The sequence below is a fragment of the Paenibacillus sp. JGP012 genome, assembly GCF_014203995.1.
Classification (GTDB): domain Bacteria; phylum Bacillota; class Bacilli; order Paenibacillales; family Paenibacillaceae; genus Paenibacillus; species Paenibacillus silvae.
Map to the genome: position 1 here is coordinate 1 of NZ_JACHKG010000025.1, position 57,671 is coordinate 57,671.

Sequence of the window (57,671 nt, forward strand, 5' to 3'; positions counted from 1 at the left end):
TTGCACGCAAGCGGTTGAACCGCCGTATACCGAACGGTACGTACGGTGGTGTGAGAGGTCGGCTACTCAACTAATGGGTAGCCTCCTACTCGATTAAGATACTGAGGATGAACGGGCTTTCTGAGCGATTTATGCCTATTATGGAAGCTATTGGGGGGAGGAAGGATTTCATAGAGTGTGGAATGGAAGCAGTCTTCGAGGGACAAGAACATGGTCCGATTGCCGATTAGGGGTGTATCTAATCGGCACCTTGCCTTTCAATTCTTTAAACTAACGGGCAGGTTAGTTACATGAAGGCGAAACGTTAAGCTAAGAGCAAGGGAAATGTTCCGTTCTAGTTTTATTAAAGACTGTGGTTGTATAATTGAAGTATTTCGTTGAAAAAACCTTCGTTAATTCTGCAGGTGGATCGGAATCTTGTTTGCTTGAGTTAATCATCCTAGTATATTTGCGTATACGCGTACATTGGCTTATGAACAGATGTTGGCCGAAAGAATCTGTACAGGTGATCTATAAAAATTATTCTGAATATATTGAGTCCATGATATTAATAATAACCACTGACTGCGAATGTAGGGAATCATTTATTTGCAGAAAACAACACATAGGAGGACATACGAAATGCAGCAGCAAAACCATCAAAACATTGAGACAGGCATTGTTCCACCCCAACTGAACCATGGCGGGCATGAGATGTTTGATGTCCATGAAGTATTGGCAGGAAGTATCAACACAATGAACACGTACACCATGCTGATTGAGCACGTACAAGATCCAGAACTTCGGGATATCTTACAGCGTCAGAAGCAATTTATGGCTGATGAATATAACATTACATTGGAAAGTTTCAAAACCGGACAAGATCCTTCAAAACGGACCCAGAGCTATAAAATGAAACAAGGTAATGATTTTACTTATGGGATGAAACCAAGTCAACCGACAAAGCCAATTCAATCTGCAGCTGAGATATGTGATCAATCCATATCCCTTAGTATGCTAAATTCAGTAAAATCAGGGGCTATAATGAAAACAACAGCAGCATTGGAAACAACAAATCCGGTTGTACGCCGCGTACTTGCAGATTCCTTACCAAACTGTATTGAGATGGCTTATGAGATCTCGATTTATCAAAATAAAAATGGCTTTTACCAAGTGCCGCAGCTTACCCGGCAAGACATGCAGCAAATGCAAAATGGTTACGCTCCTGCACCGGTTCAGCCACAAAATTCGGGTAATCTTCCCCACTAAAAATCAAACGCCGTATCTCATGTCGAGATACGGCGTTTGATTTTGTTACCACATATAAGGGTTCGATTAGAAGGAGCGTGGCAAAGAAGCAATCAACCGGAGGGGATAGTAGAAACAAATCTTTTTTTTGTTACAGCTCTTAATCAACTCCATTGAATCTTAAAAACTAAAGACCTATTTCTCAAATGCCATCTCGGTTGATTTTATTAGCAGGGGCATGGAGAGTCTGGCCAGCGTTCCTCTAGTCATGGAGGTAATGGAGCTTTGAAAAGTTCCATACCCGTCTGGAGGCGGCGAGCATGTGGAAGATTTTATTGATAGAAGATAAGGTGTTCGTTCGGCGCAAGCTCATTCAATGGGATTTATTTGGTTACACTGTCTCTGGAGAAGCCTCAAACGGTAGAGAAGCGTTAGAGTCGATGGCAGAGGACATGCCTGACCTTGTTATTGATTGGACTTTCTTTTTTACCCATAATGTAAATTCCAATCCAGCCTAGCAATAATAAGATCTGAGCCAGAGCGACCAGCCACAACACTTGCATGTAACCTCCTATAATGCAAGATATAGTATTGACTAGGGGGAACCCCAGGAAAGTAAACATGATCGGAAAATCTTTTTTGGGAGTGATTGAATAATTAACCTTCCGGTCCCAGAACTTTGTGAAAGCTAATGCTAAAACTCCGATTGTAATGACAGAAAGTGTAATCAACATCACCCATTGCATATTAGATTCTCTGGCGAAGAACGGCCCCATGTAATTAAAGAAGTTGGATAAAGGTGAGAACATACAAGCCAATGACGCAATTGCCGCCAAAAACGGATAGATGTAACCAACGGTTTTACTGTAGCCTTTCTTTTTATGCCACCATTCACCAATTAAAATAAAGACGGTCCAATATCCCGCGATATAAATCCATCCTGTAAAATTCATCACAGGTTCCCCATAAATTTGAGGTTCACCGGCCAGCGGATAATAAGTCCATCTTGCAATGGTTCCATCCATGGTCTCAAAAATCTGTTTAACGGCCACCGGGTCGAGTGAAAAGTCAAACACCATCGCACTTAATCCCGTAATAAATGGTTTAGTCCAGGACGGTATATTTACAGACTTTAGAACACGCAAAGTTGAATAAATGATCAGAAACTCAATAATAGGGACAGTAATCGGTATATTAAATAACATTAAAATACTCCGCCCATAGGCGTAAAAACCTTCCCCAAGCGATGAAGCAGTAATTTCAAAAACGGCTGCGTAAAAAAACACAAAACCTATAAACTGCAGTAGAACCGTTTTGGGATGTGTTTCCTTATCAAGGATATAGAAAACCATTAGAACAGCAGCAATTAAGACGATAATATCTTGAATTATCCATACAGGCACTACAGTTATATCACCCATATCTTACCTCCATTTAAGTTTAAAAATAGAATTGAACGTTCAAATAGATTATAATTTCACTGTGTTACTTAAACAACAGGCTGTTCGATTGAGATATGTTAGTTATCATACAAACCACCTTAGATTTGTTCATTATTTCAAATTGGGAGGATATTATGGCAGAGAAAAAAACAGATCACAGAGTGAGATATACAAAAATGGTTATAAAAGAAAGCCTGTTGAAGCTTTTGACAGAACGGTCTATCAATAAAGTTACCGTGACCGACATTTGCAGAGAAGCAGGTATTAATCGCAACACCTTTTACACACACTATGCTAATCAGTTTGAGCTTCTTTCAACGATTGAAAATGATCTTTACGAAGACATTAAGCAAGTTGGGATGAGTACTTCAAACCCTCAAACGCTATCTTATGAATTATGTAAGTATATAAAAGCGAATAAAACGATATGTGAGGTTCTGTTCTCAGAGCATGGCGATAAAGAATTATTAGAACGAATCCTTTATATCAGTCACGATTTAACTATTGAACGATGGAAGACGGAATTAAAATATTTTGATCCACAATTATTTGAGTCCTGGTATACGTTCACCGCTCATGGCAGTATAGCTATTATTAAAAAGTGGGTGAGTAGTGGTCTGAAGGAAAGCCCCAGTAAAATTGCAGCTTTTATTGATAAAGCTACGGATTCCGTATCTAAAGCTTTTTATTCTGAAGAACTGTAGGATTCCCCGTTTCTCACCAAAAAGCCCGGCAGCTTCTACGCAGTATGAGTGTTGAAACTCACGCCGGCAAGGTGTGCGGTGTTGTATTCGTAGGTCATGTCAATAAAGCCTGATTTTTCTCCACGACGAATGAAAAGCAACCAGGCTTTTGTATTAAAATTTGTTTACATTAGAATACGATCAACTAACTTTCAGAAGACATGGCAATGGCTTTCGTTTCATGAACTGTTCCATAAGGATGCTCAGGCGGCGCGTAGATGACGTACACTTTAAGAGGTACGCTGCCTATGTTGGTGATATTGTGCCATTTTCCAGCAGGAACCATAACGGCATAGTCCTTACAGGCCATCGTTTGAAAATTCAAGTTGTCTTTCTCGTCACCCATTTGCACAAGTCCCTGACCTTCTTCAATACGAATGAATTGATCGGTTGTCGGATGGACTTCCAATCCGATATCTTCGCCAACAGGGATACTCATCAGAGTCACTTGAAAATGCTTTCCCGTCCATAGCGCGGTGCGATAATTCTGATTATACTTTGCGGCTTGATCAATATTGATTACAAGTGGTTGTTGTCCATAATCTCTTAATTCTATATGTCCACTAGGGTGACTAAGGTTCACATTTCCATGACAATGCGGAGGGGTGAGGCCCTTCTGGATGTTAGGCATTGGGTTATGCCATTGATTTTGATGAAATAATGTATGATTCATACTCATTCTCCTTCTTTGGTGAAATGTCTACTCACACTCTATGTAGCTGCCTATATAAAGGTATACAACATTTGCAGAAATGGGCTGGAGCCTATGACGTGGAACGTTTACATAAGGTCCTAGGCGTTAGAAAACGGATAGGGAGAGCAAAAGCGGAGAAGGTGGTGAAGACGAGAGACAATGAAAAATATCCTGTACAAATACCTGTCAAGATGCACTTCTCTTAGTAAGAAAGATCAGCAAGCCATAGTGAACGAAATCCGTTTGGAGGAGTATCCAAACGGAACCGTTCTATTTACTCAAGGAGATAACTCACAGCTTGCTATTTCATCTTGAAAGGCTGTGTAAGGCAGTATTCGATTGATGAGGGTGGCAGAGAGGGCACGTCTAATTTTTATACCTAAGAGCAAGCCATCGCGATCTTCAATTATAGTAACCAGATAAGTCTTCCAATTAGACTTTTGTAAGTGTAGAAGATTCGGTTATGGTAGTGGGCGACCTGAATAAGGAGGATAGTAAACAAACAAGAAAGAGTATATTGAAGCTTTCAGCAAACTATAAGTGGTCCTTGCCTGCCAATATGCTAGAAAAGTGGATAAATGACCCCACAACAAACAAAGGTTTTATGTTGAAAAGCAATTCAGAAACAACAAATAGCTACAAGAAGTTTATATCCGGTGATAAAAACATTTAAAATGGCCCCACTGAAGCAGACAGCGAGTGCAGTTCCTATACCTATGGGTCCACCAAAAATGAATGCCATAAACAGGAGTACAACGTTAATCAAAGTTCTTGCAAAAAATATATTCGTTCGAGTTGTTTTTTTTAGTGAGAGTGTTAAGCGATCAATCGGAATTGGTGCAAAATTGGTCTGTAGATACATGGTCGTTCCTATTCCTGCAACAACCAAACCGCAGCCGAAACACAAAAATTTGAAAAACAATAGATCTGGTGCCACCCAAGTCCGCAACAATAACAACCAGACATCAATACAAATGCCTGTTATAAGCGCAGTTACTAATCCCCAATATTCGGGTTTCTGTTTTGTAGCAACGAATTTAAAAAAATCATAACTAGAGCAAGGATAATCTCCCAGCCGCCAACAGTTAAACCTACGTTTAGGGACAATCCGACCAGAAGAGCGTCGAATGGAGAGCTTCCAAGCTCTGATTGTATGGTCAACGTAATGCCAAGAGTTAGAATTAAGATACCTATAGATAATGCGGAAATCCATCTTCCATAAATACATCGGAAGTAGTCTGGTATCTTAGCTTGTGATAAAATCCCTCTGCATGTGTCTGTCCGTGTAATTTAACTTTGGATATTCCTTTATTCTCTGCAATTTCCTCCAGTGATGTAACGATTAATTTACCGAGACCATATTGGCGATAGGTTTTAAGATAAATATTCGATCTAATTTACCTACGCCATCTCGAATAATAATTCCGCCTGTTCCAGCGGGTAGTTCATTAAAATAGACCAGGATGTGCTCACACTGTCCACCTAACTTATCATAATCATCAAACTCATCTTCAAGTGGTACATTTTGTTCTTTCACAAACACTTTTTCTCTTAAAGCGATGTTGGGCTCCTCAATGGAGTCTATTTTTTTGATTTCATTTCTTATAGTCCTTTCAGAAATTCATTTTGTCATTAAAAACAAACTAAACATACTTTTAGAATGATTATAAATGATAAAATTTTTGTTGTAACTACAACAAAAACAAGGAACTAAAGGACTACGATTGATCTATGAACTATCAAAGAAATGAAAGAGAAATCAATGTGATACCTGAACGAATATCCGTATTTTATAATCGTCGGGATTTTTTTCTGTCCAATAGGTGAGCTGGTCCAATGCATACACATCTCCGCTTACATTCATTCCTTTACTTGCAATGAACTTTTTAATAACTGAATACGTTTGTGACATGCTATCGTATGACCCTTTGTGATCTATAACTGCATATAAACCTGCAGGTTTGATAAACATCTTTTCTTCAAGAACGGGTTTCTTTATTTTGTTAGCGATGTATTCTGGATAATAGTCCCCAGATTCAAATCGGTGTTTACTTATAATCGTCCAAATCGGAAATTCATGATCGATATAGCGTGTTTCACAATAGTCTCGATGTTCGGTTAATTTTTTGGCAAACTCCTTATCACCATCACCTACATCTAGTTGGGTAGTTATAAAATATTCCTCTAGGCATTCCAGAATCTTTGGCGAGTTTTGTAATTCCAATGTTGCTTCCTCTGTCATCTTGATGGCGCTTGTCAGAATATTTTGCATTTGAGTAATTCTACGTTGTTCTTTTTCCAACTCCACCTGTTTTTCTTTTAACATATTGATTAATAGAGGCGTATTTTGCTTCTGAAGAAACACCTTTATTTCCTCTAGTGAACTCCCGGCTTTTTTGAGCACCATAATCAAATCAAGTACAAGACATTGTTGAACGGAATAATAACGGTAGCCTTTAGAATTTACATATTCAGGTTTTAACAGCCCAATATCATCGTAATGAAAAAGGGTGTGTTTAGTCACTCCGCAAGTTTTAGCTAGTTCACTGGTTGTGAAATATTCGTTTGAAATATTCGACATTTTTCTATCCTCCATGCCTCTATGGTTATTTATTAGTTTCGCTGAAATTGTTTATTGACTATAGGGTTACCCTATACATTATAGTTTAACATGTTAAAAGTTTAAAATAATTCGTACGGAGGAAGATTACTTATGTCAACATTCAAACGCTGGATGATTTTAATCATTGTATCCAGTGCACTCTTACTCATCGTCATGGATATGACAATTCTTTACACGGCTATGCCAACGTTAACACATGATTTAGGTGCGACTGCTTCGCAAAAATTATGGATTTTAAATGGTTACTCACTTGTTATGGCGGGCCTGCTTCCCGCAATGGGAACATTAGGAGACCGCCTTGGTTATAAACGGGTTTTCTTGATAGGTTTGATTTTATTTTCAATAGCCTCACTTACAGCAGCTTTTGCTCCCAACCCTTATGTTCTGATAGCGGGAAGGGTACTTCTTGCTGTTGGTGCATCGATTATGATGCCTGCTACCATGGCAATCGTCAGAGTTACTTTTACAGATCCGCGTGAGTTAGGCTTGGCTATTGGTATTTGGGGGGCTGTTGCCTCAGGAGGTGCAGGACTTGGACCCATTATAGGCGGGCTTCTTCTCGAGTATTTCTCGTGGGGATCTGTATTCATCATTAATTTACCCATCGCAATTCTAGCATTTGTACTAACCATATTGCTCGTTCCAAAACATGAAGGTGATAGAAGTAAAAAGTTTGACTTAACCAGTTCAATCCAAATCATGATTGCCTTGGTGACTCTAATTTATGCGATCAAGGAGTTTACTCGCCGCGAAGGTTCGGTAACTTTTGCAGTAATTGGAGCTGCTGTCGGCATTGTGGCACTTGTTATCTTTATACGTCGTCAAAACCGAAGTTCTGATCCACTTATTGATCTTTCATTATTTAAGATACCTCTGTTTACCACAGGATTTATTACGGCCTTGGTAGGTTTATTTGGTATGACGGGAATCCAATATATTGTGACGCAACGCCTTCAATTGATAGAAGGTTTCAGCCCGCTACTAGCCGGAGTATATACGTTAACGATCCCTTTTGCATCTGTCATTGCAGCTCCAGTGACCGGAATGATCTTGAATCGCTTCAATGTGATTTATATCAAGAGTGCTGTTCTATTCCTTACAGCAGCAGGATTGGGAATCTATCTTGTACAATTTGATTCGGGCATTGCTGGACAGGTATTTGGACTAGCCATTTTTGGAGTAGGCTTAGGTGGCGGGATGACGGTAGCTTCTCATTCTATAATGAGCAGTGCTCCGTATGAAAAGGCAGGTATGGCTGCATCGATGGAAAGTGTGGGATATGAAGTTGGTGGAGCTACAGGAATAGCCATAATCGGAAGCCTATCAGGTCTTGTGTACACGTTAACCATGAAAATCCCAACAGGATTGAATGTTTCAGTAAAAGTGAAAGATAGTTTGGATGAAGCTTTAATCGTAGCAGAAGGGCTGCCTGGATCAGCTTCGGAAACATTGAAACAGGCCGCGCGATTTGCGTTTGATCAGTCCTTTTTCGCTGTTATTGTAGCCATTATTGTGTTATTGGTAGTTGCTTCATTAGGCATGCTATGGATTGGAACACGATCAATGAAAAAGCAGCTGAAAACTCAATAGAGTAAGGCTAGAGATATCGTTTACAATCTTTTGCCACCAGAACAGACTAACTTAATTACGCTTGATTACTTTGACTTCATGACTATCACATTTTCTTGAATTGAGAAGCAATTTGAATTTATAAGCAGAAACTGGATGAATAGTAAGTGTGAGCCCAAGGAAGGTGGACATGACCCGATCACTGGGCAGCACGAGCGAGATGCTCGCAAACGTAAATTCGAATTGATGGATCGTACAATAGTATTGGATAAGGATGGGGTTATTCCGACGGGCGGGGAATATTTCTTTCAGCCGTCTATAAGCGCTCTACGTAATGTCTTAGCCAAATAATCCTGCCGATCAAACTTTTCCGTTTATTAGTTTACGCAATAATAGGCCAACCAGAGATTTCGGATGGGCCTATTACTGTTTATTCTATAATGGTGATAACTTAGATTAGAGCAAGTAAGAACCTTCCCCCCATCCAATCAACTCCAGTAGAATAATTCCTCAGTAATAGCAAAACCTATCCTTAGATATTTCTGATACAAATTCTTTATGAAGGAGAGATTTTAATGGTATTAACAATTGAAACTACAGATTATTTGTTTGAAAATTCTGTTGAACTTGCTGATTTTTCGGAACCGACACAGGAACTCACCTTTGCAGAACGCAGAACAATCGTAGACCAGGCACTGATTTTGCTAGACAATGTCTATGTTCACATGCCCCTAAAGAAAAGCATGTATGCAATTAATCCAGTGCAGAGACTGAAAATTTTGCGCCGCCAATTAAAAAATCTTTCTCAACGAGAGTTTCACAATGAGATCATTCAAATTTTTAAGGAATTGCGTGACCTGCACACTAACTATATCTTACCTGCTCCATATAATCAGTGTACTGCATTCCTGCCATTCCTTATGGAAGAATTCTATGATGGCGAAAATAAACGCCACTACATTGTAACAAAGCTAGCTGAGGGATTTCATCACGATACTTTCATACCGGGAGTTGAAATCACCGATTGGAACGGAATTCCTATAGACCAAGCGGTGGCCATAAATGCTGATCGTGAAGCTGGAAGTAACGAAGCAGCAAGGCATGTACGAGGATTAGATGCCATGACCGTGCGTCCAATGGCGATGTCGTTGCCACCGGCCGAGCAATGGGTCATTGTCGGTTACAACAGTAATAGTCAAAACAACAAAATACAATTATCCTGGCAAGTGAATCAATTTAGCTCATTTAACGAAATTTTTGCGTCTGCTGCAACTGGGGAATTTGCAACAGCTAACGGGCTAGATCTTAACATGGAACTGACCAATACGGCCAGAAAGGAACTATTTGCCTCTAATGTCGGTGATTTGAGCAAAGAAGCAGCTGAGCTCAGAGCAGAGATCGCTCAGCCTAACCATGAAGCTGAAGATTTTTTTACAAGTAACAGTCAATATCCAAACACATTTCAATTTCGGTCAATTGATACACCACTTGGGAAAGTTGGTTACCTACGTATAAGGACGTTTAGTAATCCTGAGCCAATTGCCTTTGTTAATGAAGTAATACGGATAGTAAACCTCCTCCCAAAAGAAGGTTTAATCATTGACGTACGCGGTAATGGCGGAGGTATTATCATCAATGGTGAGCGCTTACTCCAACTCTTCAGTTCTAGTCGGATTGAAGCTGAACGACTACACTTTATAAATAACGAAGTAACCCTTGCAATTGCTAATGCAGATGCTTTGAACGGATTTGCAAAACAGTGGGTTAATTCTATCGATTTATCTACTATTACTGGCTCAGTGTACTCTCAAGGTTTTCCGATTGAATCACCTGATCTTACCAACAGTATTGGACGACAATACAATGGCAATACCGTATTAGTCACAGATGCTCGCTGCTACAGTACAACAGATATCTTCGCGGCAGGTTTTCAGGATAATAAAATCGGAAAAATTCTAGGAGTTGATGATAATACTGGGGCAGGGGGTGCAAATGTTTTTACCCATGACTTACTAAGAGTTATACAACCAGGACCGGACTCCCTTTTTAAGGAGCTTCCAAATGGTGCATCTATGCGAGTCGCCGTACGCCAGACCACACGTGTAGGAGATAAAGCTGGTCTTCCTCTTGAGGACCTTGGGATCCAACCTGACGCAATTCATCGAATGACTCGCGACGATCTTCTATATGGCAACCGTGACCTTATTTCAGCTGCAGCAACTTTGCTATTTCAATCTCCTGTTACACACGATAGATAAATTTTAGATTTCTCAACTTAATGGAGAACGTGTTACATTGTGGATTTCTAAATATTTAAGGCACAATCCTTTTTAAGCACACTTTACCAAGTCACGTGACAGCCGAATTTCTAACTTCATGCCAGCATTTTCTTCGTTCTTTTTATTAATTGAATACGGAGGTTTATCTCAATGGATTTTTATTATTGAACATATTTACCTTATTATGATAATTTGACTTAAATTAGTGAAAATTTACAATTCATTTTTATGTTAGCTCAATAACGTCTATGGATATATCGATGACAATGACATCAAGCATGATGAAGCCTGAAATGAACAAGTCCGGAGCCTGAAGCTGACAATTGTCAGGCTCAGTCCTTACCGGGATAATGCGGTGTTCACACATATCCTTTCTCGAAAGCTTAACACAATAACCCCAAGGCCCTTTAGAACAAGATAAAGGGTCTTGGGGTTATTTATTTAAAATAAAACAGCTTAATGATGGGGATGTTTCTGCAATCCGGAGTCTTCAGAACAGGTTCATCTGATTTACTGATCCAAGTGTGAATTATCAGCCCATGACCGGCTCCGGTGCGGGCGTGGCTACCCGCGGATACATTTGACGCATGAAGTTTTTATCCGTTTCCGACAGGGTGGTGTTGAACGGCGTACCTCTTCCGTCGCAGGTCAGTTCACCAGGGAAAGGATACAGCATGATTGAATTGCGGTCAAATGCAGTGAAGTTTGTATTCAAGGGGCTTTCTTTATCTAATACATTGTGTCTTGTTGTCGCCTCATCCCAGCCCCTTTTCTTGAAATAGTCCAGAACGGCTTGTTCGTTCCAGCAGATACCGGACGATGGACTCTGGTGCTCATGAATACATCCTAGGGCATGGCCGAATTCATGCATGACGGTTCTTTCGAACTCCGATTCCTCGGTGTCCTGGTCAAACCAGCCGAAATTCATAGTTGCCCCCACATTGGACAGCAGAGCATCCGTCCCTACGGCCGAGTAGGCTGTCCCTTTGTCGCGAAAAGTAATCCGGATCTCTGCCTCCTGGTGATTGCCGAAATCAAAGGTAATATTCGCATAATTCTCCCATTCATTGGCCCAACGAACGACCTTGGCCTGAATCGCAGGATCTCCGTCCAGAAAACGGACGCGCAGCGTTCTGCCGTTTCGCCACAGTTTTCGGACCATAACGGCCATCTCGGGGCTGACTTCATTGCGGGCGGTCATGCTCTCTAAGGCGTCGGCTTCCAGTTCAAGCGGGCCGGCATTATCTGCGCGTTCTTTTATTGCGATGGACACCGCTTCGTTATTTTTGTCGGCAGTTGGCTTCAAGATGACACAAATCTTCAGTGAATTCTGTGGTTCGATCATTAACGTCGCTCCTTTTCGTGTTGAGTAATTTTTAACCAAGCTATATTCTGAACCAAAGGTCGCAAGGTATCCGTCATAACTTTTGGAAAATCGGCAAAGACACTACAGTGGCTTAACGCGTTAACAAAAAAAGGAGGGGATGATATGAAAAGAAGCTCAAATAATAACCACGCAGCTAAGAGCTGAAATTTGTTACAAGAGGTGAATCATGTCAACGTTAATAGCCAATGCAGATGACGTACAGCTGCCTCCAGTCGAAATTGTAAGTGTGCGGCAGCATGTGAAAGAAATTCCGAAAGGCGTGCAGATGATCCAGGCTCCGCAATACTGGGAACAAGGAAATTATGGGAAGGGCGTTATGATCGCAGTTCTGGATACCGGCTGTGATGCCGAGCATCCCGATCTGCGCGAGCGGATTATCGGCGGTAAGAACTTTACCGATGATGACGATGGAATTCCTCGCGTGTACAAGGACTACAACGGACATGGAACGCATGTGGCCGGGATTATCGCTGCGACGAAGAATGGGGACGGCGTGGTAGGCATTGCTCCCGAAGCGGGGCTACTGATTCTGAAAGTTCTCAACCGTCAAGGGCGCGGAAGACCGGAATGGATTGCCCAGGCGATTCATTATGCGATTGACCAAAATGTAAAGATCATCTCGATGTCATTGTCTTTTGCCACTGATCACAAAGGGATCCATGATGCAGTTAAGCGTGCAGTGGACAATGATATTATCGTTGTGTGTGCAGCCGGAAATACGGGGAAAGAAGAGTTTCGTTATCCAGCCGGGTTTAATGAATCGACTTCAGTGGGAGCTATTAATTTCAACTCTGATTCGGCACCATTCCTGACGATGAATAATGAAATTGATCTGCTAGCTCCCGGTGTGGAGATCAAATCGACGTTTCCGCTAGAGCTCGCGGAGGATAAGTCCATCCCCTACAAAATTCTTTCCGGCACATCGATGGCTGCCCCACATGTAGCCGGGGCATTGGCGCTGCTGATCAATAGCTGCCAAAGTGCGGAACAGTTTAACCGTCAGTTGACCGAGGCGGAACTATACGCCCAGTTGACGAAGCGGACAATTCCGTTGGGAAGACCGAAATCCGTTGAAGGTAACGGTCTGTTGTATCTTACCGCCGACAAGCTGCTGGAAGATCATTTACGGCAACACCCGATCAATGTCAGTGAATATGCTTAATTTAAAATAGCAAAAATCGCCGGATAACTAGATTAGTACAAATATTCTTAAGGAGTGATTTAGATGGCTGATACATTGCATACTATGGTGAATGGTAAAGGAGAAGTTATAGCCGCCCCTGCCAATACAGCGGCTGATTCGGCGCAGACCGAAGCTTTTGAAGGAACGGGTACTCCCACCAATCAGGGAACAGCGGAGGTGGATGTCGAAGAAAAACAGCTTCCATCCATTGAGTCACTGCTATTCGCGAATGAAGAGGACGTATGCCAGCTTGATGACAGGCTTAGAGTAATGGATACGGCGAAATCCCCCTGGTCTGCTGTCTGTCGGTTAATTATTACACTGGATGATGGACGTCAGGGCGTTGGGACGGGGTGGCTATGTGGTCCGGGTACGGTGATTACTGCGGGGCATTGTGTATTTGACAGCGAAACTAGAAAATGGCATAAATCGATAGTTGTCATTCCGGGTAAAGATGAAAGACGCGAACCTTATGGACGTTTCACGGTTACAACCGAGCATTTCTGGTCCGTCAACGGCTGGATTCAAGAAGGGAATCAGGAGTATGACTACGGGGCAATCATTCTAAATTCTACCATAGGCAACAACACTGGCTATTTTGGCTTCAGGTATGATCCTAATGACACTATCAATCAAAAGCCTATATTGAATACAGGCTATCCTTCCGATAAAAACGGTACACAGTGGTACATGAAGGGGATTGTCGATGACGTGCAGGCGCGAAAAGTATACTACAAACTGGACACAATGGGCGGTAATAGCGGAGGTCCGGTATGTCTAGGTGAGACTAATCAAGTCATTTGTATTCACGCTTACGGCGGTTGTGCTGCCAACGGCAGCAACTCCGGCACCCGGATTGACCGTGATGTGTACGCCAATGTGCTGAAATGGAAGGAAGCCGGCGCATCTCCCCAAGCATCCGCAGAATCCGAACACGACTTGGTAAATGTATGAGTAGGGCATCTGCGGCTGGACGCTTGCCCGAGAACAGACGCGAGCTGATCGTTATATCAGACCCCGGTGCATTAAATCCTCCAGAGAGCTCTTTGATACAGCCGCTTTCTACAGTGCATACGCTATTGTCGGAGTTGTCTGTGGAGCTGGGAGAAACCTTACAACTGCTTCCGTTATTTGCGCGGGAACAGGAAGCAGAAGCAGAGACTGTTGAAATGACCCCTGAGATGGCCGAGGCCGAGGCAGGATTGCACATCTTCTACAGGGTCGACGCTCCCGATGATAAGTTGGATCAGATTGCAGAGAAATTGCGTCAAGACAGCCGGATTCAAGGTGCTTATGTACGGCCTGAACCGGAAATTCCACGCCCTGTTGCAGTGGAAAGGGAGAAGGAAGTATCCCTCTTGCCGTCAGCTACTCCGGATTTCGGTGAACGGCAAGGTTATTTAAATGCAGCACCGACAGGGATTGACGCGTATTATGCCTGGACCCTGCCCGGCGGTTATGGTAACAGAGTGCGGATCATTGATCTTGAAAGCGGATGGAACTTTTCACATGAGGATTTGCAGGTGAATGAGCAAGGTATCATTGGTACGGAGAATGACTATAACGATCACGGAACTGCCGTGCTTGGGGTGATGGGCGGGGATCACGATACCAAAGGGATTAAAGGGATTTGCCCCGAGGCTCGCATAGCTGGCATCGCCTGGAACGAAAGCTGCGCGCTCTCAGGGGACAGCCCCGACGTGCTGCTGGATTCCATCCGGCTTTGCGCCCCGGAAGCGATACGCAAAGCCGCTGATCAATTGCGGACCGGCGACATTTTGCTGCTGGAAATGCATGTCCCCGGCCCGCACTATAATTATGTCTGGCGACCCGATCAACGGGGATACATTGCCATTGAATGGTACCCCGATATGTTGGCTGCGATAAAATATGCTGTTGCTAAAGGGATTCTTGTTGTGGAGGCGGCGGGGAATGGCGGAGAAAATCTAGATGATCCGATGTACGACCAGCCCAAAGATGGCTTTCCTCCCAACTGGATCAATCCCTTCCGCAGACATTTAAGAGATTCTGGAGCCATTCTTGTCGGAGCAGGAGCTCCCCCGAAAGGAACCCATGGTCGTAATCACGGACCCGCACGATCCAGATTGGACTTCTCCAATTATGGATCGGTGATTGACGCGCAAGGTTGGGGAAGGGAAGTGACAACTACCGGTTATGGCGATCTATCACGGGGCAGCGGCGAGAATTCGTGGTATACCGACCAGTTCAGCGGCACCTCCAGCGCATCTCCAATTGTTGTTGGAGCTCTGGCATGCTTGCAGAGCATTCATCTTACACGCGGTGGAAGGCAACTGCCTTACGCAATAGTGCGGGAGATGCTGCGCACAACGGGCAGTCCGCAGCAGGACGCGCCAGGCAGACCTGCCAGCCAACGGATTGGCAATCTACCCGATTTGAGGGCACTGATCTCGCGTTTGAACGCTTTTTAGGGAACAAATTTACCGACATGTGGATTTTGTGAATATATGAAAGGAGTGGGTTTTGCATTGAGTAATGTAGACACGCAGTATGAAATCAAGTTTCTGCTCGATGCCAACCAGGTGCTTACGGATAAGCATACATGGCGCACAGAGCTTGTGCATTTAGAACAATCGGAGGGGCAACAGATCGATATCCGTTTCATAGATACGCCAGAACAGGATTTCTTCCGCGATAATTGGATATTACGTGCCCGGCTGAAACCGAATAAAGATCAATGGGAAATCACCTATAAGAAGAGGTTTAACTTTTCTGAGGGTCAAGATCTGCAGCAGGTAATGGATCATGCAAAGGAGCTTGGATTTAATCTTGAGGACCCCACCTACAAACAAGAGGTTGATTGGAGCGGAGCTGACCGTACGTTTGATCTTTCCTATGAAGTAAAAGCAAAGATCGTTCAAGAGGAAAACTTGGATGAGTGGAGAGGAATTCTGAATGAAAATGCCCCGCCAATGCTGAAGACTCAAAAATGGGGAGAACGCGACTTTAGCGCCATTTTGACAGAAACCAGGGTGTTAGGCCCAATTACTGCTCTAAAGTATAAGGGGCAATGGGATGGAATTCAAGAGAGTGTGGAGATCTGGACGGTGGCCGGCAATTCCATCGTGGAGATATCGACAGAGGCGACAGGATTAGAGGCGGCCGAAAGCAGCCACCGGACAATGGAGGGTCTGCTGTCTCAGCAGAACTTGCTCCCGATCCAGCATAAAATTTCAAAAACTAGATGGGCTATGGATATAATTCAGCATCCGGCGAAAAGAGGGGATCCCTTTTCGCTGTTGCTTCAGGGTGGCTTTAATCTATACTTTCGCCATGCAAGACCTGTTGGGGGCAATGGTGATGAAGACCCTTTAAGCGAGTTGGGGAAAACACAGGCGCGGCAGTTAGGGGAAATTTTGAGGAATAAAAAAATCCCGTTGCAAATACCGGTTTTATCCAGTCCGGTTATGCGTGCGCTGCAAACGGCTGTCTTGGCTTTTCCTAATGAGGGTGAGGTAATAACCGATGAACGCCTGCCCAGTGTAGATGAATTACAGCAAGTGCTGGAGGTGAAGCCGGAGCTCGGAACCAACCAAGTTTTGGTTGCACACTATCACACGTTCAAGGATCAGCTCCAGGAGTTTCTGGATCATCTAGGTTTGGTCATCCTCCAACCCCTAGGAACAGGGCAAGGATATCGGATCATCCGACAACTGGATATCTTGCAAGCATCGCTTGTGAAGTATGGTAGCGGAGTTATTGAACCAGCTGCCTCCAATGACAATCATTGAATCGGGGAGTGAAAAAGGGACGGCAAATTCGCCGTCCTTTTTTCACTGTTGCATCATATTTTGATACAATCCTCAATTCGGTCGTTCACGCGTAGGTTCTTTATTAGGTGATTGGGAATGAAATATAATGTCGAGGGACAAGAACTTGTACCGATTGCCGGAATGGACAAGAACATAGTCCGATTACCGATTAGATGAATATCTAAGTATTGATGACATACACTTAAAGCTTTATTAAGTACCATAATACATGAAAATGTTCACAATGCTATGGACAACTGACAAATTAAGAGGGGTAATTAACGCGTGTTTAGGTAATAAAGTCGGACTGAAACTAGCTGCTGAGGACAAGAACTTGTTCCGATTACCGAAATGGACAAGAATATCTTTCCATTGCCGATTAGGTGTATATCTAAGTAGTACAGATCATAGGCGTGACAGCATTATCAATAGCGATGAATCAGGTCTCGACGGCAACAGGCAGCGAGTCTTCAAGTCATGTCGACGACCAAAAACATGGCAAGTAGCAGGTCAGCAGAATTGCTAAGATGCTGAAATCAATGCCTGCTCTCTTTCCAATCTGTGCGTTAGTTTGGATATTTCCGTATAAGCACCGATTACTGTATTGCGCAATTTTTTAAGTTTAGAGTGAATTTGCAGCAAGCAAAAATAAATCAAAACCCCTAACCGCTTTAATTCACATGAATCGGAGCTGTTTGGGGTTCGTTTGAGTCCATATGATATTGATTCAAATCATGATCAAACTTTGAGCGGCAATAAAAATGATTAAGAAGCTACAACAAATTGAATGAGCCAAATTAGGATGAGGTAGTTTTGCTCTTAAAGACAAGCGGCTGACCATGTGCAATTGGAGATATGGCTTGGGCCAACGTAGTTAAAATCCTCCAGTCATAGTACAACCATTTGTCTAAAGAAATTCTAAGGCGTATAGGACATATATTCATTTAGCGATGAAAGCAACCTGTGAGGTCAAACATCCTTGGAAGAGCTCTGTAGAGGCTCCTTATTGGAAAACCATTCCAAATTCTGCTTGCCAAAAAGGAAAGGAGTGAGCTATAATCGGATTTAAATACGATACGATACCGAATCGTATCATAATTGTGGAGGTGCATAGTCATAGAACATAAAATTAAAGGATACAAGTGGAGATGGTGGACGCTTGCTGTACTTACGCTCAGTCTCCTTGTTATCGGTTTCGATGCTACCATATTGAATGTTGCAATACCTGAACTGTCACGTGAGCTTAATGCGAGTACCACCGATTTGCAATGGATTATAGATTCCTATCTGCTTGTTTTCGCTGGTCTGCTGCTACCGGCAGGGTATTTTGGAGATCGCTTTGGGCGCAAAAAAATGCTGCTCATTGGCTTGTTTATTTTTGCGGTAACTTCGGTTGTTGCAGCAAATGCCAGCTCCACTGAAACCCTGATTATCGCCCGCGCATTTATGGGAGTAGGTGCAGCTATTATTATGCCTTTGACCTTCTCCATTCTTCCTACCATATTTGCATCTGAAGAAAGAAGTAAAGCAACGTCGATTTGGGCAGCTGGTTCAGGATTAGGGCTGTTGCTTGGTCCTATCATTGGAGGGTTTCTTCTGAAACATTTCTCGTGGACCTCCGTCTTTTGGATTAATGTCCCGTTTGTGACAATTGTCCTAATTGGTGGTCTGTTCCTCATTCCGGAATCGAAGAGCAATCATTCACCCCGAATCGATTTTGTGGGCATGCTGCTTTCATCCACGGGCCTTGCGTCTATTGTATATGGCATTATTGAGATTCCGATAAAAGGCTGGCTGGCCTGGGAAACACTAGTTCCGAATATTGGCGGTATTGTACTGTTAATTGCTTTTGTTATATGGGAGCGGTTTGTGCGCGAGCCGCTACTGGACATGAATTTATTTTCCAATAAAAGGTTCTCATGGGGCACCGTTGCGGTATGTACTTGCTTGTTCGCTTTTATGGGCATGATGTTTTTTTTAACCCAATATGTTCAATTTGTCTTAGGTTATAGTGCCTATGAAACTGGAATTCGAATAACACCTTTAATGGGTTCCCTTGTCGTTGGTTCATTGTTTGCAGATTTTATGGTAAAAAAATTCGGTTCGAAATGGGTCATTTCCCTTGGGTTGTTCATTATGGCAATAGGTCTATGGGTATTTTCTAATGTGGAGATCTCAGACAGTTACTCTTATCTTGCTACTTGTCTAGCTATTATAGGTCTGGGGACAGGGGTATCGATGGCTCCCGCAATGGACGCAGTGATGGAAGCTCTACCTATTGACAGGGTGGGCATCGGAACAGCAGTGAATAATGCATTTCGCCAAATGAGCGGAACGCTCGGGGTTGCGATTATGGGGAGTCTTGTGGCATCTTTATATAAAGATAACTTGTCAGACTCCGCTGCAATGGCATCTTTCCCTGGGGAAATCACCGACAAACTAAAACAATCTATTGGTGTTGCTCAGGCTGTTGCTGCTAAGCTTCCTGTCGAGCAAGGAGAGATTCTGATCAAAGCGGCGGATTCGGCATTTATCGATGGAATGCGTATAGCTCTGGAAACGGGATCTGGCATCATGATTTTGGGTGCGATAGCCACAATTATCTTTTTGCCCTCCAGAGCTGAAAATGCGATTAAGAATTGGGAGGTGCCAATTTAGTAAGAATGGAAATTTCAGATTTATCGGAACGCAGGTCAGGTCGGCCTAGAAGTGAAAAAGCCCACAAAATGATTTTGAAAGCAGTGCTTGATCTGTTATTTGAATCTGGTATGCAAGGCGTAAGCATGGAAGCGGTGGCAGAACGAGCTGGAGTAGGCAAAACGACGATATACCGCAGATGGTCCACCAAGGAGGATTTGATTGCGGAAGCTATCAACTCCATTACAGAGGATATTAAAGTTCCCGATACCGGGAACACATTTCAGGACGTCGTGGAAATTACAGAACGAATGGTTGAAAACTTGAGCACATCGCAAGGCGTCAACGGTATATCTAAGCTTTTCAGCGCAATTATGAGTAGCCCTAATCTGACAGACATTTATTTGCAAAACTTTGTGCTGCCAAGACGGAACGCCATTGCGGAAATTTTGGAACGCGGCAAGCAACGCCAGGACATTCGAGACGATGTGGATGTGCTGCTTATCATTGATATGTTAAGCGGTATCGTTTTCTACTCTGCCTTTTTCCATCCTGAAAATATTCAAAAGGACATGTTTGTGCAAAAGATCGGTCGCATTTTGAAAGAGGGTATCTCCCAAAATGAGACTTAAAGTAATACGGCTGTAATATTCGTGATTTGCGGCAAGGAAGAGGGGTTTCTGTTGATGAAGTTAGAAATCACCTCTTCTACGCTGCACAAATGCATTTGCATTCCCAAAACAAAAACTCCTCCGTTTTTCGTTAACACGTCAGTTTTTCCTCACTATTAAAAGCTTAGTAACACTTCACAACTCCATTTCATTCTTTGAATACTCTTCTCTAAAAACAAAAAATAAAATACACAATATGAAATGTTTGAAAAATTCGTATACAAAATTTAGACGATTATTCTGGGTTTGTAAGGGTTCTGCCTGGTATTTGGATGTCTTCAAGATTTGTGCAAAGGATTCTTTTAATATTTTTTTGCAGCTTCATCAGATCCACTCTGCAAGAAGATAATCCAGTGTGACCCTAAGGTTAGTTGTTGTATTTCGACAAAAATTTCAATTAAAAGATATTATTCACTGGGAGTGAGTGTAAATTTAAAGATTGAAATTAAGCTCCAAGGTGAGTATAGTGTATAAACATAGAGCTTTTGTAATATATTTGTATTTTTGTATATCGAAACATCATGAGGAGGCGTGAACTCTGCGGTCTAATGGCGAAACCGTACTGAACAGTTTCATGGGCCCAAAGTCATATATCCATACGATTCTATCCAGGCATATCCCGATTTATAGGGAGGACGAAAGATTCACAACAGGTTTGTATATTGGACGATTTTCAGAAGCTTCATTGCTGGAAGACCTTCCTATCTGGCACGTGGAAGAAAAAAAACGGTTGCGGCAATACCATGTGCTCAAGAGACGTGAGAGTTATCTGATGGGCAGGTACGCAGCTAAACATGCCATTTACAATCGTTTCCTCACAAATATTGAAAGATATAGCTTATCTGACATTTGCATTGGGGAAGGAATCTTTCATTTTCCTGTGGTGTCTTCTCCGCATTATCAAAATCTGCAGGTATGTATTTCGCACAACGGCTGTTATGCCGCTGCGCTGGCCTTTTCTGAGCATCATCCCATGGGCATTGATATCGAAAAGTTGAACGGAGAATCCTTGAGTTCTGACAAAACAGAATCGATTCGATCGCTGTTGACCGTAGCGGAAAGAGAAAGGCTGGTGCAATATTCGACAAGTAATTTGGAGCTTCTGTTGTTATATTGGACTGCGAAGGAGGCATTATCCAAGGTGTTGAAAACCGGTTTGATGACCGATTTTTCTTTATACGAAATAGATCAGATCGAACGGGAATCCAACGTTTGGAAGAGCCGATTCAAAAATTTTCCGCAGTATAAGGCGTTGACATTTCGTGTCGAGAGAGATGCCGTTTGTTCCATTGTGCTCCCAAGAAAAAGCTCATTGCACAATATGGAGGAGGTTTTGGATACGGAATTCTCTGAAAGAGTCGAAACAGAGGGAGCCCGGTAAACATATGACTGAAAAAATCGTATTTTTATTTTCTGGACAAGGCTCCCAATATCGCCGAATGGGAGAACAGCTCTATGAAAAAAATAAGATATTCAAAGCTCGAATGGATGAGATGAACGAGCATGTGCTGGCCTCGAGCGGTATCTCTGTTATCGATAGACTGTATGGCGAAAAATATCGAGGCATTCCGTTTGACTCGCTTCACGAGACACATCCTGCTATTTTTATGGTTGAGCATGCGCTGGACGAGGCTTTGCGCGAGGAGGGGATTTTTCCTGATATTGTAGCAGGAGCGAGCATGGGCGAGTTAGCCGCTGCGGTATCAGCTGGCATAATTGGCCGCGGCGCGGCGCTTGATTTGCTGGTGGAGATGGCAGGACTCACTGAACGTCTCTGCCCACAGGGAGGCATGCTGGCTGTATTTGCAGATACTCAAATGTATGAGTATGATCTGGTGCTGAGACATAACAGCGAACTGGCTGGAGTGAATCACGATGCTCATTTTGTAGTAACAGGAAACAGTATAGGATTAGGGATGATCGAGAGACATCTGCGAGCGAAAGGCATCTTATATCAATATCTTCCTGTCCGATATGCTTTTCATTCAGATTTAATGAAGGTACTGGAAGTGCCTTATCAATCTCTCCTGGGCAAACTTGATTGCCAGTCTCCCCAGACGCTTTATTATTCTTGTCAGACAGGAAGAAGAGTACAGCATCAAGATTTTCAGCAGCATTTCTGGAATGTTCTTCGCCAACCCATTCTGTTTGCCGAGACATTTGCCGAAATTGAACTTTTTTCCCCATGTACATATATCGATCTAGGTCCTTCAGGTACACTTAACGGATTTGTGACCAAATTATTGCCTGCTAAATCCTCATCAAGTAGTTTTCGCATTATGACCCCCTTTCATCAAGATTCCATTCACTTCACTCAAACGATCAACCATCTAAAAAAGAAGAAAGGTGATCCTTCTATGTTGGCTCATGTTTTCCCTGGGCAAGGTGCCCAGAAAGTAGGGATGGCGACAGGCTTATTTGATTTATTTCCTGAAAAGGAGGTGCTGGCGGATTCTATTTTAGGATATTCTATCCGCACGTTGTGTCAGGAGGACCCTGACCATAAGCTGAACCAGACAGAGTATACCCAGCCAGCCCTTTATGTGGTTAATTCCCTGCTCTATGAAAAAAACATTATGGAAACGGGACGGAAGCCAGATATTGTAGCCGGACACAGTCTGGGCGAATATAATGCTTTGTTGGCCGCCGGTGTATTTGACTTTGAAACGGGCCTACGGCTAGTTCAGAAGCGAGGGGAATTGATGAGCCGCATATCGGGTGGCGGTATGCTGGCGATTGTAGGGTTGACGGAGTCTTCCGTGCGCAAGATATTGCAGGACTATGGACTGGAATCTATTGATATTGCCAATCTTAATACTCCTAAACAAATTGTGCTTGCAGGTCCCAAGGAGGATATTACGGTGGCACAGGCTATATTCGAACGTGAAGGAGCTGAGCTGGCTATGCCGCTTCGCGTCAGTGGAGCTTTTCATTCGCGTTATATGGCAGGTGCAAGAAAAGAATTTGAAGCGGTTCTGAGCACTGTTGCTTTCCATCGACCGCAAATCACTGTTCTCTACAATGTGACCGCTCGTCCTAGCCCATCGGAAGAAGATATTGCGCAATTATTGGGAGAACAACTAACAAGTTCCGTGAAATGGACAGAAACCGTGCAGGTGCTGCTAGGCAAGGGAGTGCAGGAAATTGTCGAGATCGGACCTGGCACGGTCTTGACCAAGTTGGTGTCAAAAATTCGAGAAGAGGCGCAGCCGATTAGGCTTTCCGATCCAGAACACATTTCCCCTGCTCCAGTGGAAGAACAGGGAGGGATGGTGCAGCCTGAAGCTCTGGGTAATCCCTCCTTTCTGGAGGATTACGGAACAGCATATACTTATGTCGCAGGGGCGATGTACAAGGGAATCGCATCCGAAGCCATGGTCATCAAGCTTGGGAAAAGCGGGATATTATCTTTTTTTGGATCCGGCGGCTTGAAGCGCGAGCGCATTGAAGGCGCGATCCGCTCCATCAAATCAGAGCTTAGCAATGGAGAGCCCTTTGGCATGAACTTTTTACACAATGCCTCCAATCCGGAAGCCGAAATGGAGCTGACTAACTTATATCTGGAGCATGGAATACGCTGCATTGAAGCTTCCGCCTTTATGGGAATTACGCCGGCTTTAGTTTTATTCCGCGCTAAAGGTCTTCACCGTATGGCCGATGGCACGTTAAATGCTCCGCAGAAGATTATGGCAAAAATTTCCAGGCCAGAGATCGCGGAGATATTTATGCGCCCAGCGCCCAAGGGCATTGTAGAGAAACTGGTCCAGGAGAACAGGTTGACTGCAACGGAAGCGGAATTGATCGGTAGCATTCCGATGGCGGATGATATTTGCGCCGAAGCAGATTCAGGCGGTCATACGGACCATGCTGTCGCCCTGACCCTGCTTCCGTCTATTCTGGAGCTACGCAAGGACATTATGAATGAGTATAAGTACGCCAAGCCGATTCGAGTCGGAGCCGCAGGAGGTATTGGGACGCCTGGAGCGGCAGCTTCGATGTTCGTAATAGGAGCCGATTTTATCGTAACGGGCTCTATCAATCAATGTACTGTTGAGGCGGGAACAAGCCCGTTAGTGAAAGATATGCTGAACCAAATGAATGTGCAGGATACGGAATCGGCGCCTGCTGGGGATATGTTTGAAATCGGAGCACGTGTGCAAGTTTTGAAAAAAGGTTTGTTTTTTCCCGCCCGGGCGAACAAATTATACGAGCTTTATCGGCAGTTTAATTCGCTTGACGAACTGGACTCTAAGACCAGACAGCAGCTTCAGGAGCGTTACTTCAAGCGCAGCTTTGAAGAAGTGTTCGAGGAAGTGAAAACCTATCAGCCTCGCGATGAGATTGAACAGGCTGAGCGTAATCCCAAGCATAAGCTTGCTCTTGTGTTTAAGTGGTATTTTGGCTACTCTACCCGCGCTGCGATGCAAGGGGTGCAGGAGGATAAGGTAAATTTTCAAATCCATTGCGGCCCTGCATTGGGAGCATTTAATCAATGGGCAAAAGGAACGGCTCTGGAATCATGGCGGAACCGCCACGTGGACGAGATCGCGATTGCCCTGATGAAGGAAACGGCTGCATTATTGTCCAATCGATTGCTCGCTATAACCGCAAAGTTATAAATTGTTGCTAGGAGGGCTGTGACTATGAAGCAAGATATTGCGATAGTTGGAATCGCCTGTCGATTTCCAGGCGCTGAGGATGCCGATTCTTACTGGCATAATCTTGTTCAAGGCGTAAATTCTATTCGAGAAATAACGGAAGATCGTTGGGATACCAACAAATATTACTCTCCTAACCTCGACGACAGCAACAAAAGCGTAAGCAAATGGTGCGGAATGATCGATCATGCAGATCATTTTGACAACAGCTTTTTTCATATATCTCCTCGCGAAGCCAAAAACATGGACCCTCAGCAACGGATTTTGCTGGAGGAGGCTTGGCATTGCATTGAAGATGCCGGAATCCCGCTGCGAAAGCTTCAAGCTGCAAAAACGGCAGTGTATATAGGGGTGATGACGGGCGATTATCGCCAGACCATTACGGGACCCGAATTTGATGTGGACAGCTACGCATGTCTGGGAAATTACGAGGGCATGCTGGCCAACCGTCTTTCCTATGTATTTGGCTTGACGGGCGCAAGCCATTCCTTGAACGCAGCTTGTGCTTCCTCTCTTGTGGCTCTACATGACGCAAAACGCGCTTTGCAAAACGGAGAATGCGATTACGCGCTTGCAGGCGGCGTAAACCTGAATCTGCATCCGTGGAAGTATATTGCTTTCTCCAAATCCAGAATGTTAAGCCCTACTGGGCAATGTAAAACCTTTGACAAAGACGCGGACGGCTATGTACCAGGAGAAGGTGTCGGCGTGCTGCTGCTACAGCCGCTGGACAAGGCGCTGCGCGAAGGCAACCATATCTATGGCATTGTCAAGGGAGCGGCTGTGAATCACGGAGGCCAGGCCCCATCTATGACAGCGCCTCGTGTGGATGCGCAAAAGGAAGTCATTCTCCACGCTTTTCAAGATGCCGGAGTCGACCCGGAGAATATTACTTATTGGGAGGCTCATGGAACGGGAACCTCACTGGGGGACCCAATTGAAGTGGAGGCCGCCACAAAAGCGTTAAGGCAATATACAGATAACAACGAGTATTGCCGCATAGGCTCGGTCAAAACGAATATCGGGCACCTGGAAGCCGCTGCAGGCATTGCAGGTGTCATTAAAGTGATTAAAATGATACGGCATGGCAAGATCCCTCCTTTGTTGAATCTGTCCACGGTTAATCCTTTGCTTAACTTTTCGCAGACGCCGTTTATCATTACCGATCAACCATCGGATTGGGAGCGGGTGGAGGCTGGAATGCCGCTTCGTGCTAGCGTCAGCTCCTTCGGTTTTGGCGGAGTGAACGCCCATGTAGTTCTGGAAGAATACGTAAAGCCGTTGCAGGAACAGGTTCCTGGGCGGGAAGAAGTTATGCCGGAATGGTTCAAGCTTTCTGCCAGCACGGGAGCGAGCTTGAGAGGGCAAATCGAGAAGTGGAAATCATTTATTTCGAATCGTTCATTTGCTGAAATCCAATTGAGAGATCTTTGCAGAACTCTTCTGGTGGGACGAGAGAATTATAGTGTCAGAACTGGTCGCTGGGTACGAAGCAAAGAGGAGCTTGTTTCTTTTCTGGAGGAAGCGGAGGATTCCGCCCAGCATATTAAGCCAGGCACCTGGGCTCTTCGAATTGGCGATATTCAAGTAACGGGTTTTGATGAACTGATCGGCTGGGAGAAAGAATGGAAGAGTTTGAGAGATTTATTCAAACAAGTCGGTGGATATTCCATGTGGAGACGGTTTCGCATGCCTGTCTGGTCTGAGCAGGATGCGACGCTTTTCTCCACAATGGTCAGTTGCATCTGGATTCAGAAGCTGCTGGAGCTGGGATTTGCTCCCGACCTGGTCGTAGGCGAAGGGAAAGGAGTTTATGTAAGCCTAGTTGCAAGTGGCATCGTATCGAAAGAACAAATGGCCCTGCTACTTGCCGGGAAGCTGGCAGCTTCCGAGCTAAGCCTCATGCGCCCGAACGTTGCTTGTTGGGACTCGGCCAGCGGCAATTACTTCTTGCCGAATCGGATAAAAAGCGAGGATTTACAAGCCTTGTTCGAACCGGCAAGCCGGGAGAAACAGGATGATTACGCTGTAGTTGTGGACAAGGCCCGACTTCTTTTTCATGATCAGCATACCTTCCGCAACAGCATGCTTGAATGGGACGAAGCTTTGCAACCGAGCGGGTTTACTGTTGCCCGGTTACTCGAAGAAGAAGAGTTGTTATCCTCTCGTCAGCAAGGACTACTGTATGTGCTGATTCAGCTGGCTGTCCGCAAGATCAATCGCAAATGGGATATTCAACTCTCCGGACACCAGGAACAGGAAAGAATAACGGCGGTTCTTTCGTTAGCTGCGGATGATGTCCTGCCAAAGGAAATCCTAATCAAGCTGTTTCTTGAGGAGCATCCGGATTGGGGTGAAGCGTCGAGGGTTTTACAGAAACGTCTTAACCACTCCAAAGAACCGTCCTCGTTTATAGAGCCCGCCGGGCTGGAGGAAGTTTCAGATGTTCAGGAATGGCTGGAGAAAGCAGTTAATGGAACGAGCAGACTGACGTTCTCTGAGAACTACTCCTGGTTAAATCTGGGATCTGTTCATGAGACAAACCAGCAAGCTGCGCCTGCGACGCTGGAGACCGTCAATTGCCCCAGCCTGAATCAATTGCACAGCTCTATTGGCGAGATAGCATCACATTTGTGGCTACGCGGAGTCGAGATCGATTGGACAGCAATTTATCCGGAAGGAACGTTTTCTAAAATGCCGCTGCCCCTCTATGTTTATGATAGAAAGCGATATAAGCTTCAGGCGGCGCGGGAGCGGTTCTTATTCGGGGAAAGTGGGCAAGCCATTCAACAGCCGCCAAGCCGCGAAGGCAAAGGGACAGGAAAGGATATGCTGGTTACTGAAATTAGCTCATATATTAGGTCGGTACTGGCAGACAAGCTGGATTTGTCTGGGGATGAGCTGCGCGGGGATGCGCCTTTTGAAGAAATTGGAATTGATTCATTTGTCATCCACGAATTCAATCACGATTTGGAACGGGCGGTAGGCTCTATGTCGAAAACTCTTCTGTTCGAATACGGTACGGCAGACGAGTTAGCGGAATATCTGGCCTCCGAGCATGGCAAGCGATTCGCTGAAAAGCTGCTTCCGGAGCAAGCTGAAGCGAAACCTGCAACGCCTCAGGAAAACTCCCTGCGCTTGCAGCAAAAGACCTATGCCGATTCCGGCTCCATGGGGCAGGAAGATATCGCAATCGTTGGAGTCAGCTGCCGTTACCCGGGCGCAGATACGCTGGAGCAATACTGGAAGCTGCTGAGAAATGGCAGCGATATGGTAACGGAGATCCCGATGGAGCGTTGGGACTGGCGGGATTACTATGATTCGGATCCCGCGCGGGCAAGGGAAGGAAAGTCCTATTCCAAATGGGGAGCTTTTCTTGAAGGCGTGGACCGTTTTGATCCATTGTTTTTTGGCATATCGCCGAAGGAAGCCGAAACGATGGACCCGCAGGAAAGGATCTTTCTCCAGACGGCATGGGAAACCCTTGAAGATGCGGGGTATACTCCGGAGGAGCTGCGCGCATGGATCGAGCGGAACAACAGCGCTGATATCGGAGTGTTCGTAGGTGCGACGACGTTCTCATACTTATTATGGGGACCCCAGTTATGGAGTGGGGAAGGGGACGAGGAAGTCATCATTCCGACTTCGTTGCCCTGGTCGATCGCCAACCGTGTATCTTATTCATTTAACTTCCAGGGACCGAGCATGCCTGTCGATACCGCTTGCTCCGCCTCCCTGTCGGCTATCCATTTGGCTTGCGAAAGCTTGAGGCGAGGGGAGTGCTCGGCAGCTTTGGCGGGCGGCATTAATTTGTACCTGCATCCCTCCAAGTATGTTTGGCTAAGTCAAATGAGGATGCTTTCGCCCACGGGCAAATGCCACAGCTTCGGAGCCGCGGGGGATGGATTTGTACCCGGCGAGGGGAGCGGGGCTATTCTTCTGAAGCCATTGTCGGCAGCCATCCGAGATGGAGACTCTATATATGGGGTTATTAAGGGGACGGCCATGAACCATGGAGGCCGCACGAACGGTTATACCGTGCCAAATCCGAACGGACAGGCCGATGTCATCAAAGCCGCTTTGCGCAATGCGAGGATCAACGCCAATTCCATCACGTATGTGGAAGCGCATGGAACAGGCACGGCTTTGGGGGACCCGATCGAGATTGCCGGACTTTCCAAAGCTTTTGGAATGGTGGAGGGAGCTGGGAAGCCATGCGCAATCGGTTCTGTTAAAAGCAATATCGGGCATCTGGAAGCTGCGGCGGGTATCGCAGGAGTGACCAAAATCCTGTTGCAAATGAAGCATCGAGAGCTTGTGCCAACCCTCCACTCGGATCCAGTCAATGCCAATATTGACTTTAAGGGAAGTCCCTTCCGGGTTCAGAGAAGGCTGGAACCATGGATAGGGGAGGCAGAAGAAGGAGAGCCGAGGGCTTTGCGCGCAGGCATCAGCTCCTTTGGAGCGGGAGGGGCCAACGCTCATATCGTGCTGGAGGAATATCCGACAGAAAGCCGAATTTCCGCAAGCGTAGAGAGTGCGCAACAGCCTGTTGTCGTTATTCTTTCTGCCGCAACGAAGGAGCAATTGGAAACTTATGCGGATTCCTTGCTGAATTTGATTGAACTGGAGTCGCCTACGATCAAAAATATGGCCTATACTCTGCAAGTCGGCCGCAGAGCGCTGGAGCATCGTCTGGCGGCTGTTGTGACCGAGCGGCAGCAATTAATAGACTTGCTTCTGCATTATAAACGAACGGGGATGGCGACGAACGGCCTTTACTTGGGCCATGCACCTGTATCCCGGAATAGGAACAGACAAGAGGCGGAGCGCAGTGTATCGCCAGACGACGCAACAGCAATTGCCCGACATTGGGTTTCTGGGGGAGCGGTGGATTGGCATTTGCTGTATAGCCGGCAAACGGCCAAACCTCGCCGGATTGCCTTGCCTACTTACCCGTTTGCTCGGGAGAGTTATTGGGTTCCTGTGCCGGGCTTCCGCTCGTCTAGCCATTTCTCCGTGCCGGGAAGCGATAAATCGATGTTTCAGCTGGCGCTGGAAAAAGGCCACCGGGATGAGAGACAAGGAGAAGAAGCCGTAACGTATTCCACGATGCTGACAGGCCGTGAATATGTCATTGCCGATCATTATGTAGGCGATAAAAAGGTGCTGCCCGGAGTAGCTTATGTGGAATTGGCCCGAAGCGCTGCCGGTCTCCTCCTGCAATGGAAGCTTGCCAGGATTACGCAAATCGTCCTGATCAGCCCGATTATAGTGGACCGTGCAGAATTTCGCTTGTTTATCACCTTGAAATCGCAACAAGGCAAACATCAGTTCGAAATCTACAGCTATGATGCCAATGACGTCCGCATCTTACACGGACAAGGCTTGATCGAAGCAGCTGAATCGCCATCCGACATGAGTAAGCTGCCCTCTTACGATGTGGAAGCCATTAAACGGCGCTGCAACAGGATGGAGCGCAACAAACAAGAGGTGTACCGCCATCTGCATGCCATTGAGCTGAATTTGAGAGCGAGCTTCCAGTCGATTGAGTATTTGGCGGTCGGTGATGACGAAGCGATCGCCTTAATCGAGCTTCCATCCCATTTGGAAACCGACTTTGATCCACTATCTCTCCATCCGGCTTTGATGGACGGTGCTCTGCAGGTCCCGCCTGCCGGCGAGATGAGGGGCGTCGAAGATATGATTCATCTGCCTTATACCATTGCTTCAGTGACCTTTCATCGTCCTCTGACGACCCGTTTGTACTCTTATACCCGCTTGGCCCGGTCGAAGTCAAGCCGGAAGTCCACTGTGCCCAGGTTCGATGTCGATTTGCTGGATGAAAGCGGGCAGATTTTAGTCAGCGTAATCGGCTTTCTGGCAAGACCGGTACAACCGGAAACGTTTAGAGGGGCTCCTTCTGAACAGCAAGCGGGGCTTAAAGAAGCAGCCGCTTCCGGTAATCGTCCACCCACAGGGGAATTCGCCAGCTATGAACCGATTTGGGTGGAGGAGAGAATAGATCAATCCCAACCATCGGGTTCGGATAGTCCAATGTGGCTTTTATTTGATGGGAATGACTTCTTATGGCAATCCATTGCCGACACAAGAAGCTGTGTGTTGGTTACGCCTGGGGACGCTTTCCGCCGAATACATGACAAGCGCTATGAAATCAATCCCGGCGAACGTGAGGATTACACGCGGTTATTGAACGAACTGTCCCAAGATAAGCTTGTTCCTGTCCGAATCATAATCTCCTGGGGAGAAACGGGCTTAAGTGTGGACGAGGGACGCCTTCAAAATCAGTTGCGAGATACAGTATATGCCTTGCTTTATTTGAGCCAGGCCTTGACCAGGCAGAAGTTGAAGGAAGAAATACGCCTGTTGTATATGTATCAAGAATCAAACGGGACCGTCGATCCGATGTTTTCCGCATTAAGCGGGATGATGAGGGCTTTCTATTTAGAAAACCCGAGATTCCTGTTTCGCGTCGTTGCGCTATGCGATCAACCCATTGAAGCGAACATGATAGAGGATGAATTTTCCTATTGGAATCACGCGGCGACGGCTGTGCGATACGGCGAGGGGAAACGATGGAGCCGGCGTTATCGAGCCTTCGATCTGGAACGGGAAGCGCGAGCTGCGGAACTGCCTTCCCTCCGGCAGAATGGGGTATACCTGTTTACAGGGGGAATGGGCGGGTTAGGCCGTCTGTTCGCCGCCGAATGGACAGCCAGGAACAACGGCATCACTTTTGTTTTGATAGGCAGGTCTCCTGCGGAGGAACAAATGAAAAATTGGCTGAGCGAGCTGTCGTCTCAAGGAGCCAAGGTTCATTATTGCCAGGGGGATATTTCTTCCCGTGACGATACGTTTCGTCTTATCGGGGAAGTGAAGGAGCGATTCGGTCGCATTCATGGTGTTATACATGCAGCTGGAGTCATCCGCGACGCTTATTATTTCCGCAAGACTGACGAAATGGTGCGGGAGGTGCTAGCCCCAAAAGTATTCGGCACCGTATGGCTGGACGAGGCGCTTGCGGAGGAGCCGCTAGATTATTTTATTTTATTCTCATCCAGCACCGCCGTGCTGGGCAATTACGGACAAACCGATTACGCCTATGCGAATGGTTTTCTTGACGCTTTTGCCCATTGGAGAGAAATCAAGAAGAGCAGCGGAGAGAGGATGGGCAAGACTTTGTCACTGAACTGGCCATTATGGCGCGAAGGTGGCATGCATGTTGACGCCGTCTCCGAGGAGTTGCTGTACAAGCAATTCGGCATGGCGCCGCTGGCCACGGCATCGGGACTATTCGCTTTCGAACAAAGCTTGAAATTTGCGGGTACACAGCTTTTGGTTATGGAAGGCGATATTGCAAAAGCAAATGAGCTGCTTCACTCGATTGCCGATACAGGGCAAACGCATGGGCAGTTACAGGAGGTAAGGTCCTTGGATTCCGGAAAACAAGAGAATAATTCCGGGTGGATGCATCGCCTGGAGCAACAAATGATTGAAATCGTATCCCAGTTGCTCAAAATTCCAGTGAGCCGAATACAGCCGGAACGCGAGCTTGCGGATTACGGCTTTGATTCCATACAGTTTGTCGAGTTTGCCAACAGAATAAACAAGCAATTTCATACCGAGGTAACTCCGGCCGATTTTTTTGAATACCAGAGCATTGCTGATTTTGTTCCTTATTTGGAAGAAGAGTATGGGGAACAACTGGAAGCCCTGTTTGCAAAAAGAAATGTTCAGTCCACTCCGTTAATCGCAGGGCAGCCAGTGGCGGAGGTGCCTGCTTCCATTACAAAGGCCAGGAGTTCGGTTGACTCAGCTAAATCGATATCAGCGGGTGTGTCCCGCGCTTCGACTACGACAGTGAAAGAGCCAATCGCAATCATTGGTATGAGCGGTATCCTTCCCGAATCGGAAGACCTGGCGCAGTTCTGGGACAATTTGTTAAACGGGAACGATCTGATTACTGAGATCCCGCCTGATCGATGGGATTGGCGAGACACGCTGGGTGATCCTGGACAGGGGAACAAAACAAATAGCAAATGGGGAGGCTTCATTCCCGATATCGACAAGTTTGACGCCAAATTTTTCGGCATTTCTCCAAGGGAAGCAGAGCTTATGGACCCCCAGCAACGCATTTTGCTGCAAACCGTGTGGAAAACGATTGAGGATGCAGGATATAAAGCTTCCGATTTGTCAAAGACGAGAACTGGGTTGTACGTAGGCGTTTCGACGAATGATTATATGGAGTTGCTTAAGGAAAACGGGATCGATATTCAAGCCTATACGATGACCGGAAATTTGCACTCGATCCTCGTGAATCGGATTTCCTATCTGCTGAACTTGAACGGACCGAGCTTTCCAATCGATACGGCTTGCTCCAGCTCGCTTGTAGCCATCAGGCAAGCGGTGGAGGGGCTCTGGAACGGCAGCTGCCGAATGGCGTTAGTTGCAGGGGTAAACGCCTTGTTGTCGCCGACGATTTATATTTCCTTTGCCAAGGCAGGCATGCTTAGCCCGGATGGACGCTGTAAAACCTTTGATAAAAGCGCGAACGGTTACGTAAGAGCGGAAGGGGTAGGCGCTGTCCTATTAAAGCCGCTAAGCCAAGCCGAAGCAGATCGGGATCATATTTATGCGGTCATTCGCGGAACCTCCGTGAATCACGGCGGGAAAGTGAACACGCTGACTACGCCTAGTCCGGCTGCGCAGGCAGGACTTATCATGAGCGCGTTTGAGGAAGGAGATGTAGATCCGGCGACAGTCTCCTATATGGAAGCTCACGGCACAGGAACGAGCCTTGGAGACCCCATTGAAGTGAATGGCTTGAAAAAAGCGTTTAAAGAGCTTGCCAAAAAACGAGGCAGCCGCTTGCCGAACGAGCCGTTTTGCGCACTCGGCTCAGTAAAATCGAATATCGGGCATTTGGAATCGGCTGCAGGCATTTCCGGCATGTTAAAGATTTTACTTGCGATGAAGCATAAAATACTACCTTCCAGCCTGCATCTTCAGGAACGCAATCCTTATGTGCAATTGGAAGACAGCCCGTTTTATCTGCTTGACCGCGCACGCCCATGGGTCAGGCTGAAGGATGAAGCCGGCGTGGAGCTTCCGAGGCGGGCAGGGGTCAGCTCCTTTGGCTTTGGCGGCGTAAACGCTCATGTGCTGCTCGAGGAATATGCCAATCCTGTTCAAGAGGCGCCAAATGATGAGCCGGGCTTGTTCGTATTATCGGCCAGAAGCGAAGAACAGCTGCGGGAATATGCAGAAAAGCTGCTTGTGTATATTCAGGAAGAAGGACAATCTACTGCAGAATCCGCGATACCGTCAGGAGCTGCGAATCATGTGCAAAGAGCTGTTATGCAAACGGCGGCTGACGTAATCAAGCTGTCTACAAATGAGCTGTTTGCAGACGAGCCGATAAGCGACTATGGTTTCGACGGCATTCATTTTTCAACCTTGCTGCGGCGTTTAAACGACCATTTCCAGATCAGCTTGCAAAGAGAGCACTATAAACAATATCCGACTCTGGATAGGCTGATTCAGGATATCTCGTATGAATACATCTCAGCGAAGGAACTCTCGTCGCAAAGGGGAAGCTCCTTTCAGGATCTTTGTTATACCCTGCAGGTGGGGCGTGAGGAAATGGAGGAACGGCTCGCTATTGCCGCCGATGGATGGCAGGATTTGAAAGGAAAGCTGAAAGATTTTGTGAACGGCATTGAGAGCAGAGAAGGCGTATTCCGTGGGAAATCGGTCCAGGAGGAAGGGCAAAGTCTTTCATTATTGCTGGATGGACGCGAAGGAAAACTATTTCTAAGTATTCTGTTGGAGGATCGTAACTGGCGGAAAATCGGACAGCTTTGGGTGAGCGGCATGAAGATGGATTGGCGGCTGCTTCACCCGGAAGGAGAAGCAAAACGTATTTCCCTGCCGACCTATCCATTCTCCAGAGACAGACATTGGTTTAAACCGGCCGTTCGCAACCCTGCTGCTAAGACAACTAAGGAGCCGAAGGCAATAAAATTCTCACATCCCTTGATTGGGAAACTGGATTTAAGCCGTAGCCTGAATCAAGGGCTTGTGTTTGTGTTTCAGATAGATGCAGCACACCCCCTGCTGCGCGACCATAAGATTGCGGAAGCGGCGTTGTTTCCCGGCGTAGGCGTGCTGGAAATGGCAGGATTTGCTCTGAGACAGCTGCATCCTGACGCTGTTACTTTGATGGAGGATATTGTTTGGATCAAACCGTTGAAGGTGGTCGGAAAAACAGAGTTTCAGCTTGTGCTTGTGGAAGAAGGGGAGAAGCGTTACCGCTTCCGGCTGGAGCAAGCGGCACACAGAGAGGGAGCCGCCTACGCCTCAGGTTATGTGAAAGCGGCAATGGAAGGGTCTGCGCTGCCATCCCGCATTCATCTCGGAGATGTGATATCGGCCTGCAAGTCAAAACTCGGACAATCAGAAATCTATCATTTGCTAAAGCAAGGGGGACTGGACTACGGACCCTATTACCGGGGAATACAGGAGCTTTGGATATCGGGTTCTTCAGCTCTGTCCAGACTGCAACTGCCCTCTGGATATGAGCATGAAGCGAAGCATATGCGGTTTCAAACCTCGTTGATGGACAGCGCGCTGCAGACGGTTGCGAGCATGCTTGCGCAGCAGGAGAGAGGCGGCGCCAAACTGATTCTTCCATTTAGTGTGGAGCAAGTAGAGTGGCGCGCTCCTCTGCCTCCGCATTGCTATGTGCATGTGGAGACAATTGAATCCGGACAATACGATGTCTCTGTCCTGGACGATCAAGGCCGTATTTGCACCGTTTTCCGCCGCTTTATGACCAGAAGCTCTCAAGAGAAACAGGCTGATGCCAAACTGCCGGAGCGATTCTTTTATAAGACGCTCTGGCAACACAGCGACTTGGAAGCCGAACAAAAGGTGAACTGGCGAAATCAGTGTATCGTCGGTGCAACGCTTCTGGTTACGAAACCGGGGTTGGAAGCGTGGGGGAATGCGGTGCGGCAATTGCTACCGTCTGAATCCGTCGTGGAAGTGGAGTTGGGAGAGAGTACTTTCAGCATTGGTAGCTCCAGGTGGAGCCTCGATTCGGGTGATTCGAACGCTTGGACCATGGTTCTGAAGCAGCTTCCGAAGCTATCCAGGGTCATCTATCTGGGGGGACTTCAGACACGTGAAAGTGCTGTCGGAGATCCATGGAAAGAGGATAGCAGTACCTGCATCATATCGTTATTCCATTTACTTAAAGGATTGAGCGATCAGCAATTCCATTCAGTAACTCAGGATTTCTATGTTCTAACGAGCTATGCAGCATCCGTTCATGAGAGGGATGTGCTTGAGCCGTACGGGGCGGGACTGCATGGTCTGGTCATGTCGGCGGCCAAGGAATACAATAGCTTGGCCATACGGCTGATTGATGTCGATGGCGATGCTGCTCCCGAGAGCCACATTCATAAAGCGCTAGAGGAACCGCCGCATCCGCATGGTGAGCCAATCGCCTTACGCGGGGACGGGCGTTATGTTCGACGATTGAGCCCGGCTTCGTTGCAGCCCTCCTCCGGGACGGTCTTCCAACCCGGCGGCGTTTATATCATTATTGGCGGGGCCGGAGGAATTGGCCTTGCATTAAGTCAACATTTGGCGCTTACGGCAAATAGCAAGATTGTGCTTGTAGGCCGGAGCGAGTTGAATGACGGGCAGGAGCATGCGATTTCCGAAATCGAAAATGCGGGCGGCGAGGTTGTGTATATAAGAGGCGATGTTGCGCGTATTCAGGACATGCTGGAAGTCAAGCGGCAGACCAAAGCCAGGTTCGGCAAAATTGACGGTGTTGTACATGCCGCAATCGTGCTTAATGACAAAATACTCGACCGAATGGACGAGGGAGCATTCCGGGCTGTGATTTCGCCGAAGATTGAAGGCAGCATTACGCTTCACGAAGCCTTCCGCCATGAACCATTGTCTTTTATGATGTTTTTCTCTTCGGCCCAATCCTTTACCGGAAGCGCAGGTCAAAGCAACTATTCCGCCGCCAGCACTTTTGTGGATGCTTACGCCCGTTATATCGACCAGCAAGAGCGTTATCCCGTCTATTCGGTCAACTGGGGATACTGGGGTGAGATTGGCGTTGTCGCAACCGGTGAGTACCAACGCCGCCTGGAGGCGCAAGGCATTTACTCTATACCAACAAACATTGGTCTGCAGGCGATTGAATCTATTCTTTCGAACGATGCAAGAACGATTTTGGCCATTCACGCAAGCCCGGCCATGATTCAGTCCCTGGAAGGCGGCTGCGTGATGTCGAAGAATGCGAGAAGCATCGAGGCGTTTCAGCAATTGGAGCAGCTCTGCGATTTGCTGCTGCTTCACAAGTTTCAAGGTCATGGTCTGTTCCGATCTGCAGGAGAAAGTGTTGCGTTTCAGCAGTTACAGGGGCAATTAGCCGTAATCCCGAAATACATCCGTCTGCTTCAAGCGATGCTGAACCGCTTAGAGAATGCCGGATGGGTGCAGCTTCACGACCGGACTGTCTATACTACCAAGGCGGTTGAAGGTGCTCACCTAATGGAGCAACTGCTGCAATTGGATCAGAGAAAAGAACAATTGAAGCAGCGTTATCCGGAGATTGAGGCGCATCTTTCCTTGCTGAATATTTGCATGGAGCAATGCGGCGAAGTTATGAATGGGACAGCCTTGGCTACAGATGTTATGTTTCCTGGTTCGTCTCTAGAACTCGTAGAGCCGATTTATACGGGAAGCTATTACACGGATCACTGCAATCAACGCGTTGCGGAAACCGTTCTGGAATACATTAGAAAATATATTGAGAATAATCGAAGTGGCGTGTTGAACATTCTGGAGGTTGGAGCGGGAACCGGTGGCACGAGCTCAGTGGTACTGGAATCCATTAAGGATTATGGGCGACATGTTCGGTATTACTATACCGATATTTCTGCGGGATTCACTCAGCATGGCCGTCGGCGCTTCGGAGGGAACTATCCATTTGTTCAGTTCCAGCCCCTGAGCATTAACCGCGACATTAAGCAGCAGGGATATGAGAAAGGTTCTATGGATATTATCATTGCTGCTAATGTTATGCATGCGACAAGCGATATTCGTTATTCACTCCAAAATGTCAAGAGCTTACTCAAGCTTGGAGGCTTGCTGATCTTGAATGAATTGACCGAGGTTCAAACTTTCCATACGTTGACCTTTGGACTTCTGGAGGGCTGGTGGCTGTTCGAAGACGAGCCATTGCGATTGGCAGGTTCTCCTTTGCTAGCTGCCGCCGATTGGGAGAGGCTGTTGTTGGAGCTTAGCATCAACGACTTCAAAGCATGGAGCGTAGGAGATGGTGCCACATCTCCTCAACAGGTACTGACCGCAATTCGGCAGCCAGAAGTTCAGCAGGCGACCCTGACTAATTCACCAAACCGCGCTTCGGTCAAGCGCCCTGTCCAACCTGATATTCAACATAAATTGAAGCTTCTTTTGTCCCATTTGCTAGGCACGGATCCTTCGGAAATCTCGACAGACCGCGCTTTTACCAGCTATGGAGTAGATTCGATTGTTGGCGTGGAGTTTATTAACGCAATCAACCGCGAGTTTGATGTCAGATTAAAAACAATGTCCATATACGACAACCCAAATATTAACCTGCTGACAATTTTCCTAAATCAGCAATTAGCGGAACGCAAAAATCAAAGCGCGCCGATAGGGTCAGAGCTGAATTCAGCCCAGTCAGAGAGAGTGTATGAGACAATTGCTGCATCAGCAGCGGAGGCGGAAACAAGTAGAAACGCGCCTCAATCTGTGGAATTTATCGCAGATACGATTGCGGATCAATTGGCTGCTTCTCTTGGATCGCAGGGGGCTGAACTGGATCGAAAAAGACCGTTCTCCACCTATGGAGTCGACTCCATTGTTGGTATTGAACTGGTGAATCACCTCAACGAGGTGTTCCAAATAGCCCTGCGCACCATCGCTATTTTTGACCATCCCAGCATCCAGGATTTGGCTGCACATATTTTCACCAGTTTCGGGGATCGGCTGCAGTTGAAACAATCGCATGTAACGTATCCTGTACGCCATGATCCGATGGAACTGCTAAATCGTCTTGAGTCTGGCGAACTGTCCCTGGAAGAGGTCAGCCGAGAGTTGGGAGGTTCAATCTCATGAATAATCCTGTTAAAACCAAGATTGAGCAGTTGATTCGCCAGGGTGTCATTTCAGCTCAAGATGGAATGAACCTATTGCGACAAATGAACGGAAATGGCGAGGGGAAGGTTTCCCTCCCTTCCTCGTTTCAAGCTGTAGTGCTGGAGCGCCCCAGTCATACACAGCAGTTGAATGTTTGCACGCAAGAGGATCGAGAGCCGAGGGCGGGAGAAGTGCAGATTCTGGTGCAAGCATTTCCGATTAACTTTTCAGATTTTTTATTGATAAAAGGGCTTTACCCAATGATGCCGGAATATCCCTTTACTCCAGGCGTGGAAGTATCAGGCATTATCCGCAAAGTCGGCCCCGATGTGACATCGGTGCAAGTGGGTGACGAAGTGATTGGGGTCATGCGTATCGAATGCGGGGGGCAGGGGGGGCTTGTCATCACCGATGCCAGCTTAGTCGTTCGGAAGCCGGATAATCTATCACATGAAGAGGCTTGTGGGATGCCGGCAGCTTTCCTTTCGATGTATATCGCTTTGGAAAAAGCAGGGATTAAATCGGGAGACCGCGTATTTATCCCGGCGGCGGCTGGCACTAACGGTCTAATCGCTGTTCAACTGGCGCGGCTGGCGGGAGCCGAGGTGTACGCTTCCGCGAGTACAGAGGAGAAGCTTGAAGCGTTGCGACAAATGGGCGTCAACCATCTTATGAATCATCAAAAGGAAAACGTAGTGAATGAAATCCTGCATGAAACCGGGGGAAGAGGAGTCGACATTGTAATCAATACGATAGCTGGGCCATCCATCCAGCAAGGCTTGAATGTATTGGCTCCTGAAGGACGATATGTGGAGATTGCCGTTTTCGGCCTGCAAACGTCGGGCGGACTGGATCTTTCCCGATTGGTCGACAATCAAACCTTTTTTTCCTTTAATGTAAAAAAGTTTTTATCATTTCATCCGGAGCTTCGCCAGCATTACCTGGGCAAAATGGTTGCTTTACTCGGACAAGGGTTGGTCAAGCCGCGTATTGCGCAGGTGTTCCCTTTCTCCGAAATTCGGGCGGCTTATGCCTGCAAACAGGATCGCAATCTGATCGGCAGAGTAGTCGTTGCAATGCCGCAGATAGAGCAGCTTCCGCCGCCTAGGGTCCGGGCAAAGGCGCAACGTTCGCAAATGCTGAAGGAACCGATCTTCGCCAATTCTGATCCAGGCAAGGAACAAAGAACTGGGCAGAACGACATTGCTGTAATCGGCATGTCGGGACGTTTTGCAGATGCGGGCAATGTAGATGAATTTTGGGACAACTTGAAAAATGGAAAAAATTCAATTGTTGAAATCCCGATGGAACGTTGGGACAACCGCCCCCATTTCGATCCGGATCATCGCAAGTGGGACAAAACGAATAATAATTGGGGCGGATTTCTTCGCGATGCGGATAAGTTTGATGCCCTGTTTTTCCAAATATCCGGCCGTGAAGCGGAGCAGATGGACCCTCAGCAGCGCCTTTTTCTGGAGGAGAGCTGGCGGGCGCTTGAGGATGCGGGTTATGCATTGGAGAGCGGGGAACGAATCAATTGCGGAGTGTTCGTAGGCGCGGCTAAGGGAGATTATGTCGGAAAAATGCAAGATGGGGGCAAGCCGACGGAGGCGCAGTCGTTCTGGGGCAACGAAAGCTCCATTCTTGCAGCAAGAATTTCCTACCATTTGAACTTCAGCGGGCCTGCCATTGCGATCGACACAGCTTGCTCCTCTTCCCTGGTAGCGATTCATATGGCTTGCCAGAGCCTTCGCATCGGGGAATGTGAAATGGCGCTCGCAGGCGGGGCGTTTGTGTATACGACACCGGCATTTATTAAGGTGGCCTCCAGTGGAGGCATGCTTTCGCCGAGAGGGCAATGCCGCACGTTTGATCAAGGAGCAGACGGTTTCGTGCCTGGCGAAGCGGTTGCGGCCGTGCTGCTTAAGCCCCTTCATGCCGCGCTCCGCGACGGCGACCAGATTCACGGCGTCATCAAAGGTTCCAAAATCAATCAGGACGGCAAAACAAACGGTATAACCGCCCCCAGCGCTCGCGCTCAATCCGAGGTGCAAAGTGCCCTGTATCGGGAGTTCGGAATAAATCCCAGGACGATCAGTTATGTTGAAGCCCACGGAACAGGGACGAAATTGGGCGATCCTATTGAGATCGAGGGGCTTACGCAGTCGTTCAGGTCATATACTGACGATAAAGGATTTTGCGCCATTGGATCTGTCAAAACGAATATTGGACATACGGCGGCAGCGGCTGGAATTACAGGACTAATTAAAGTTTTGCTGGCTATGCGGCACCAAAAAATTCCGGCTTCCCTCAATTTTGAAAAGCCCAATGAACATATTGATTTTGCTGCCAGCCCGTTCAGGGTCAATACGCAACTAAAGTCTTGGGAAACCGCTGAAGGTGTACGCAGAGCTGCGATCAACTCTTTCGGATTCAGCGGCACCAATGCCCATTTGGTTGTGGAAGAACCTCCATCTCGCCAGGTGCGACAGGATCAAAGGGCGCGTCTCCATCTTATTCCGCTTTCGGCACAATCGGCGTCAAGCCTGCACGCTTTGCGAAGCCAAATGGCCCGTTATCTTGAAAAGCATGGAGCCGAGACGGAGCTTGGAGATCTTGCCTACACGCTGCAAAGAAGAAGAAGTCACTTCCAGCATCGGCTTGCCTTTGTCGTTTCGTCAATGAGCAAACTGATAAAGCTTTTGCGCACCGATCCGCAACCGGCTGAGCATCCCGCATTGGCGGAGGCAATAGCGAAGCAAGAAGCAATAGTGGCGGTGGATAGCGGTGAATGGATGGCCCGACTTTCCAGAGTTAAAGATTCGCAGGAAGAAGCAGAAATACTGGATCTGTTGGCTCGCCGCTATGAGGCCGGCTTCGATCTGGACTTCTCGGAGATGTCGCGAGGCAAAGTGATGTCCCTTCCTTCGTACCCGTTTGAGGGGGAGAGCTTCTGGGTTGCGGAAAGCGGGCATATTCAGCCGGAACCACTTGCACGAACGATGATACAGAGGCTGCATCCGTTGATTGAACGCAATACGTCGACGTTATCGAGTCAGAGCTATTCTACAATGCTTCATAGTGAAGCCTTTTATCTTAAAGATCATCAGGTGAAGGGGAAGCGATTGTTTCCCGGGGCTTGCTGCCTTGAGATGGCTAGGGCGGCAGGGGAGCTCGCAATGGAGCAAAGGGTAACCCGTATAAGCGATGTTCGCTGGATCAAGCCGGTTATGGTTGACCAGGAGCTGAACCTTAATATTTCCCTTATTCCAAGCGAAGCTGGCGGCGTTGCTTTTGAAATTTATACGGAAAAGAAATTATCAGAACGCGAAATCCATTGCACTGGAAAATTGCGGTTTGAAGAGAATGAAGCCGTGAAGAGACCATCAATGGGGCGGTTTTCTGGCAATGTGGATTCATTACAACAGATCGTTTTAAGCGCAGAACATATTTACGGCATGTTTGAAAAAAGAGGTTTCCATTACGGCCCAGACTTCCGCTCCATCAAAGCGTTGCGACTGAATGCGGAGCGCAGCGAAAGCGTAGCGGAGCTTTGTTTGCCGGATGGGGTTAAAGGTGAAGCGGCGACATTTGGCATTCATCCTTCCTTGCTGGATGGGGCATGGCAAAGCCTGCTTGGATTTGTAGGACAAGAGTCAGAGAGCGGGACCTATTTGCCTATCGGATTTGAAGAGGTGGAAATATACAGAAAACTTACGGGTAATGCGGTTTGCCATATGGCCATGACGAGTAATGAAGCGATGCGCAAAAGCTTCGATCTGGTCATATATGACGAAGATGGCGAGCTTGCACTGTGGATGCGCGGTTTTACGATTCAGCTTTGGAAAGAATCGAATACGGACATGCAGGTAATGAGGCTTCTGCAGGAGCTGGAACAAGGAGAACGCGTTCTAGCCGAGGTTGAGCATGCTTTGGAGAGGTTGTGGGGATCTGTATGAAGGAATCTATGCTGAACAAAAGGGGTATTATAGCAGAAATCAAGGCTAAGCGAATGACGCCGGAAGAGGGGCTCAGACAGCTGAAGCAGTTGTCCCATTTTGTCACCTCCGATCTATCTGATAATACCCTTCATTACTACAAACCTGTGCTTGAGTCCGCGCATTTTCCCAATGGCGATGGCGAAGCTCAGAGCGGTGTTGCTGTTTTGCTGGATGAGGACGAGGAGTGTTGGAGAAGGCTGAAGGACAAAGGAAGAAGGGCTGTTCTGGTCAAGGTGGGGCAGGCTTTCTCTAGATTAGGCGAACACATGTATACCGTGCGCCCCGATCAATTTCAAGATTATGAGTCTCTGCTGAAGGAACTGAAGCTGGGCGAGGCTCAGCGATTAGAGATTGTCAACATGTGGCCGCTCCATGCGGTTCATATGGAGGATGCTCTTTCCCGCGGTGTATTTTCATTAATGGCCCTTGCGCAAGCTTTAATTGCTGTGGTCGGAAAATCGGAGGTTCAGTGGATATACGCCTATTCATCCCGTTCGAGATTTCTTCCCGAGCAAGAGGGCGTTGGTGGATTTTTTAAATCCATGCACAACGAACATCCCTACTGGAATACCAAGACGGTCGCCATCGGCGATCCTGCAAACGATTTGGAATCGTTGTTTGATGAAATCGGGATTTCGGAACCAGGTACTGTGGAAGTGGTATACAAAAGCAGCGACAGATATGTGCGAACCTTTGCTGAATATGAGATGTCGGGGGGCCATGCCAGTTCCCTCTGGCAAGAAAACGGGACGTATCTCATCACAGGCGGCGGAGGTGCGCTCGGACTGTCCATTGCCGAACATGCGGTTTCGGCGAATCGCCTTTCCGTGATTCTGGTTGGGAGATCTCCTCTCACTGAGGAAGCGAATGCGCGAATGGAACGGATGCGTCTGACTGGTTCCAATGTGAAGTATATGCAAGTTGATATTTCCAGAAGAGAAGACTTGCTTGCTTTAATAGAAAGCATAAAAAATAGCGGTTCTTCGCTGCGCGGAGTGATCCATGCTGCCGGCGTTCTTCGTGACGGTTCTCTTCAGAAAATGGCTAAAAGTGATTTGGAGCAGATATTGGCAGCCAAAGTCTATGGCGCGCAGCATTTGGATGAAGCCTTGCAGGGCGAAAAACTTGATTTTTTCCTGCTTTTTTCCTCCATGATTTCATGGATTGGCAATGAAGGCCAATGCGGATACGGGTATGCCAACCGTTATTTGGACTCGCTGGCTGAGAGGCGCAGTCGCCGTATGCGGGAAGCTGGAGAACAGGGAACAACCTTGTCCATCGCCTGGCCGCTCTGGTTGAGCGGAGGGATGCAAGTATCGGAAACGACGAAACACTGGATGGAAAGCAGAATGGGAATGATCCCTTTAAGTACGAATCGCGGTATAACGGCGATGGCGGCAGCGGTTGCTGCGGCGAAGCTGGATGGAACCACGCAATTCGTTGTGCTTGACGGAAAGCAGGATAATATTATGACTCAACAAAGGAAAAATGCTTTAGTCTCTCAAAGACGACAGGAAGCCGCTAAGCCAGTTGCCCACAAGGATAAGTCGGGATGGAAGGAAAGGGCAGAACAATATTTAATCGGCATTCTAGCGGAAGAATTGCGTATTTCTTCCTCCAGAATGGAAAGCGGAGATTCCTTTGATAAATTTGGGATCGATTCAGTTCTTGTTCTGTCTTTGACAAGGCGGCTGGAAACGGATTTTGGGACATTGCCCAAAACCCTGTTATTTGAATATCAAACGGTTGATCAAGTGGCGGACTATTTTATTGCCAATCATCAAAATACATTAGAACAATTATTTGCTGATTCAACAGCGCATCAGGCAGACGCGGATCACCACACAGAAGCTGGTCATCTCGCAGCCGCGGCGGCTTCCGAGCAGTCCTTCTCCGGCTCTGGTTCGAGCCGATTTATACGGCAAGAGCAGGCTGTTGAAAAGGAGCGAGCGGAGCAACGCGAGCGCAAAGACTCGGTTCAAGACCAAGGAAAAATAGCCATAATTGGCCTTAGCGGACGTTATCCCATGGCGGACGACCTTCAACAGTTTTGGGAAAACCTGAAATCCGGATCGGACTGCATTACGGAAATACCGGCTGACCGCTGGAATCACGCCCAATGGTTTGACCCCGACAAAAATAAGGAGGGCTCCATTTATACCAAATGGGGAGGTTTCTTGGAGGGAGTAGAGTACTTCGATCCGCTGTTTTTTCAGATTTCTCCGAAAGAAGCGGAGCTGATGGACCCGCAAGAAAGACTGTTCCTGGAGACGGTCTGGCATACACTTGAGGATGCTGGCTACACACGGCGCTCAATTGGGACCAAAAACGTGGGCGTTTATGTAGGAGTAATGTACGGACAATATCAATTGTTCGGCGTAGAGGAGACGTATAAAGGAAATCCTATTGCTCCCAGTTCATCCTATGCATCGATTGCCAATCGTGTATCTTACATTTTTGACTTTCAAGGGCCAAGCCTTGCCCTTGACACGATGTGTTCTTCTTCCCTGACAGCGATTCATCTGGCTTGCGACAGCCTGCGCAAGGGCGAAAGCGAGCTTGCCATTGCCGGCGGAGTCAATGTATCCATTCATCCCAGTAAATATTTGTTTCTCTCTCAAGGGAAATTTGCTTCAACGGATGGCCGCTGCCGCAGCTTTGGCGAAGGGGGAGACGGCTATGTTCCGGGAGAAGGGGTAGGCGCGGTATTGCTCAAGCCTTTGTCCAGAGCGGTGGCTGATGGAGACCATATCTACGGGGTAATTCGCGGCAGCGCTTTGAATCATGGAGGCAAAACAAACGGCTATACTGTCCCGAATCCTCTATCTCAGGGAAAGCTGATTGCAGAGGCGCTGGGAGCTTCCAAAATCCTGCCCGAGACCGTCAGTTACATTGAAGCCCATGGAACCGGCACATCCCTGGGAGACCCTATCGAAATTGCAGGTTTGTCCAAAGTGTTCGGTAGAGGCGGAAATTCTTCAGCGCGCGTGGCGATCGGCTCCGTGAAATCCAATATCGGCCATTTGGAGTCGGCGGCGGGCATTGCAGGTCTCACCAAAGTGCTGCTGCAAATGAAGCACCGCCAGCTCGTTCCATCCCTTCACGCAGAGAAACTTAATGCCAATATTGATTTTGCAGACTCGCCGTTTGTCGTTCAGCAATCGTTGGCTTCATGGGAAGCCGATGGTTTGCGTACAGCGGGCGTCAGTTCATTCGGAGCCGGGGGATCGAACGCTCATATTGTGATAGAGGAATGGAATGCTGACGAGAATCCAATGCCCAGGAATTCCAACGTACCTCAGCTCTTATTGCTGTCGGCGCGTAATGAGGAGCGTCTTCAGGCCCATGCTCGAAAACTGAGTGACTTCCTCCGTGAAAACTCAGAACAGCTTGCATTGCATGATGTCGCCTACACGCTGCAAGCGGGCCGCGAGCATTGGGATGAACGTCTGGCATTGACCGCCGTTACGATTGAAGAGGCCATCTTTAAGCTGGAGAAGTGGATTGCCGGAATCCTTCCTGAAACAGGAGTATACAACGGCAATCGCCTGCAAGATCCAATTTCTATTAGTAAAGCTAAGACGAGCGCGGATGAAGTAGAGGCGCTGGTTCAAGCGGGAGATCTCGACCGGCTTGCCTTGTTTTGGCTGTATAGCAAGGAATCCATTGACTGGGATGCTCTCTATCGCGGCCAGGCGCGTCGCATTCCATTACCGGGATATCCTTTCCTGCGCGACAGGTATTGGATTTCGGAGGCATCGCGGCTACACGAAAAGCGAGCTTTGCAAGGAGAGAGTCGGTTGCATCCGTTGGTCGCACGCAATGATTCTACATTCACAGAGCAGAAATACACCACGCTGCTCAGCAATGAAGAGTGGACGCTGCGCGATCATCGTGTCGAGCGGAATATTTTGCTGCCGGGAGCCGCTGCTTTGGAGTTTGTCCTTGCCGCAGGCGAACATGCGCTTGGCGGTAAGCTTAAAAGCATTCGCCAGATTGAATGGAAGGTTCCTCTTATCTTTTCTGCGGAAGATTACGAGGAGAAGTCAGTAACGGCCGAGTTGACGATGCTTAGCGAGCATGCCGCCAGATTCCAGCTATGGACCGAAGTCGAGGCTGGCCAACGTACCGTGCATTGCAGCGGAGAGCTTTATGCGGAAGGGCAGTCGGATTCGCAAGGGCAAACGGGGACGCTCCCATTGGCCGAAATCAAGTCAAGATGCACATCGAAATTGGACGCAAGCGACTATTACAAGTATTTTGAACAAATCGGATTGCATTACGGAGCGTCGTTTCGCCCTTTAATCGCGATGCATTCATCGAACGGAGAAGCTTTAGCTGAACTCCGCTTGCCGGAGCATCTAGAGGAAGATGCTGCCCAATATCGGCTGCACCCTGCCTTGCTCGACGGCTTATTCCAGTCTGTAATCGGCTTGTTTGACATCGGGCAATCCAGCCACTCGTATTTGCCGGGAAAAATAGAAAATTTGAACATCGAGGATTCCATTCTGAATGTTCGTTATGCCTATGTAACAGAAGAAACGGGTTCTGCGACAGAGACAGAAACGTTGGAAGAAAGACACTTCAACATTCTGGCAGTCGATGACTCCGGACGGGTGCTGGTACGAATCGACCGATTTACCGTACGGCGTCGTGCAGGCTTGCGGGCAGAAACGCAGTCGCCGCTTGTCCTCCTGCGCCCCTTTTGGCTGGAACAAGCCATGATGTCTCCGATCTCTTCGTTGAAGGAGCTGGAGGGCGACCTTTTAGTATTCGATAAAGGGGAAAACGTCTGCCAAGCATTGCGTTCCAGGCTTAGCGCAGCGGGAACTTCTTCTGCGGTTATACTGGTTCAGCCCGGCGAAAGCTTTGCCGTAAAGGGCCAAGATCATTTCACGGTTTCTCTTCACGAACCGGAGGATTACCGCAAATTATTTGCGGAGCTTAAACGGGCCGGAAGAGCTCCTGCATCTATTGTGCATCTGTGGTCGCGTTCTGGTTTTGTGACACGCGACGAGGAAATGCAGGAAGCGTTGCAGGTGAGTCTTTATTCCATACAAGCTCTGGTTCAAAGCTATTTGCTCGAAAAAATAAAACCTTCCATGCGTTTGCTGTACGTATCGTGCACACCTTCCTCCGAGCAGCCGCTGTACGATGCGGCAAGCGGCTGGTTGAAGACGCTGGGTCAAGAGCATCCTTCCTTTTGCAGCCGGGTTTTGACTCTTGACCGTGACCCTGAGTTTTGTATTGAGGAGTGGCTGCCTGAGTTGCTGACGGCAGATGCAGGCTGTGATGTCATTCGCCATCAGAATGGAGCCAGATTTGTGCGTGGCCTGACGCCGTTATCGACAAGCGGCCTTCCGGACGACGGCAGTTGGCTGGGAAGGGAAGGTGCCTACCTGATTACGGGGGGAGGCGGCGGTTTAGGAATTATTTTCGCAACGGAAATGGCTAGAAGCTGTAGGGGAATTAGTCTTGTGCTGACAGGCCGTTCCGCTTTGTCCCCAAGGCTGGAGGAGCAAATTGAAGGGGTGAAAAAAGAGGGCGCCAATGTTCTATACCTGCAAGCCGATCTTTCCCTATATTCAGATGCGCAGAGGGTCGTTCATGAGATAAAGTCGCGGTATGGCGTGTTAAAGGGCATCCTGCATAGCGCAGGCGTTTTGAATGACGGTCTGATTTATACCAGAACAAAATCGGATGTTGAACAAGTGCTGGCTCCCAAACTTCACGGCGCACTGTTTTTGGATGAAGCCGCAAAAGACGAGCCTCTGGATTTTTTTGTTTTCTTTTCTTCACTGTCAGGAGAAATCGGGAATGTCGGACAAAGCAGCTATGCCTACGCCAATCATTTTCTGGATTTATTCGCGCGGTTTCGGCAAGGGGAGCAGCAAGCCGGGCGACGCAAAGGCAAAACGCTCTCGCTCAACTGGCCACTATGGAGGGAAGGCGGCATGCGGCTGGACGAAGCTGCTTTAAAGCAAGTTCAGCTCAGAATGCCGGGATTGCAGCTGCTTAGCACACAAAACGGATACGAAGCTTTGAAAAAAGGCTTGCAGAGCAATGAGCCTCAACTTGTTGCTGTGCAAGGCGAACTTTCTAAAATGGCATGGCTGCTCGGACAACCTGAAAAGATTTCCTCACCGCAATCGTCTATTTCCCCAGCAATGAATCAAGCGCAGGAGGATGAGACCCGCACTCCGCTGGAAATGTATCTGAAAGAGCTGTTGTCCAAGCAAATCAAGCTTGCGCCAGAGAAAATTTCTGCAACGGCAGCTATGGAGGAATACGGAGTAGAATCGGTTGCCGTTTTGAATATGACAACGGCTCTGGAAAACGTTTATGGTCCGCTATCCAAAACCTTGTTTTTTGAATATCGTTCAATCCGGGAGCTCGGAAATTATTTGCTGAAAGAGCACTCCGAGCGGACGCTGCTCCAATTTGGAATTTCTTCTCTTCAAGCGAAGGAAGTCCGTTCAGAGGAACGACCCTCCAAAGCAGAAAACAAATCTCCTGGGAAAATGGCGAAGCTGGCAGTAGCTGCAGCGGCTGAGAAAGACGCGATCGCCATTATCGGATTGAGCGGAAGATATCCCATGGGGGAGAATCTGGATGTCCTATGGGACAATCTGAAGGCGGGACGGGATTGCATTACTGAAATTCCACAAGAACGCTGGAATCATGGGTTGTATTTCAACCCCGACAAATCGGGCAAAGGAACGGCATACAGCAAATGGGGCGGTTTTTTGGAGCATATGGATTGCTTTGACCCGAGGCTATTCCAGATTTCGCCGCGTGAAGCCGGCCTGATTGATCCGCAGGAACGACTGTTTCTTCAGACAGTTTGGCATACGCTGGAGGATGCGGGATATACAAGAGCGCGTCTGGCAGCTCACAAAGTAGGCGTTTTTGCAGGGGCCATGTATGCCCAATATCAGATGGTTGGCATAGATAAAGGCATGGTCGGGCGGGAAGTGCCGGCTTCGTCGTTTGCCTCTATTGCCAACAGGGTTTCTTATTTCTTTGATTTTGCGGGACCGTCCATTGCGGTCGATACGATGTGCTCTTCCTCTCTGACAGCCATTCATCTGGCTTGCCAAAGCATTCAGAACGGGGAAAGCGAAGTGGCCATTGCCGGAGGAGTCAATCTTTCCTTGCATCCTCACAAGTACGTGTTGCTCAGTCAAGGGAAGTTTTCTTCCACAGACGGGCGCTGCCGCGCTTTCGGAGACGGCGGAGACGGCTATGTGCCGGGAGAAGGGGTCGGAGCTGTCCTGCTCAAACCTCTGCGGAAAGCGGAAGCGGACGGGGACCGGATTTATGGGGTAATCAGAGCAAGTTCGATTAATCACGGAGGGCGAACGAATGGCTATTCCGTTCCAAATCCCAATTCGCAGGCCGATCTGATCGCTCAGGTTTTGCAGGAAGCCAACCTCTCTCCAGAAGAAATCAGTTATGTAGAGGCACATGGAACCGGAACCGCATTGGGTGACCCTATCGAAATTACAGGGCTTACGAAGGCGTTTGGAGGGGGTGTCGGCAATCGACAGGCTTGCGCCATCGGTTCGGTCAAGTCTAACATCGGACATCTGGAATCGGCGGCCGGCATAGCAGGTCTGACCAAAATCCTATTGCAAATGAAGCATAAGCAACTGGTGCCCTCTCTTCATGCTGAGAGACTGAACTCCTTTATCCGGTTTGAAGAGACGCCATTTTATGTGCAGCGTGAGCTGGCGGAATGGAAGAGGCCGATCCGAACCGTTAATGGCGAAGCCAAAGAGATGCCGCTTAGGGCTGCGCTCAGCTCCTTTGGAGCGGGTGGCTCGAACGCTCATCTCATCATAGAAGAATGGCCAGTGAAGCGGTCGGCCGCTCGGAAAGGACACTTGGGTCCAGGTTCAGAGCTGATTGTGCTTTCTGCCCGAAACGAAGAGAGATTGAAGAAGCTGGCTTCCAATTTGGCCACAGAACTGGGAACGAGTAAGCAAGAGAGTGGCGATGGTGAGAATTACAACGTAGAGCAGCTGATGAAGGAGATTGGGCAGATCGCAGCCCAGGTATTGAATGTCGACGGGAACGAAATCGGACTGCAGGATGATCTGAAGGAGTACGGATTCGATCAGATGACGTATGCCCGGCTCCTAGAGCTCTTGAATAATAAATGGACACTTCATCTTAGCGAAGGTGAGATTCATCAATATCGAAGCATTGAGGATCTGTCAACTTATGTTTGGGAGAAGCACGGGGACAACGGGCATTTCTCTCTGCCAACGAATCCGCCAGCTGCTGCTCGTTTGGACAAACCTTCGTTAAAGGACATTGCCTATACGCTTCAAAACGGGCGCGAGGCTCAGGAGGAACGATTAGCAGTGGTCGTTTCCAACATCGATGAACTGGTCAAGCAACTCACTGCCTTCGCCAATCATGATGGGTCAAGCGGAAGATGGCTGCGCGGAACCGTGAGAAGGGGTGAAGAACGCCAGCTTGTTCTTGGGGATGACGAAGACAGTCAAGAACTGATTGAAAAATGGATGCTGAAAGGAAGATTGGAGAAGCTGGCTAATCTGTGGGTGAGCGGTATTGAGCTTGATTGGTCAGGGCTTCCGGGAAAATCGGATTGCAGCATTGTGTCATTGCCCCTGTATCCTTTTGCCCTTGAGCGGTACTGGATTGATAACCAAGGGAATAAGGAGGCGGACTTCAAGCAGAGCCATCCCCTTATAGACGGGCTGAACGCTTTAAGGAGTCTGGGCCAAGAAGGTCTTGTCTACGAAAAAACATTTGCTGGAGATGACCGTGTGTTGCGGGATCATCTTATTCAGGGACAGCCGACATTGCCCGGTGCCGTGCAGCTTGAAATGATCATGGCCGCGTGTGAGAAAATGGGTGCCGGAGCGGTTGGCGGGCTGTCGAAAGTGACATGGCTGTCGCCGATCATAATCCGGGAGGCGATGTTGACGGTTCGCGTGGAATTGCTTCGAGTAAACGGAAACATTCGATTCCAGATTCGAAGCGGCGACAAAGAGGAGCTGATGACCCATACGACAGGCGAAATTCATTTCAATGCGGGCGAAACGACAAGGGGTCGCATAGGACTGGATGTGGTGCGTATGCGCTGCAACACGAACAACACACGGGAAGAGGTTTATGACCGCTTCGAATCGTGCGGCATGCGTTACGGAACCTATTATCAGACGATTACCAGCCTGTCGGGCAATGAAGGGGAGTCGCTGGCTGAGCTGAAGGTGCCGGACATCGCGGTTTCAGAGCAGAAACAATGCCGCTTGGCTCCGGTTCTTATAGACGGAGCCCTGCAGACATTGGCGGGCGTTATTGAAGAAACGAAGGAAGCGGATCCATGCACTCTGGTTCCTTACGCCGTTCAGGAAGTCACTCTTTTAGGTCCCGTTTCTACCGCTACATATGCCTATGTAGTCAAGACTGGCCATCACCGATTTGACATCTCGTTGTGCGACCGTGCGGGAGACGTTTGTTTGCATCTGAACGAAGTTGAGGTTCGGGAGTTGCGGGGACAACCGCTGCAGAGGTTGCCGCTTCAGGAGCAACCTCCGCAAGAGGAAAAACAAGCGGAACGGGTGACGATTTCCAAGTCCCGACCGGCATTCACACTGGAAGAGGGGGGGAGGGGGACCCGCTATCAGCGGGACTACGTGAGTGGTGTGATTCGGGACGCACTGTCGGCGGTTCTGTACATTGACCCGTCCGAGTTGGACGAGCAAATCCCTTATGTGGATTTTGGCGTGGATTCCGTCCATGCCGTGGAAATTGTCAATCGGCTCAACGAGGCGCTTCAGGTGTCGCTGCGGCCAACCGAGCTATTTAATTATGGCTCGATCCATCAACTTACTGACTATGTGCTGATGGAGTTCAAGGTAGAGGTGGGCCGTATGCTGTCGAATGAGCAGGGCGACTCCGATTCTCAACGTGTATCAGTTGTGGAGCGGGAGTTCAATGCTCAGCGTGAACCTGAGCCATTGCGAACAGTATCCATCAAGGCAGCGGAAAAAAAGCCGGACAAGCAGAATGAATGGCAAGCACAGCATCTGTCAAGAAAGCTGGAAACCCCTGCTTCCGTCAAGTCGTTTGCCCGACGGGATATCGCCATTATCGGAATGTCGGGACGTTTTCCGGGAGCCGATACGCTGGAACAATACTGGCATAATCTTGCCCAGGGCGTGAACAGCGTCCGGGAAATCGACAGATGGAAGCTGGATAGCTTCTATGATCCAGATCGCCAGAAGCTGGACAAAAGCTATTCGAAGTGGATGGGACAATTGACGGATATTGATCAATTTGATCCGTTGTTTTTCTCCATTTCTCCGAAGGAAGCAGCAATGATTGATCCCCAGCAGCGGGTTTTCCTCATGGAGTCCTGGAAGGCGATTGAAGATGGAGGTTATTCCATTGCCGATTTGGAACATTCAAAATGTGGCGTATTTGTCGGCTGCGGCTCAGGCGATTATATGAATTTAATGAAGGAGCATGGCGTGTCGCCTAGCGCATATGCATTTATGGGGAATGACGAATCGATTATGCCTGCCCGAATTTCGTATTTTCTTAACTTGAAGGGTCCAAGTCTGGCGATTAATACGGCGTGCTCCTCTTCTCTTGTTGCGCTTCATGTGGCTTGTGAGAGCATTTGGGCAGGAACAAGCGAAATCGCGCTGGCAGGGGGCGTCTCTGTTCTGAATACCCCTCGGGTGCATATCCTGTCCAGCCGGGCAGGCATGCTGTCTGCCGACGGTCAATGTAAAGCCTTTGATCAGCGAGCAGACGGTTTTGTCCCCAGCGAAGGGGTCGGGGTCGTGTTGTTGAAGCCGCTGGAAGCGGCTCTGGCGGACCGAGACCATATTTATGGAGTCATCAAGGGTTCGGGCATTAACCAGGACGGAAGATCGAACGGGATTACCGCGCCGAGCGCTCCGTCGCAGACGGAACTGGAATTGGACGTGTATCGGAAATTCGGAATCCGTGCTTCCGATATTCAGTACGTTGAAGCGCATGGAACGGGAACGAAGCTGGGCGATCCCATTGAAATCGATGCACTCACCGATGCGTTTCGCCAGTACAGCGATGAAACCGGGTATTGTGCAATCGGGTCGGTCAAAAGCAATATCGGACACACGCTCACAGCTGCGGGAATTGCAGGCTTGATCAAAATTTTGCTCAGTATGAAGCATCGCAAGCTGCCGCCTTCCTTGCTGGTTGAGCAGGAAAATGAACATATTCCATTTTCCAAAACGCCGTTTTATGTCAACAAATCGTTGAAAAGCTGGCATACGGATGGGGGGAAAGTAAGGCTGGCTGCGGTTAGCTCATTCGGCTTCAGCGGCACCAACGCTCATGTTGTGGTTGAGGAAGCTCCCCTTCGGGAGCGAATCGCGGGACGCAGACCGTCCTGTCAATTTGCGCCAATCAGCGCGATGACGGAAGCTGCCTTATTTCAGAGGGAACAGGATCTGCTTCGTTATTTGGAAGGCGAGGGTCGAGAAACACCGTTTGAAGATATTATGTTTACATTGCAAATGGGACGAACGCACTTTCCAGTGCGTCACGGGTATATAGTCCAAGATCATCAGGACCTGTGCGTCAAGCTTCGTGAGCGTGCTGAAGGACGCCAGTCTGAGGGCATGGTGGCGGGGAACCTGAACCATTCCGGACAGGGGAAAGCGGGGCGGGATGATGAGCAGGGCTTTGAAAGCGAGCAATGGAGCTTGGGAGAAGATTTGACGCCTCAGGATGAGTTCGAAGAGCTGAAGCAGATTGCGTATCGGTATGTGAATGGACTGGCCGTGGACTGGAAGCTGCTTCATTCAGGAGAAGTCCGCAAGGTGCCGCTTCCGACCTATCCATTCGAACTTCAGACTTGCTGGTTTGAAGTAAAAGAAAACGACCGGGAATTCACTGGATCCACTTTTATTTCTTCTGTCCAGGAGTCTATGAAACGGAACAACTGGAAAATCGGAACGATCCTGCTGAAAAAAACGCTGATGCCGGACGATGCAATCGTGAGCGGGCACCGGGTGGGAGGTCAAACTATATTTCCCGGAACCGGCTATTTGGAAATTGCTCAGCAAGCGCTGGAAAGTGCGAGTGAACTGATGGGTTATGAAGTATGCGAGCTGTTATTTCTAAAGCCGCTTGTTGTGCGAGAGAAGCCGGTTGAAATGCACCTGCGTCTCATCAATCTGGAGCCGCTCCAGTTTCAGATTTCATCCTTCCAAGGGGTAGAATGGATTCAGCATGCTGTCGGCGAATGGAGACGGAAATCATCGAATGACGTTCAGCGCGGTCTTCCGCGACTTGATATCCAGGCCATTCGCAATCGGTGCGATCTTCTTTATACAGCTAAGGAATTGTATGGGAAACTGCGTGTGGTCGGTCTGGATTACGGCCCAGTCTTCCGGGGAGTGAAACAAATCTGGGGCAGCCGGGAGGAAGCGCTAGGGCTTCTGGAGCCGGAAGATGCCACGGTGAAGGAATTGTCCTCAGGGCGCCTTCACCCCGCTTTGCTGGATACCGCGCTTCATACCATTTCGGGCATGGTGCAAAGTGGCCAGCCGTTGCTTCCGTTTTCGATTGGCCGTCTGGAGGTCCAGCAGCCTCTTGGCAGGATCAGCTATGCATATGTAACTCCGGAAGGAAACGGAAGGCGATATCAGGTTCAGATCACGGATGAACGAGGAGTCGTTTGCGTCATCCTGCACAGTGTTTTATTGGTTGCCGCCAAACAGGCTGAGGTAGACGGGATGATGTATGAGCAAAAGTGGAAGAGGGCGCCATTGTCAAACGGTTGGACAGAGAGGGAAGCCAAGGAGCAGGGAGCGGTTATGATCATTGCGCCGGAGCATGATGCAGGTTTGGAGAAGGCGTTAGCCGCTGAATATGCGGGCGACCAGGTTGTGTCGGTTCGGTACGGGAAGGCGACGAGGCAGATTTCAGCCAGCGCATGGGAGATGAATCCTTTTGATGCGGGAGCGATGGTGCAAATTATGGCGTGTCATCGGAATGTGAACACGTTATATTTTCTGGGCGGCATGGAGGTAAGAGAAGAGGTTTATGCACATGACGATCTGGATCAATTGGAGCACAGTCAGCAATCGGGCATCTTCACTTTATTCCGGGCAGTCAAAGCGTTAAGCCAACTGCGCAAGACCGGAAAGCCGTTCACGCTTAAAGTGGCGACTAACTATGCGATTCCCTTTCATGAGGTTCAACCGCTGTTGCCGCAAGCGGCAAGTCTGCACGGATTTGTAAAGTCGCTTGCCAAAGAATGTCCCGCATGGAGTGTATGTGGGCTGGATCTTGACATGAAGAGCGATGCAGGCGAATCGTATGTTCAAGCGATCCTGCAAGAGCCCGGAAACCGGCGAGGCGACGTAACGGTTATTCGAGACGGCCAACGTTATCGCGGCGTGCTTGAACCGATAGCGCTCCCGAGCGCGGCTGTCCCTCCATTCCGAGAGCAAGGCGTGTTTCTAATCCTTGGCGGAGCCGGGGGAATCGGCATGGAATTTGGTAAATATTTGTCCCGCACCGCTCGGGCTCGCGTTGCGCTGATCGGCAGAAGGCCTCTTGATGCGAAATTGGAGCAAGGGCTGGAGGAGATCCGGTCATTAGGTGGAGAGGGCTTGTACATTCAGGCGGACGCTCTCGATGTGAAATCCATGCGACGTGCGGTTGCGAAGGTCAAAGGGATTTATGGAGCATTGCACGGGGCTGTGCATTCTGCATTGGTTCTCCGCGATCGGATATTGGAAAACATGTCCGAAACCGATTTGCGGACTGTGCTGGATAGTAAAGTAAGAGGTGCCGCAGTATTAAGGACGGTGCTTGAGGACGAGCCGCTTGATTTCGCTCTGTTTTTCTCTTCCGCCAACTCGTTTTCAGGCAATGCGGGCCAGGGCAATTATGCAGCCGCCTGCACCTTTAAGGATGCATTTGCCCACAAATGGAATGCTGAAGTGAACTACCCCGTCTCCATTATCAATTGGGGTTATTGGGGAACAGTCGGGGTAGTGGCAACCAAGGCGTATAATGAGCGTTTGAACGCGATGGGGGTAGAGTCCATTTTGCCAGCCGAAGGGATGGAGGCGATTCAAAGAACAATCGCCCATGCCTGTAAGCAAGTTATGGTGATCAAGGCAAAGCGGCATGTGCTGGAGCTTATGGGTCTGGAGAGCGGAGCGGAGCCTGACAAAGGCGGCAGCGATTTGGACAAATCCATCGAGCTAGGCAAAACAGACTCCGTTCTGGAGAAAGCCGTTGAAGCGGTTTGGCCGATAATGGAACCGCATCAGAAACAGCGCATGATCGAAGCGTTCGAGGAATTGACGCAATTCGGAGTGAAGCTGGTGCTGGATATTTTTGGACAAAAGAAAGTGTTCAGACCGGGCGGCGAATGGAAGAGCATTGATTGGCTGAAACGCGAGCTGGGCATTCTTCCGCGATATGGGCGATTATTCGAAGCGATGTTGAATTTGCTGGAGCAAGCGGGTTTTCTCCAACAAAGT

The 57,671-nt window shown here is 47.9% G+C and carries 20 protein-coding genes and 2 pseudogenes (1 of these 22 running past the window's edge); 16 read left to right on the plus strand and 6 right to left on the minus strand.

Annotation, left to right across the window (positions count from 1 at the left end; all coding sequences use genetic code 11):
* The first annotated feature begins 621 nt into the window (after window positions 1-621).
* Window positions 622-1,248: a spore coat protein gene (locus HNR77_RS23060; protein ID WP_184189616.1), complete on the plus strand. Its 627-nt coding sequence runs from the start codon at window positions 622-624 to the stop codon at window positions 1,246-1,248.
* 410 nt (window positions 1,249-1,658) lie between these two features.
* Here HNR77_RS23060 and HNR77_RS23065 read toward each other — a convergent pair whose 3' ends face one another.
* Complete coding sequence (locus HNR77_RS23065; protein ID WP_184189618.1) at window positions 1,659-2,648, minus strand: carotenoid biosynthesis protein; 990 nt, start codon at window positions 2,646-2,648, stop codon at window positions 1,659-1,661.
* A 155-nt stretch (window positions 2,649-2,803) separates the two neighbouring features.
* Between HNR77_RS23065 and HNR77_RS23070 the strand changes: the two genes are divergently transcribed.
* On the plus strand, window positions 2,804-3,373 hold the full coding sequence (locus tag HNR77_RS23070) for a TetR/AcrR family transcriptional regulator (protein ID WP_221443970.1): 570 nt from the start codon (window positions 2,804-2,806) through the stop codon (window positions 3,371-3,373).
* 184 nt (window positions 3,374-3,557) lie between these two features.
* Here the strand turns inward: HNR77_RS23070 and HNR77_RS23075 are convergent, their stop codons facing one another.
* From HNR77_RS23075 to HNR77_RS23090, 4 genes and pseudogenes are all read right to left on the minus strand, one after another.
* Window positions 3,558-4,085, minus strand: coding sequence for a cupin domain-containing protein (locus tag HNR77_RS23075; protein WP_397367412.1), 528 nt, complete (start codon window positions 4,083-4,085; stop codon window positions 3,558-3,560).
* Between the two features lie 640 nt (window positions 4,086-4,725).
* Window positions 4,726-5,315: pseudogene (locus tag HNR77_RS30420) on the minus strand (YczE/YyaS/YitT family protein).
* Window positions 5,297-5,712: pseudogene (locus tag HNR77_RS23085) on the minus strand (GNAT family N-acetyltransferase). The pseudogenes HNR77_RS30420 and HNR77_RS23085 overlap by 19 nt, the downstream one beginning before the upstream one ends.
* 153 nt (window positions 5,713-5,865) lie before the next feature.
* Window positions 5,866-6,687, minus strand: coding sequence for a MerR family transcriptional regulator (locus tag HNR77_RS23090; RefSeq protein WP_184189622.1), 822 nt, complete (start codon window positions 6,685-6,687; stop codon window positions 5,866-5,868).
* 132 nt (window positions 6,688-6,819) lie between these two features.
* On the opposite strand from HNR77_RS23090, the gene HNR77_RS23095 reads away from it, so the two are divergent.
* The 3 genes from HNR77_RS23095 to HNR77_RS23105 all read left to right on the plus strand — a co-directional run bounded on the left by HNR77_RS23095 (window position 6,820) and on the right by HNR77_RS23105 (window position 10,556).
* The gene (locus HNR77_RS23095; protein ID WP_184189624.1) at window positions 6,820-8,319 is read left to right on the plus strand and encodes an MFS transporter; all 1,500 of its coding nucleotides are present in this window, start codon (window positions 6,820-6,822) and stop codon (window positions 8,317-8,319) included.
* 135 nt (window positions 8,320-8,454) lie between these two features.
* Window positions 8,455-8,649: a hypothetical protein gene (locus HNR77_RS23100; RefSeq protein ID WP_184189626.1), complete on the plus strand. Its 195-nt coding sequence runs from the start codon at window positions 8,455-8,457 to the stop codon at window positions 8,647-8,649.
* A gap of 224 nt (window positions 8,650-8,873) precedes the next feature.
* Window positions 8,874-10,556 (plus strand): S41 family peptidase, encoded by a 1,683-nt coding sequence (locus HNR77_RS23105; RefSeq protein WP_184189628.1) that lies wholly within the window; start codon window positions 8,874-8,876, stop codon window positions 10,554-10,556.
* Window positions 10,557-11,109: 553 nt separating this feature from the next.
* Here the strand turns inward: HNR77_RS23105 and HNR77_RS23110 are convergent.
* Complete coding sequence (locus HNR77_RS23110) at window positions 11,110-11,922, minus strand: M12 family metallopeptidase (protein ID WP_184189630.1); 813 nt, start codon at window positions 11,920-11,922, stop codon at window positions 11,110-11,112.
* A gap of 208 nt (window positions 11,923-12,130) precedes the next feature.
* Between HNR77_RS23110 and HNR77_RS23115 the strand changes: the two genes are divergently transcribed.
* The 11 genes from HNR77_RS23115 to HNR77_RS23165 form a co-directional block, all read left to right on the plus strand.
* Entirely contained in the window at window positions 12,131-13,126 is a 996-nt protein-coding gene (locus HNR77_RS23115; protein WP_184189637.1) for a S8 family peptidase, read from the plus strand.
* 63 nt (window positions 13,127-13,189) lie between these two features.
* Window positions 13,190-14,101 (plus strand): trypsin-like serine peptidase, encoded by a 912-nt coding sequence (locus HNR77_RS23120; RefSeq protein WP_184189639.1) that lies wholly within the window; start codon window positions 13,190-13,192, stop codon window positions 14,099-14,101.
* Window positions 14,098-15,597: a S8 family serine peptidase gene (locus HNR77_RS23125; protein ID WP_184189641.1), complete on the plus strand. Its 1,500-nt coding sequence runs from the start codon at window positions 14,098-14,100 to the stop codon at window positions 15,595-15,597. Before HNR77_RS23120 ends, HNR77_RS23125 begins: the two co-directional genes overlap by 4 nt.
* A gap of 57 nt (window positions 15,598-15,654) precedes the next feature.
* Window positions 15,655-16,917 carry a histidine phosphatase family protein gene (locus HNR77_RS23130; RefSeq protein ID WP_184189643.1) on the plus strand — a complete coding sequence of 421 codons (1,263 nt, stop codon included), beginning with the start codon at window positions 15,655-15,657 and terminating at the stop codon, window positions 16,915-16,917.
* A gap of 1,119 nt (window positions 16,918-18,036) precedes the next feature.
* A complete protein-coding gene (locus HNR77_RS23135; RefSeq protein ID WP_184189644.1) occupies window positions 18,037-19,596 on the plus strand; it encodes a DHA2 family efflux MFS transporter permease subunit in 1,560 nt (519 codons plus the stop codon).
* 68 nt (window positions 19,597-19,664) lie between these two features.
* Window positions 19,665-20,207, plus strand: a complete 543-nt coding sequence (locus HNR77_RS23140) for a TetR/AcrR family transcriptional regulator (RefSeq protein WP_184189645.1) — start codon at window positions 19,665-19,667, stop codon at window positions 20,205-20,207.
* A 751-nt stretch (window positions 20,208-20,958) separates the two neighbouring features.
* On the plus strand, window positions 20,959-21,627 hold the full coding sequence (locus HNR77_RS30700) for a 4'-phosphopantetheinyl transferase family protein (protein ID WP_221443972.1): 669 nt from the start codon (window positions 20,959-20,961) through the stop codon (window positions 21,625-21,627).
* A 4-nt stretch (window positions 21,628-21,631) separates the two neighbouring features.
* A complete protein-coding gene (gene fabD, locus HNR77_RS23150; RefSeq protein ID WP_184189647.1) occupies window positions 21,632-24,865 on the plus strand; it encodes an ACP S-malonyltransferase in 3,234 nt (1,077 codons plus the stop codon).
* A gap of 24 nt (window positions 24,866-24,889) precedes the next feature.
* Window positions 24,890-39,115 (plus strand): SDR family NAD(P)-dependent oxidoreductase, encoded by a 14,226-nt coding sequence (locus tag HNR77_RS23155; RefSeq protein ID WP_184189648.1) that lies wholly within the window; start codon window positions 24,890-24,892, stop codon window positions 39,113-39,115.
* Window positions 39,112-43,095 carry a beta-ketoacyl synthase N-terminal-like domain-containing protein gene (locus HNR77_RS23160; protein WP_184189649.1) on the plus strand — a complete coding sequence of 1,328 codons (3,984 nt, stop codon included), beginning with the start codon at window positions 39,112-39,114 and terminating at the stop codon, window positions 43,093-43,095. The genes HNR77_RS23155 and HNR77_RS23160 overlap by 4 nt, the downstream gene beginning before the upstream one ends.
* Before the next feature lie 8 nt (window positions 43,096-43,103).
* Window positions 43,104-57,671: the 5' portion of an SDR family NAD(P)-dependent oxidoreductase gene (locus HNR77_RS23165; protein ID WP_221443973.1), read on the plus strand. Its footprint extends 1,350 nt past the window's final position; 14,568 of the gene's 15,918 nt are visible here — the first part of the coding sequence; it begins with the start codon at window positions 43,104-43,106; the stop codon falls past the right edge of the window.

Bases quoted from the DNA above. Each gene is read 5' to 3' on its own strand.
- HNR77_RS23060 (WP_184189616.1), top strand. From the start codon at position 622: ATGCAGCAGCAAAACCATCAAAACATTGAGACAGGCATTGTTCCACCC.
- HNR77_RS23065 (WP_184189618.1), bottom strand. From the start codon at position 2,648: ATGGGTGATATAACTGTAGTGCCTGTATGGATAATTCAAGATATTATC.
- HNR77_RS23070 (WP_221443970.1), top strand. From the start codon at position 2,804: ATGGCAGAGAAAAAAACAGATCACAGAGTGAGATATACAAAAATGGTT.
- HNR77_RS23075 (WP_397367412.1), bottom strand. From the start codon at position 4,085: ATGAATCATACATTATTTCATCAAAATCAATGGCATAACCCAATGCCT.
- HNR77_RS23090 (WP_184189622.1), bottom strand. From the start codon at position 6,687: ATGTCGAATATTTCAAACGAATATTTCACAACCAGTGAACTAGCTAAA.
- HNR77_RS23095 (WP_184189624.1), top strand. From the start codon at position 6,820: ATGTCAACATTCAAACGCTGGATGATTTTAATCATTGTATCCAGTGCA.
- HNR77_RS23100 (WP_184189626.1), top strand. From the start codon at position 8,455: ATGAATAGTAAGTGTGAGCCCAAGGAAGGTGGACATGACCCGATCACT.
- HNR77_RS23105 (WP_184189628.1), top strand. From the start codon at position 8,874: ATGGTATTAACAATTGAAACTACAGATTATTTGTTTGAAAATTCTGTT.
- HNR77_RS23110 (WP_184189630.1), bottom strand. From the start codon at position 11,922: ATGATCGAACCACAGAATTCACTGAAGATTTGTGTCATCTTGAAGCCA.
- HNR77_RS23115 (WP_184189637.1), top strand. From the start codon at position 12,131: ATGTCAACGTTAATAGCCAATGCAGATGACGTACAGCTGCCTCCAGTC.
- HNR77_RS23120 (WP_184189639.1), top strand. From the start codon at position 13,190: ATGGCTGATACATTGCATACTATGGTGAATGGTAAAGGAGAAGTTATA.
- HNR77_RS23125 (WP_184189641.1), top strand. From the start codon at position 14,098: ATGAGTAGGGCATCTGCGGCTGGACGCTTGCCCGAGAACAGACGCGAG.
- HNR77_RS23140 (WP_184189645.1), top strand. From the start codon at position 19,665: ATGATTTTGAAAGCAGTGCTTGATCTGTTATTTGAATCTGGTATGCAA.
- fabD (WP_184189647.1), top strand. From the start codon at position 21,632: ATGACTGAAAAAATCGTATTTTTATTTTCTGGACAAGGCTCCCAATAT.
- HNR77_RS23155 (WP_184189648.1), top strand. From the start codon at position 24,890: ATGAAGCAAGATATTGCGATAGTTGGAATCGCCTGTCGATTTCCAGGC.
- HNR77_RS23160 (WP_184189649.1), top strand. From the start codon at position 39,112: ATGAATAATCCTGTTAAAACCAAGATTGAGCAGTTGATTCGCCAGGGT.